Genomic DNA, 57,179 nt, shown 5'->3' on the forward strand with positions numbered 1-57,179 from the left:
CCGCGCCCCACAGGCTCGCCAGCCCGACCTGGTGGACCCACTCCGCGGCGGGCAGCGCGCCCGAGAGGATCAGCGCACCCAGCGACACGAGCTGGAGCGTGGTCTTCCACTTCGCCAGCCGCGACACCGGCAGCGACACCTGCAGACCGGCGAGGAACTCGCGCAGCCCGCTCACCGCGATCTCGCGCAGCAGGATCACCAGCGCGGCGATGATATGGAAGCCCGTGATCACCGCGACGTCGTCGTGCCGCGTCCCCACCAGCATCAGGATCACCGCGGCGACCATGATCTTGTCCGCGATGGGGTCGAGGAACACGCCGAGTTTGGAGACGGTGCCCTGCGCGCGCGCCAGATAGCCGTCGAAATAATCGGTGATGCCCATCAGGCAGTAGAGCGCGAACGCGATCGCGAAGCCCGCCTGCCAGCTCGGCCACCACAGGAAGGCGACCAGCAGCGGCACCGCGACGATCCGCGACAGCGTCAGGAGGTTGGGCAGCGACAGCATCACCCGCGGAGGTGGACCGCGCGCGCCCGGTGCGCAAGCCGCAGCCGCGAAAAACAGCGTTTGGAACGCGCGCGCCCAAGGGCTATGGCCGCGACAAGTGCCAACTATCCGGGGGCCCGGTCCCGCGTCATGATCAATGCCCTCGGGCTGCTCAAGCGGCGGCGTTTCCTGCCGCTGTTCACCACCCAATTCCTCGGTGCCTTCAACGACAATCTGTTCAAGACCTCGATGGTGCTGTTCGCCACCTACGAGATCTTCGCCGACGAGACGCAGGAGAGCTTCTTCAACGCGCTAAGCGCGGCGCTGTTCATCCTGCCGTTCTTCCTGCTCTCCGCGCTGGCGGGGCAGCTCGCCGACACTATGGACAAGGCGCGCATCATCCGCATCGTCAAGACGGTGGAGATCGCGATCATGGCGGTCGGCACCGCCGGGCTGATGCTGGCGCGCACCGGCGCGGTGACGCTGCCGCTGGTGCTGATGCTCGCCGCGGTGACCGGGTTGGGTGTCCACTCGACCTTCTTCGGTCCGATCAAATATGCCATCCTGCCGCAGCATCTCGACGAGGACGACGTGCTCGGCGGCACCGGGCTGGTCGAGGCGGGGACCTACCTGTCGATCCTGCTCGGCACGATCGTGGCGGGGTTCGTCTATCGCTCCACCGCGCTGGTGGCGGTGCTGACGATCGCGGTGGCGCTGCTCGGCTGGCTCACCGCGCGCGCGGTGCCGCCCGCGCCGCGGCTGGGGCCGAAGCTGGCGCTGGACCTCAACCCGTTGCGCGCCTCGTGGCGGCTGATCTCGGGCACGATGCACATCCCGCGGCTGTTCCTCGCGATCTGCGCGATCAGCTTCTTCTGGACGATCGGCTCGGTGCTGATCATCGTTTTCCCGCCGCTGGTGAAGAACGTGCTGACCGCGGATGCCAGCGTCGCCAGCCTGGTGCTGGCGGTCTTCTCGATCGGCGTGGCGATCGGGTCGGTCGTGATCAACCTGCTGCTGCGGGGGCAGATCTCGGCGCGCTACTCGCCCGCCTCGGTGATCGCCATGGGCGGCGCCGTGCTCGCCTTCCGTTGGGTGGTGGGGAGGTGGGCGCCCGCGCCGCCGGGCCATCTGTTCGACATGGTCGGCTTCCTCCACCAGCCGCACGCGGCGCTGGTGCTGCTGGCGCTGCTGGGCGTGGCGGTCTTCGGCGGGATGTTCGTGGTGCCGCTCTACGCCTTCCTCACTACCACCGTGACCAAGGACCATACCGCGCGCACGGTCGCGGCGAACAACGTCGTCAACGCGGGCGCGATGACGATCGGATCGGTGGTGGTCGCGGCGATCACCGCCATGGGGGTGACCCCGTCGCAGCTGCTGCTGGTGGTCGCGGGCATGTGCGTCATCTCCGCCTGGATCGCGCAGCGACTGCACCGTGCCTGCGACTGATCACACCTGGCTCACCATTCTCGTTGGGTGTGAGTTGAGGTGAAGATAGCTTGGTAAGCTACTAATTTCATTCAGTTCTTGCTTGAGGCCGGGATGACGCAGACGAACGCGGAAGCCTTGTCTTTCATCGCGGCGTGTCGGCCACCTTGTGGGCCAGCGGCGGGTTAGATCAAGTGAGTCGCGAGGCGCCTCTCGGATGCCGACGAGCGCGCCCGCGCGAGCGGCAGCAGCGGCTCGCGCGGGACGGTGGATCCTGAAACGAGTTCAGGATGACGTTGAGGAGAGCGACGCGCCTGCCGCCGCGGGACGTCGCGACACGAAGGGGCGCCGCCGCGACGCGATCAGGCGATCAGCGTGTAGAAGCAGGTGAAGAAGGCCGAGAAGCTCAGCAGGAACAGCTTCGCATCCTCGCGCGCGGCGACGCGGCGCGGCACGGCGGGCGCCAGCGGGGCGGGCGGGGGGAGCAGCCGGCGGAAAGGGTGGCCGGCGCCTTCGTTGGTGAGGACGAGTCTGCGATCCATGACCCTGCTTTAACGCATTCTTTACTTTTTAGGCCACGATCCACGTGCCACGCTGCGCATCCCGCGCCGGGACAGGCGCGACACGGGAGACAGACGATGCCGCTCTACGCCTTCAAGGGACAGCAACCGCGCCTCGACGCGGGCGCCTGGGTCGCGCCCAGCGCCGACGTGATCGGCGCGGTGCGGCTCGGCCAGGATGTCGGCGTGTGGTTCGGCGCGACGATCCGCGGCGACAATACCGAGATCGTCGTCGGCCCCCGCAGCAACGTGCAGGAGGGCGCCACGCTCCATTCCGATCCCGGCGTGCCGCTGACGATCGGCGCCGACTGCACGATCGGGCATCGCGCGATCCTGCACGGCTGCACGCTCGGCGACCGCGTGCTGATCGGCATGGGCGCGATCGTGCTCAACAACGCGGTGATCGGCGAGGACTGCCTCGTCGGCGCGGGCGCGCTGGTGACCGAGGGCAAGAGCTTCCCGCCGCGCAGCCTGATCATCGGCAGCCCGGCGCGCGCGGTGCGCCAGCTCGACGACGCCGCCGTGGCGGCGCTGCGCGTGTCGGCGGCGCATTATGTCGAGAATGCGCAGGCCGCCGCGGCGGGCCTGACGCGGATCGACTGAGGCGGGCGGGTTGACGTGGCGTCAGCCTTGCCAGCGCGCGGGCGCCTCCACATAACCCCGATCATGTCGCTTCCCCCGATCCTGTCGCGCCTCCGCCTGCCCATCATCGCGTCGCCGATGTTCATCATCTCCGGTCCGGAGCTGGTGATCGCGCAGTGCAAGGCGGGGATCGTCGGCTCCTTCCCCGCGCTCAACGCGCGCCCGGAGTCGCTGCTCGACGAGTGGCTCCACCGCATCACCGAGGAGCTGGCGGCGCACAATCGCGCGCATCCCGAGCGCCCGGCCGCGCCCTTCGCGGTCAATCAGATCGTCCATCGCTCCAACGACCGGCTCGAGCGCGACCTCGCGGTATGCGCCAAATGGCAGGTGCCGATCACGATCACCTCGCTGGGCGCGCGCGAGGACCTCAACCAGGCGGTCCACGGCTGGGGCGGCATCACCCTCCACGACGTGATCGACGATCGCTACGCGCGCAAGGCGATCGAGAAGGGCGCGGACGGGCTGATCGCGGTCGCGGCGGGGGCGGGGGGCCATGCCGGGACGCTCTCGCCCTTCGCGCTGGTGCAGGAGATCCGCGCCTGGTTCGACGGGCCGCTCGCGCTGTCGGGCGCGATCGCGACCGGCGACGCGGTGCTGGCGGCGCAGGCGATGGGCGCGGACCTCGGCTATATCGGCTCGGCCTTCATCGCTACCGCAGAGGCCAATGCCGACACGCGCTACAAGCAGGGGATCGTCGAAGGCCGAGCGGCGGATATCGTCTACACCGACCTGTTCACCGGGGTACACGGCAATTACCTGCGCGGCTCGATCACCGCCGCGGGGCTCGACCCCGACGACCTGCCGCGCGGCGACTATCGCACCATGGACTTCGGCTCGGCGGCGGGGAACGAGGGCGGCGCCAAGGCCAAAGCGTGGCGCGACATCTGGGGCTCGGGCCAGGGGATCGGCGCGGTCGACCGGGTCGAGCCCGTGGCGGAGCGGGTCGAGCGGCTCGCGCGCGAATATGACGCGGCGCGGGCACGGCTGGGGCTGACGGCGGGCTGAGCCGCAACGTCGCGCCAGCGGCGAGCGTTACGCAGCGGCTCGTCCACCCCGCCGTCTGCTCAGCCCGCTGCCTTGAGCACCTCACCGAGCAGCTGGAAATCGCGCTCGCGCGGCGAGGCGCGGCGCCATACCAGCGCCAGCGTGCGCACCGGATGCGCCGCGTCGAGCGGCCGCGCGGCGACATTGGTATGCTCGAGAATGCCCGCGTCGAGCGCGATCTTGGGCAGCATCGTCACCCCCAGCCCGTTATCGACCATCTGCACCATCGTGTGGAGCGAGGTGCCCAGCATCGTCGCCTCGGCGCGCAGCTCGGCGCGGTTGCACGCCGCCAGCGCATGGTCCTTGAGGCAGTGGCCGTCCTCGAGCAGCAGCAGCCGGGTCTCGTCGATCTCGGCCGGGCTCACCGCCGCGGGGGTGGCGGGCATCTCGCCCTCGGGGAAGGCGAGGAACAAATGATCGTCGAACAGTGGCAGCGTCGTCACCTCGCCGCAGGCATAGGGCAGCGCGAGCAGCACGCAGTCGGTCCGGCCGTTGTGAAGCGCCTCGCACGCCGGGCCGCTCGGCTCCTCGCGCAGGAACAGCTTGAGGTCGGGATAGTCGCGTCGCAGCCGCGGCAATACCCGCGGCAGCAGGAAGGGCGCGATCGTCGGGATCACGCTCATCCGCATCTCGCCCGACAGCGGCCGGCCCGCCGCGCGCGCCATGTCGCCCAGCTCCTCCGCCTCGCGCAGCACGGTGCGCGCCTTGGTCGCGATCTGCTCACCCAGCGGGGTGAAGCGCACGACCCGGCGGGTGCGCTCCACCAACGTGACGCCGATCAGCGTCTCGAGCTCGCGCAGCCCTGCCGACAGCGTCGACTGGGTCACGAAGCACGCCTCGGCGGCGCGGCCGAAATGGCCGTGGTCCTTGAGCGCCACGAGATATTGCAACTGTTTCAACGTGGGTAGGTAGATGGCCGCCATTCATCGCCTCGGTCGATCAAGACCTTCGTAATAACCGACTTGATCGATCACGCGAAGCCTTTTAGTGCGGCGTCGACGAGAGGCGGCCCACCGCCCGCGCGCGAGAGGATGGCTGAAGCCCATATTCCCAACAGGAGGCTTCCATGCTGACCATCGGCGATCAGTTCCCCGCCATCACCGTTCCCGTCCAGCAGGGCACCAATGCGCTGCCCGCCGGCGAGACGCTCGACCTCACCACTGCCTATCCGGGCAAGTGGAAGGTGCTGTTCTACTGGCCGAAGGACTTCACCTTCGTGTGCCCGACCGAGATCGTCGGCTACAGCCAGATCAAGGGCGATTTCGAGGACCGCGACGCGGTGCTGATCGGCGCCTCGACCGACACCGCGCACGTTCACCTGGCGTGGCGCAAGTCTGACCCGGACCTCGCCGCAGCCGACTTCCCGTGGCTGGCGGACAACGGCCGCACGCTGGCCGACGCGCTCGGCATCGTCGACAAGAACGAGCATGTCGCGTTCCGCGCCACCTTCATCGTCGATCCGGACAACGTGATCCAGGCGGTGCAGGTCAACGGCCTCAACGTCGGTCGCAACCCGGCCGAGACGCTGCGCGTGCTCGACGCGCTGCAGACCGACGAGCTGTGCCCGTGCAACTGGAACAAGGGCGACGACGTCCTCCAGGTCGCGGCCTGAACGATCCGGGGGCGGGGCCGCGCGTCCCGCCTCCTTCAATGACCCGTCGCCCCGGCGGCGGCTGATCCCTCGCGCATCCGCGGGGACCGGTCGCGCCGGGGCGACTCACGTCCGAGAGAGAGACACATGCCACTCAAGGAATTCGCGGGCACCTTGCCCGATTTCGCCAAGGACATCCGGCTCAACGTCGGCTCCCTGCTCAACGAGACGGTGCTCAGCGACCAGCGCAAATACGGCCTGCTACTCGCCTGCGCGCACGGTTCGGGGCACAAGCCGCTGGTCGAGGCGACCGAGGCCGAGGTGGCCGACAAGCTCTCGCCCGAGGCGGCCAATGCGGCGCGCGCCGCGGCGGCGGTGATGGCGATGAACAACGTCTATTATCGCTTCACCCACCTCGCCGGGAACGACGAGTATCAGCGCATGCCCGCCAAGCTGCGCATGAACGTGATCGCCGCGCCGGGGATCGACAAGGTCGACTTCGAGCTGTTCAGCCTCGCGGTCAGCGCGATGAACGGCTGCGGCATGTGCATCGACAGCCACGAGCAGGTGCTCAAGAAGGCGGGCGTCACCGCCGAGGTGATCCAGTCGTCGGTGCGCGTCGCCTCGGTGATGAAGGCGGTCGCCACGGTCCACGCGGTCAGCGCCTGAGTCGACGCCCCGGCGCGAGGGACGCGCCGGGGCCGCACCGTCACATCAATACCGCGCGCACGAAGCCATAGGTGCTGGTGATCGTCAGCACGGTGCCGACCAGCACCAGCATCACCTTCATCGGGATGCGCTTGGCGAACAGCGCCCCGAGCGGCGCGGCGGCGACTCCCCCGATCAGCAGGCCGACCGTGGCGGTAGCGAAGTCCTTCACGCCGAGATGGTAGATGAAGGTCGCCGAGACGATCGAGGTGAGGAAGAACTCCACCGCGCTGACCGTGCCGACCACCTTGCGCGGCTCGACGCCCTGGACGAGCAGGTTGGAGGTGACGATCGGCCCCCAGCCGCCGCCGCCCGCGGCGTCCATGAAGCCGCCGATCAGCCCGAGCGGCTCGACCACCTTGGGCTTGCTCACCTTGGGCGGGAACATCAGCCCGCGGATCAGCAGATACACGCCCACCGCGATCAGATAGCCGAGCACGAACGGCTTCACGGTATTGCCGTCGAGATTGGTGAGCAGATAGGCGCCCGTCACCCCGCCGATCACGCCCGGTATCAGCAGCCGCAGGAACAGCCGCCGGTCGATATTGCCGTGGAGCGCGTGGCTGATCCCCGAGACCGCGGTGGTGAAGGCCTCGACGATATGGACGTTGGCCGAGGCGCGCGCCGGCGCCACCCCCATCACCGCCACCAGCAGCGTGTTGCAGATCACCCCGAAGGCCATGCCGAGCGCGCCGTCGACGAGCTGGGCACCGAACCCGACCGCGACGAAAGGAAGAAGTGCCGCGACATCGAGCTGAGAGAGTGCCTGCATGTATCTTCCTGATCCGGCCGCGCGGCGGCGATGCTAGGCGCTTGGGCGAAAGTCGACAACGCGGGTAGGAAATTCGAGTTTCGCGCGGCCAAGCGCTGCTTATGGAAACCGTGGCGCGACCGTCCTATCTGTGCTGGTCTGACAACGTCCGACTGCCGGCGCGCGCCGGCGTTCAGGGGAGCCGGCGGGACCAAGGAATGGCGCGACTGACCGTTTATCTCGACTCGATCCGTGCGCGCGATCCCGCCCCGCACTCGCGGCTCGAGATATTGACCTATCCCGGTGTCTGGGCGCTCGGCTTCCACCGCGTCGCGCATCGATTGTACCGCGCGCGGCTGTTCCTGGCGGCGCGGATCGTCAATCACGTCGCGCGGCTGCTCACCGCGATCGACATCCACCCGGGCGCAAGGATCGGGCGTAACTTCTTCATCGACCACGGTTTCGTCGTGATCGGCGAGACCGCGGAGATCGGCGACGACGTCACCATCTATCAATGCGTCACGCTCGGCGGCACCAGCCCCGACAATGGCGTCGCGGGCAAGCGCCACCCGACGATCGCGGACGGCGCGATCATCGGCTCGGGCGCGCAGGTGCTCGGCCCGATCCTGGTGGGGCCGCGCGCACGCGTCGGCGCCAATGCGGTGGTGACGCGCGACGTCCCCGCGGGCGCGGTGATGGTCGGCATCCCGGCGCGCCCGACGATGGTGGAAGGCGGCGCCGCCCCCGAGCCGCGCTTCGTGCCTTATGGCACGCCGTGCAGCGACCTGTTCGATCCGGCGACGCAGAAGGTCGAGATCCTGCGCTGCGAGTTGGAGGCGATGAAGAAGCGGCTCGACGCACTGGTCGCCGAGCAGGCGGCCGAGCGGACGGAGCGCGATCGCGCCTGATGGGCATCGTGACGCCTTTTCCCGGCGCGGCCCGGCCCGACCAGGTCGGGTTCGACCGCGCCGAACTCAACCGCATCCTCGACCTGTACGGCCGCATGGTCGCGGCGGGCCATTGGCGCGATTATGCGATCGACCTCGGCCGCGATGCCGCGGTGTTCAGCGCCTTCCGCCGCACCGCCGAGCGGCCCGAGTTCCGCATCGAGAAGCGGCCAGCGCTGCGCCATCGCCAAGGCATGTGGGCGCTGGTGGGGGAGGCGGGGCAAGTCATCCGGCGCGGGCAGGAACTCGGGCCGGTGCTCGCCCCGGTCGAGCGGCGGTTGATGAAGCTGGTCGAGGAATAAGGTCACCGCGCGGCCCGGCGCCAACTGTGCGTGGGCGGCGGCATCGGCGACCGTCGCGCCGCGCTTCCGCCCTGGGATGCGGCGCTGGCGCAACCCGTCGCGGGGGGCGGTCGTTGGGGAAGAGCGTCGCCCGCGCGCGATGCGCCGCGACGAGGAGGGCACCATGCCGCTGACCGCCGACGACGATATCCGCACCCTGCTTGAGGAGACGCGCACGATCGCGCTGGTCGGCGCGTCGGACCGGCCCGACCGCCCCTCGAACGGCGTGATGAAGACGCTCCAGGCGCACGGCTATCGCGTCATCCCGGTCAACCCGCAGCTCACCGGCGAGCATATCCACGGCGAGTTCGTCTTCCGCGAGCTCGCCCAGCTCGGCGACCCGATCGACATGGTCGACATCTTCCGCCGCTCGTCCGCCGCGGGCGAGGTGGTCGACCAGGCGATCGCGATCGGCGCCAAGTCGGTGTGGCTCCAGCTCGGCGTGATCGACCAGGCCGCCGCCGCGCGCGCCGAGGCGGCGGGGCTCAAGGTGGTGATGGACCGCTGCCCCGCGATCGAGCTGCCGCGGCTGGGCGTGGCGGGGCCGGGCACGCGCGGCTAGGCGCGCACGCCGTCGGGGTATAGCCTGTCGCGCCGCGACTCGACGGTGACCCGCGGCGGCGAACGTGAAGGGGATGGCGGATGATCGCATTGCTCCTGCTATGGGCCGCGCCACAGATGGCCGACCCTGCCGCCGCGTCGCTGCTCGGCAGTGCGCGTAGCCGCCTGTCCGCCGGCCCGGCCGAGCGCGCCGATCCCGGCGCGCGCTTCCGCATTCAGGGCGAAGCCAGCGTCGAGGACGGCAAGACTCGCGCCCTCAACACCACCGGCGGCCAGTGCCAGGTGGTCGGCGCGCGCATGTGTACCAAGCCCCCGCGCACCTGGCTCAAGACCCCGCTCGGCGACTGATCCGCCGCGGCGGGTCGCTCGCGGCTGGCCCGCGACGATCGCACGCGCGACCCTTCCCACCGTATCGTCGCGTCTGTTACGACCCGGCGTACGAGAGGGAGGGTTCATGTCCACATTGTTCCGGCGCAAGCCGGTCGCGATCGATCACCGCGGCGGCACCGTGCTCGCGCGCACCTTGTCCTGGCCGCACCTGGTCGCGCTCGGCGTCGGCGCGATCGTCGGCACCGGCATCCTGACGTTGATCGGGGTCGGCGCCGAGCGCGCCGGGCCGGCGGTGATCCTCTCCTTCGTCATCGCCGGCGCGATCTGCGCCTGCGCCGCGCTCGCCTACGCCGAGATGGCGACGATGATCCCCGCCTCGGGCAGCGCCTATACCTACAGCTATGTCGTGCTGGGCGAGGTGATCGCCTGGGTGATCGGCTGGTCGCTGATCCTCGAATATTCGCTGGTGGTCTCGACCGTGGCGGTGGGATGGTCCGGCTATGCCTCGGCGCTGCTCACGCCGCTGGGCTTCCCGGTCGCGCTCACCCAGGGGCCGGAGCTCGGCGGCGTGGTCAACCTGCCCGCCGTGGTCATCATCGCCTTGGTCGCCGGGCTGCTCTCGCTCGGCACCAAGGAGAGCGCGACGCTCAACGCGGTGCTGGTCGCGATCAAGCTGGTCGCGCTCGCGGTGTTCGTCGCCGTGGCGCTGCCGCATTTCGACGCGGCTAACCTCGAGCCGTTCATGCCGTACGGCTTCGCCAAGTCGGTCGGCGCGGACGGCGGCGAGCGCGGCGTGATGGCGGCGGCGGCGATCATCTTCTTCGCTTTCTACGGCTTCGACGCGATTTCCACCGCGGCGGAGGAGACCAAGAACCCGGGGCGCGATCTGTCGATCGGCATCGTCGGCTCGATGCTGGCGTGCGTGGTGATCTACATGGGTGTCGCGGTCGCCGCGGTGGGCGCGCTGCACTTCACGCGCTTCGCCGACTCGCCCGAGCCGCTCGCGCTGATCCTGCGCGGGATCGGCCGGCCCGGCTTCGCCACCTTCCTCGCCGCCAGCGCGGTGATCGCGCTGCCGACGGTGCTGCTCGGCTTCCTGTTCGGGCAGAGCCGCATCTTCTTCGTGATGGCGCGCGACGGGCTGCTGCCGCAGGCGCTCGCCAAGGTATCGGGGCGCGGTACGCCGGTGCGGATCACGATGCTGACCGCGGTGCTGGTGGCGGTGATCGCGGGGGTCATGCCGATCGACAAGATCGCCGCGCTCGCCAACGCGGGGACGCTCGCCGCCTTCGTCGCGGTGTGCGTGTGCATGCTGGTGATGCGGCGGCGCGCGCCCGAGGCGGAGCGGCGCTTCCGGACGCCGGCCGCGCCGCTGGTGGGGGCGATCGGGGTGCTGGGCTGCGCCTATCTGTTCTTCAGCCTGCCGCAGCGGACGCAGCTCTACTTCCTGCTGTGGAACCTGTTCGGGCTGGCGGTCTATCTGTTGTGGGGACGCCGTCGGGCGGCGATCGCGGCGGCGGGGTAAAGTTGTTCACGCGAAGACGCGACGACGCGAAGTAGAAGGGGTTCACGCGGAGGCGCGGAGGCGCGGAGGGACTTAGACCGGCGCGCAGCGCCCTTTCATTAGGTCATTGGAGGGCGCTGACGCGCCCAGGGTCGCGACACCTCCGCGTCTCCGCGCCTCCGCGTGCCAAAACTCCTTCGCGTCTTCGCGTCTTCGCGTGAACCCTTAACCCTCACATGCCCGCCGCGCCCGAGCCGCCCTGCAACTTGGTCGCTTCTGCGATATGACGCTTGACGATCGGCACGGCCGCCTTGGCCGAGGCCTTGAGCGGCGCCTTGTCACCGCCCGCCGCATAGCTCTGGTGCAGGTCGAGCGCGGCCTGATGCGCGGGCCGCTGCTGGCCGAGATACAGCCGGTCGATGTCGGCGGGCGAGGCGGCCTGCAACTCGTTGATCGAGGCGGTCGCGCCCGGGTCGAGCGCGGGCGGCGGCGGGTTGAGCCCGGCCTTCTGCGCCGCCTTCACCGTCGCCGCGGTGGTCTTCTGATGATGGTCGATCATCATCTGCGCGAACTTCTTCACACCCGCATTCTGCGACTTCTGCAACACGATCTGGCTCGAGTTGATCTCGTACAGGTCGCTCTTGCCCGCCGCGGTGACATAAGCGTCGGCGGTCGTCTTCGCCTCGGCCGGGGGCGGGGGCGGGGGCGTCTGCGCGCTGGCGATCACCGGCGCGGCGAACAAAGCGGCGCCGAGCAGCAGGCGGGTGGTGGCAATCATCATCGTCTCTCCCACGTCGAACTTCCGCGAGAGCGGTGCGCGCGTGGCAAAGTTCCGTTATGATACAGTAACTTGCTTTCGATCAGCCAGTTCGGTCGCGGGTCTCGGGCATGGCCACAGCGTAGAGCGCCAGCCCGCCGCCCGCGATCGCCGCGAGCGTGAGGAAGGTCGGCGCATAGCCCGCGCCGACGATGATCGTCCCCGCCAGCGTCGCGCTCAGCGCCGCGCCGAGCCCCTGCGCGGTCGCCACCGCGCCCTGCGCGACGTTGAAGCGCCCGCTGCCGCGCGTCAGGTCGGCGATCACGATCGGGAAGAGCGCGCCGAAGATCCCCGCGCCGACGCCGTCGAGCGCCTGTACCGCCACCAGCCACCACGGATCGTTCGACACGGTGTAGAGCGCCCCGCGCGCCGCCAGCACCGCGAAGGCCGCGACGAACAGCGGCTTGCGCCCCCAGGCGTCGGCCTTGCGCCCGACCAGCAGCGCCATCGGCACCATCACCAGCTGGGCCGCGACGATGCAGGCCGCGGTGAGCGAGGTCGCCTGATCCTTCCCCACGGTGCGCGCGAGCAGCTGGCTCACCGAGGTCAGCATCGCGGCATTGGCGAGGTGGAACAGGAAAGCGAGCACGGCGAACAGCAGCAGCGCCTTCTGCTCGAGCAGCACGCGCCAGCCGGGCGCGGCCTCACAGGCGGTGGCGGCGTCGGGCGCGCAGTCGAGCCCGCGCGCGACCGCGTCGTCGATGTGGCGCGAGTCGATCCGCAGCGCGGCGAAGACGCTCGCCACCGTCAGCCCCGCCATCAGGTAGAAGACCACCACCGGCCCGAAGCGCCACGCCAGCACGCCCGCCAGCGCGGCCGAGACCGCGTTGCCGGCATGGTTGAACGCCTCGTTGCGCCCGACCCGCGCGGAGAAAGCGCGCGCGCCGAACAGCCCGAGCGTGATCGCCGCGATCGCCGGCGCGAACAGCGCTCCGGCCGCGGCGGCGAGCGACTGGGTCACCACCACCGCGCCGAAGCCATGGACAAAGGACAAGGAAACGCTGCCCAGCGTCACCACCAAAGCGGCGGCGATGACGATCGCGGGCTTGCGCGTCGAGCGGTCGATCAGCCAGCCGGCCGGGGTCTGCGCGAGCAAGCCGACGATCCCGGCGATGGTGAGCACCAGCCCGGCGGTCGACTCGTTCCACCCGTGCGTCGGCCCGCGCACCGCGACGAGATAGATGGCGAGATATGGCCCGAGCCCGTCGCGCACGTCGGCGAGGAAGAAGTTGAGCGCGTCGAGCGCGCGCCCTGGCGGATGCGGTGCGGCTTCCGGCGGCGCCGGGCGGGTGGGGGCGAGCGTGGCCATGCGATGGATGCTCCGCGGAAGGGTTCGCGGGCAACGTTCCGTCACGAAGCGCGATCCAGCGCGGGGCGGGCCTGCGCTAGGTTAGGAGGGGGAAGTGGTTGAGAAGTGGGGGCAAGTATTTTTGAGGGAGGACGTCCGGTCTCACCAAGCTAAGTCCCGACGGCGTGAACCTTGGGTCGAACCGGCTTGGCGGGGTGCTAAGGGCGCGAGTGGCACGGCGCCCTTCGCCCCTCATCCTAGCGTCATGCTGAACTCGTTTCAGGATCCACCCGTCCGCTCCCGCCGCCGGCGCCGTGTATGCGGCACAGTGGATCCTGAAACGAGTTCAGGATGACGGCAGTGGTGGGGGAGCCGCGGCACACGTCCCCGAGGCCGGGTGGGAGCGCGCGGTGCGCGTCGGGCGTGCTGGTCGGTACGGAACCGCGGCACACTTCCCATAGAAAAAGGGAGGGTCCCTCGCGGAACCCTCCCTCTCTCATCGCATCGCTACATCCCGCCTCAGGCGGCGAGCTTGCGCAGCACGTACTGGAGGATGCCGCCGTTGAGGAAATATTCCAGCTCGTTGACGGTGTCGATGCGGCAGCGCGTCGCGAACGTCTCGGTCGAGCCGTCGGCGCGCTTCAGCGTCACGGTCACGTTCTGGCGCGGGCGCAGGCCTGCCACGTTCTCGATCGTGAAGGTCTCGTCGCCGGTCAGCCCGAGCGACTGGCGCGACACGCCCTCGGCGAACTGCAGCGGCAGCACGCCCATGCCGACCAGGTTCGAGCGGTGGATGCGCTCGAAGCTCTCCGCGATCACCGCGCGCACGCCGAGCAGGTTGGTGCCCTTCGCCGCCCAGTCGCGCGACGAGCCCGTGCCATATTCCTTGCCCGCGACCACCACCAGCGGCGTGCCGTCGGCCTTGTGGCGCATCGCGGCGTCGTAGATCGGCATGACCTCGCCGTCGTAGCGGCTCATCCCGCCCTCGACGCCCGGCACCATCTCGTTCTTGATGCGGATGTTGGCGAAGGTGCCGCGCATCATCACCTCGTGATGGCCGCGGCGCGCGCCGTAGCTGTTGAAGTCCTGGCGCGAGACCTGGTGCTCCTGCAGCCACGTCCCCGCCGGGCTGTCGGCCTTGATCGAGCCGGCCGGCGAGATGTGGTCGGTGGTGATCGAGTCGCCCAGGATCGCCAGCGGCTTGGCGTCGACGATGTCGGTCGTCGGCTTGGGCGTCATCTCCATGCCCTCGAAATAGGGCGGGTTGGCGACATAGGTCGAGCCGGCACGCCAGCTGTACGTGTCCGAGCCGGTGACGTCGATCGCCTGCCACTTGCTGTCGCCGGCGTAGACGTTGCCGTAGCGCGCGCGGAACATGCCGTCGTCGATGTTCGCCGCCATCAGGTCGGCGACCTCCTGGTTGGTCGGCCAGATGTCGCGCAGGTAGACGTCACCGCCGTCCTTGCCCTGGCCGATCGGCGTCTCGTTCATGTCGGTCGTCACACTGCCCTTGAGCGCATAGGCGACCACCAGAGGCGGCGAGGCGAGGAAGTTGGCGCGCACGTCGGGCGACACGCGGCCCTCGAAGTTGCGGTTGCCCGACAGCACCGAGGCGGCGACCAGGTCGTTCTCGTTGATCGCCTTGCTGATCGGCGCGGCGAGCGGCCCCGAGTTGCCGATGCAGGTGGTGCAGCCGTAGCCGACCAGGTTGAAGCCGATCGCGTCGAGATCCTCGGACAGCCCGGCCTTGTCGAGATAGTCGGTGACCACCTGCGAGCCAGGCGCGAGGCTGGTCTTCACCCAGGGCTTGGGCGCCAGGCCCTTCTCGCGCGCCTTGCGCGCCACCAGCCCGGCGGCGACCAGCACCGAGGGGTTGGAGGTGTTGGTGCAGCTGGTAATCGCCGCGATCACCACGTCGCCGTCGCCGATGTCATGGCCGCGCTCGTCGACCGCGACGCGCGCCGGCTTCTCCTTGTGGTAGAGCTTGAACAGGTCGCCGTTGAACACCTCGTCGACGGTGTCGAGGCTGACCTTGTCCTGCGGGCGCTTCGGCCCGGCGAGCGACGGCACCACGGTGCCCATGTCCAGCTCGAGCGTGTCGGTGAACACGGGATCAGGGCTGTCGGCGTAGCGCCACATGCCCTGCGCCTTGGCATAGGCCTCGGTCAGCGCGACCACCTCATCCGGGCGCCCAGTCAGGCGCATGTAGTCCATCGTCTTGTCGTCGACCGGGAAGAAGCCGCAGGTCGCGCCATATTCGGGCGCCATGTTGGCGATCGTCGCGCGGTCGGCGAGCGTCATCTGGTCGAGCCCGGGGCCGTAGAACTCGACGAAGCGGCCGACCACGCCCTTGGCGCGCAGCATCTGCGTCACGGTCAGCACCAGGTCGGTCGCGGTGATGCCCTCGCGCAGCGAGCCGGTCAGCTTGAAGCCGACCACCTCGGGGATCAGCATCGACACGGGCTGGCCGAGCATCGCCGCCTCGGCCTCGATCCCGCCGACGCCCCAGCCGAGCACGCCGAGGCCGTTGATCATCGTGGTGTGGCTGTCGGTGCCGACCAACGTGTCGGGATAGGCGATCGTCGCGCCGCTCTTGGCGTGCTCACCCGTCTCCTCGGACGCCCACACCGCGTGGCCGATATATTCCAGGTTGACCTGGTGGCAGATGCCCGTGCCGGGCGGCACCACCTTGAAATTGTCGAGCGCCTTGGAGCCCCACTTCAGAAACTCGTAGCGCTCGGCGTTGCGCGCATATTCGAGGTCGACATTGTCCTCGAACGCCTTGGGCGTGCCGAACTCGTCGACCATCACCGAGTGGTCGATGACGAGGTGGACGGGCACCTGCGGGTTGATCTTGGCGGCGTCACCGCCGAGCTTGGTGATCGCGTCGCGCATCGCGGCGAGATCGACCACGCAGGGCACGCCGGTGAAGTCCTGCATCAGCACGCGCGCGGGGCGGTACTGGATCTCGCGGTCGCTGCGGCGCTCCTGCTGCCAGTCGACGATCGCCTTCACGTCCGCCTCGGTCACGGTCACGCCGTCCTCGAAGCGCAGCATGTTCTCCAGCAGCACCTTCATCGAGAAGGGCAAGCGCGAGATGTCGCCGAACTTCGCTTCCGCCGCCTTCAGCGCGAAATAGTCGTAGGTCTTGCCCCCGGCCGTCAGCGTGGTGCGGGCGTTGAGCGTGTCGTGGCCGATGGCCGTCATGGGCAGCTGTCCTTCCTCGTGGGAGCCTCGCGCCCGCGGCGATGCGGCACGGCCGCGTGCGCGCGGGTGCGGGCGAAACTCTCGATCGCCGCGGGCGATAGCAGCGGGGGACCGGGCGGGGAAGGGTGGAACGGCGCGCGCGCGTAAGCGATTATGGCCGGGGGCGCGGGGCCGTCCGGAAGGGGCGAGAAATGGCGCGCAAGCTCAAGGTGTTCCGCACACCCGCCGGGTTCCACGACGCTTATGTGGCGGCGCCGAGTCGTAAGGCGGCGCTGGCCGCCTGGGGCGCCGACGCCGACCTGTTCGCGCGCGGCGTCGCGGAGGAGGTGACCGACGCGGCGTTGATGGAGGAGCCGCTGGCACGCCCGGGCGAAGTGGTGCGGCGCTCGCGCGGGAGCGCGGCCGAGCAGCTCGCCGCGCTCCCCCCGGACCGGCGGAAGCGCGCGCGGGCGGCGCAGAAGGAGGACCAAGCGCCGCGGCGGAAGGCGGCGAAGGCGAGGGCCGCGGAGAAGCCGCCCGCGCCGCGTCCGAGCCGCGCCGAGCTGGCGGCGGCGGAGGTGGCGCTGGAGCAGGAGGACGCGCGCCGCCGCGACGAGGAGAAAGTGCTGGCCGAGCGCCAGGCCGCGCTCGACCGCGAGCGCCGCGAGGCGGGGCGGCGGCATGAGCGGGAACGGGCGCGGCTGGAGGCGGCGCAAGAGCGGGCGGCGGACGCCTATGCGGCGGCGGTGGAGAAGTGGCGGCGGTAGGTACGGTGGTCGGCCCAGACCCATCTCCGTTCGGTTCGAGTAGCCGTCGAGCCTGCCGAGACGGCGTATCGAGAAGATGCCGCGGAGGGCGCGCTCTCGATACGCGCTCTCGACGAGCTCGATCGCTACTCGAGCCGAACGGATGGAGTATGGGGGCAGCGCCCCGCCGTCCCCGCCGCCCCGCACCCCCATCGCCTTGACCCGGCGCACCCCCCATCGCATAGCCGGCTGATGGAGCAGGACATCGAGACGCTGTCGTTCGAGGCCGGCCTACGCGAGCTGGAGACGATCGTCGCCCGGCTCGAGTCGGGCGATACCCCGCTGGAGGAGGCGATCCGGCTCTACGAGCGCGGCAGCGCGCTGCGGCAGCGCTGCGCCGACCGGCTCGACGCCGCGCAGGCGCGGATCGAGGCGATCCGGCTCGGCGCCGACGGCCGCCCCGCCGCCACCGAGCCCTTCGCCGCGGGATGACCATCACCGCCACCGCGTCGCCCAAGCTCCAGGCCGCGCTCAAGGAAGTCGCGGCCGAGATGGACCGTCGCTTCGACGCGCTGCTCCCGGTCCCCGACGATCCGCGCGCCGATCTCTACCGCGCGATGCGCCACGCTACGATCGGCGGCGGCAAGCGGCTGCGCCCGCTGTTGGTGTTCGCCACCGCGCGGCTGTTCGACGTGGCGCGCGACGGCGCCGCGCGCGCCGCGATGGCGCTGGAGGCGATCCATGCCTACTCGCTGATCCACGACGATCTGCCCGCGATGGACGACGACGACCTGCGCCACGGCAAGGCCACCGTCCACAAGGCGTTCGACGAGGCCACCGCGATCCTGGCGGGCGACTGCCTCCACGCGCTCGCCTTCGAGGTGCTCGCCGATCCCGCCACCCATGCCGACCCGTTCGTCCGCGCCGAGCTGGTCGCCGACCTCGCGCGCGCCTCGGGGCCGAGCGGCATGGCGGGCGGGCAGGCGATGGACCTCAAGGCCGACGGCGCCGCCTTCGACCTCGGCACGGTCACGCGGTTGCAGCAGATGAAGACCGGCGCGCTGATCGGCGCGGCGGTGGAGGCGGGCGCGATCCTCGGCCGCGTCCCGCCCGAGGGGCGTCGCCACCTGCGCGGCTACGCGCACGACCTCGGCCTCGCCTTCCAGATCGTCGACGACCTGCTCGACGTCGAGGGCGACGAGCAGCTCGCCGGCAAGAAGCTGCGCAAGGACGGTGAGGCGGGCAAGGAGACGTTCGTCTCGCTGCTGGGCGTCGAGCGCGCCAAGCAGCAGTCGCAGATGCTGGTCGAGCAGGCGATCGACCACCTGCGCAGCTACGGCGACGAGGCCGAGCTGCTGCGCGCGATCGCGCGCTTCGTCACCGAGCGGCGCGGGTGAGCGGCATGGGCGCGCGCGTCGGCGTCTATCCGGGCACGTTCGACCCGATCACGCTCGGCCACATGGACATCATCCGCCGCGGCGCCAAATTGGTCGACCGGCTGGTGATCGGCGTCACCACCAATCCCAGCAAGTCGCCGATGTTCAGCGTCGCCGAGCGTATGGCGATGGTGCAGCGCGAGGTCGCCGCGATCGGCGGCGAGATCCACGTGGTGGAATTCGACTCGCTGCTGATGGACTTCGCCGAGCGCGAGGGCGCGACCATGATCGTGCGCGGGCTGCGCGCCGTCGCCGACTTCGAGTATGAATATCAGATGGCAGGGATGAACCAGCAGCTCAACGACCGGATCGAGACCGTCTTCCTGATGGCCGACGTCGGGCTGCAGCCCATCGCGTCCAAGCTGGTCAAGGAGATCGCGCTGTTCGGCGGCGACATCCGCAAGTTCGTCACCGCGGCGGTGTGCCAGGAGGTGGTCGAGCGGGTCGCGCTGGTGGGGCGGCGCGGGGGGTGAAGGGCCCGAAATCGAGAGAAGGTCGGCCGTCGGCCGGTTCCGTCATGCCGGGCTTGACCCGGCATCCATGGTCCCGCGCACGCCTCCCGCCGTTGTTCTCGCGGCGCCATGGATCCCGGCGCAAGGCCGGGATGACAGAAGCGGAGGACGTCGTCGGACGCGCGCCCTTCGCGTCGGCAGCCCGTTCCCATTCAGTTTGGCGCAAGCGTGAATCTGGTCTAGACGCCGCCGCTGACACTCTCCCCGACAGACCCGAAAGCACCGATGCGCCCGTCCGCCCTCCTGTCCGCCCTCTTCGCCGCCGCCGTGCTCACCGCCGCCCCCGCCGCGGCACAGGAGCGGCTCGCGCCGCCGCCGCTGGGCGACAAGACCAATATCTGGCTGCTCGATCTCTCCACCGGCGGTCGCGTCGAGATCGCGCTGCGCCCGGACGTCGCGCCCAAGATGGTCGAGCGGATCAAGCAGCTCACCCGCCAGCACTTCTACGACGGCCTCGTGTTCCACCGCGTGATCGACGGCTTCATGGCGCAGGGCGGCGACCCCAAGGGCGACGGCACCGGCGGCAGCCAGCTCCCCGACCTGCCCGCCGAGTTCAACTATCTGCCGCACGTCCGCGGCTCGGTCGCCGCCGCGCGCGCCGAGAAAGAGGATAGCGCGAACAGCCAGTTCTACATCGTCTTCCAGCCGCGCTTCTCGCTCGACAAGAAGTACACCGTGTTCGGCCGCGTGATGTCGGGGATGAACTACGTCGACGCGATCGAGCGCGGCGAGCCGCCGGCGAACCCGTCGCGGATCGTCCACGCCTATATCGCCTCGGACAACCCGCCGGCCTACCAGCCGCTGCCCGCCGCCGCGCCCGCGACGCTGCCCACGCTGCCGGGCACCACGCCGACGCTGCCGGGGACCGGGACAGGCACAGGAGCGATGCCGCCCGCCGCCACCACCGCGCCGGCGCCGCGCGCCAAGCCGGCGCCGCGCCGCCGCTGAGCCGGCGCGCGCGACGCCGATGAACGTCGACCTCTTCGACTTCGACCTGCCGCCCGAGCGGATCGCGCTGCGCCCGGCGAGCCCGCGCGACGCCGCGCGGCTGCTCGTGGTGCGCGGCGACGGACTCGACGACCGCACCGTCGCGGACCTGCCCGACGTGCTGCGCGCGGGCGACCTGCTCGTCTTCAACGACACCCGCGTGATCCCCGCGCAGCTCGAAGGATCGCGCGGCAACGCGCGGATCGGCGCGACGCTGCACAAACGCGAGGGGCCGCGGCGCTGGCGCGCCTTCGTCCGCAATGCCAAGCGGCTGCGCGACGGCGACGCGATCGACTTCGGCGCGGGCGTGAGCGCCACCGCGCGCGACCGCGCCGACGACGGCAGCTGGGCGCTCGACTTCGCCGGCGACGAACCGATCGAGCTGCTGCTCGAGCGCGCCGGGCGGATGCCGCTGCCGCCCTATATCGCGGGCAAGCGCGCCGCCGACGCGCGCGACGCGGACGATTACCAGACGATGTTCGCCGCCGAGCCCGGCGCGGTGGCGGCGCCTACCGCGGCGCTCCACTTCACACCCGCGCTGCTGGAGCGGCTCGCCACGGCGGGGGTGGAGCATGCCACGCTGACGCTCCACGTCGGCGCGGGTACCTTCCTGCCGGTCAAGGCGGAGGACACCGCCGACCACAAGATGCACGCCGAATGGGGACGGATCGATCAGGCCACCGCCGACCGGCTCAACGCGGTGCGCGCGCGCGGTGGGCGCGTGATCGCGGTCGGCACCACCTCGCTGCGGCTGATCGAGAGCGCCGCGGGGGAGGACGGGATCGTTCGGCCCTTCGAGGGTGACACCGCGATCTTCATCACGCCGGGCTATCGGTTTCGCGGCGTCGACGGGCTGATGACCAACTTCCACCTGCCGCGCTCGACCCTGTTCATGCTGGTCTCGGCGCTGATGGGGCTGGAGCGGATGCAGGCGGCTTACGCCCATGCGATCGCGCGGGAGTATCGCTTCTACAGCTACGGCGACGCCTCGCTGCTGCTGCCCTGACGCGCGCCGCGTCGGTCAGACCGAGAGCTGGAACAGCGACGCGAGCGGCGCGCTCAGTCCCAGTGCCGCGACCAGCGCCCGCACCGCCACCGCGACCAGCAGCATGGCCGCGGTGGCGGTCACGTCCTGCCGCAGGAAGTGGATCCGCTCGCGCACCTGCGCCAGCGTCAGGATGACGTAGCGCAGCGCTTCCGCGAGCACCGTCGCGATCGCGGCGCCGATGATCCCCAGCGTCGCGGTGGCGAGCGGCAGCGCCACCAGCAGCGCGACGAACTTGCCGACGTTGCCGAGCGCGCCGACCTTGGGCTTGTGGAGCCCGAGCAGCACGCTGTCGCTGAAGGTGTTGAGCACGAGCACCCAGGCCGCCAGCCCGAGCCAGGCCGCGATCGGCCCCGCCGCGGCATAGCGGTGATCGTAGATGCGCGACACGATCGGGTCCGCTACCGCGATGAAACCGCCGACCGCGAGCAGCGACAGCGTCAGGTAGCGCCGCCGATGCAGGCGGAGCCGCGCGCGCAGTGCGTCGCGGTCGAGCCCCGCCGCGGCGACGCTGGGGAAGACGATCGCGTTGCCCAGCCGCGTCGCGAACTGGCCGAAGATGTCCGACAGCGAGCGCGCCACGCCATAGACGCCCAGCATCGCCAGGCTGACGTATTTGCCCAGGATCAGCCGATCGAAATTGGTCGCGAGGAAGAAGATGATCGAAGAGACGAAGATCCATTTGCCGAAGCCGATGATCTCGCGCACGTGGCGGCCATCGAGCGTGAGGCGATAGCGCACCCCGGGCCAGACGAAATAGGACAGCACGGCGGTGGCGAAGGTGGCCGCGACATTGCCCGCGATCAGACCCCAGGCGGTGGGCGAGGCGAGCACGATCGCGATCGTCAGGATCGCGCCCAGGATCGCGCTGGCGGTCTCGTAATAAGCGATCCGCCTGGTATCGATCGCCTTGACCGCGAGCGACGGCCCGACCGAATGCGCACCCGTCATGACGAACAGCACGCACAGCACGGGGAAGACGTCGTTGAGCGTCGCATTGTCGTAGAAGCGGCCGAGCAGCGGCGTCAGCAGCAGGAACAGCGCGCCGATCACCACCCCGCGGATCAGCTGCAGCGTCCAGGCGGTCGTGTAGTAGCGCGGCTCCCATGCCTCGCGGCTGGCGACGATGTTCTGGCCGATGCCGATGTCGGTGAACAGCTCCACGCCGACGCGCAGCGAGGTGAGCACGATCATCACGCCGAACAGCTCGGGCGCCAGGATATGCGTCAGGACGAGGTTCTGCGCGAAGCGCAGCCCCTGCACGATCATGTAGCTGGAGGTGGTCCAGCCGACCTGGCCGAGGAGCGTCGGCGAGATGCGGACGCGCCGCGAGACTCGCTCCATCAGGGCCTGTCTGTTGATCGTCATCCGCGCGCGTTAGCGTCTTCCATGCGCGCCGCCAACGCGGCTGGACGCCGCGGTCGTGCCGTCCTGCGCCACGCCCGGTCGAGGCCGCCGCTTTCCTTGACAGCGAGGGTGCCGGCCCTAGGGTCCGCGGGCTCGGCGGCGTCGCGCGCAGGGGCGTCGCGGGAAGGGGGGCGATGGGCCGGTTGAAGTCTCGGTTGGGCGCGCTCGGGCGCGAGCTCGCGCTCCATCTCGCGCTGCCGCGGCGGCGCGCCGGCACGCCGTCGGTGCTGTTCTTCCCGAGCCAGGGCACCGACGACGGCGCGGCGCGGCTGCGCGCCTATGCGATGGCGCGGGAGCTGACCGCGCTGGGCTGGCGCACCGCGGTCTGTCCCAAGCATCTCGGCCTGGCGGCGCGGCGGCGGCTGGTGCGGCGGTTCGCGCCCGATCTGGCGGTGATGCAGACCGCGCGCCACCCGCTCAACCGCCCGCATCTCTTCCCCGGGCTGCGCGTCGTGATCGATCTCGACGACGCCGACTATATCGACCCGGTCTCGGCCGAGCCGCTGGTGCGAGCGCTCCAGGACAGTGTCGGCGCGATCGCGGGGAGCCGCTCGGTCGCGCGCTTCTGCCGCCGTTACACCGCGCCGGTCACCGTGGTGTGGACGGGGACCCCGCCGAGCGCGGACGCGCCGCCGGCGCAGCAGGGGCGCCCGCCGGTGGTGACCTGGGCGGCGTCGAGCCCGGTCGGCAGCCCGCACGAGGTCGCCTTGCTGGCGCAGGTGCTCGATCGCCTCGCGCAGCGCGGGGTGGATCTGCGCTTCCGCGTCTATTCGGACGACGGCAGCGAGGGCTATCGCGCCATGATGGCGCGGCTCGTTCCCGCGGGCATGCCGTGCGAGACGCGCGCGTTCATGGGATATGAGGCCTTTCTCGGCTCGCTCGACGACGTCGCGGTGGGGCTGGCGCCCTTGGTCGACCTCGACGGCTTCAGCGGCGGCAAGTCGTTCGGCAAGGTGCTGGCCTATATCGATCGCGGCGTGCCGGTGGTGACGCAGCCGGTGGTGGATCACCCGCTGTTCTTCCGCCACGGCGAGAATGGCCTGATCGTCGACACGGTCGACGAGTGGGCGGACGCGATCGTCGTGCTGCTCGCCGATGCGGCGAAGCGCGACGGGATCGCCGCGGTCGCGCGCGCGGACCTGCGCACGCGGCTGTCGACCGAGGCGGCCGCGCGGCTCACCGACCGCTTCCTGCGCGCGCTGCTGCCCTGACATGCGCGGCGCCGTCGACATCGATCGCGGCCAAGGATAGGGCTCTCGTCGCGGCTGGAGGGAGGATCGGGCGAGATGAGCGATGAACGCCGGCGCAGCGCGCGCGACCTCCTGCTCCGGCTCCGCCGCAAGGCGCAATATACGCTCTATCGCCAGCGGTGGAACGTCGCGATCACGCCTTTCTCCGCCGCGGCGGTGGCGGGGCTGGAGGGCGCCGCCGTGCAGCGCGCCGCGCTCGACGCGCTCGACTGGATGCCCGAGCGGGGTGACGCCTTCGTCGCGGATCCCTTCGTCACGCGCGACCCGCATCGGCCGGAGGCGCTGCTGATCTTCTACGAACTCTTCCCCTGGCAGCGCGCGCAGGGGCTGATCGGCGCCGCGCGCTATAACGACGGGCAGTTCGGGGAGGGGCGGATCGTACTCGATACCGGTCACCATCTCTCCTATCCCTTCGTGCTGGGCGAGGGCGAGACACTGCGCGTCATGCCCGAACATTCGGCGGCACGCGATCTGTCGAGCTATGCGGTGGCGGCGGACGCGACGCTCACCGACCCGCGGCCGGTCGAGCGCGAGCATCGCCTGATCGACGCGACGATCGTCGAGTGGGAAGGGCGCCACTGGCTGTTCTGCACCCATGCGGGGCCGACCGAGAATAGCGAGCTCCACGCCTATCACGCCGCCGGCCCGGCGGGGCCGTGGACGCCGCACCGCGCCAACCCGATCCGGCGCGACCGCGGCGGCGCGCGGCCCGCGGGCGCGTTCATCGTCAACGGCGGAAAGCTGTTCCGGCCGGCGCAGGATTGCCGCGCGCATTATGGCGCAGGGATCGTCGTCCACGCGGTCGAGCGGCTGACCGCGGACGATTATCGCGAGACCGTCGTCAGCGAGATCCGCCCGCCCGCGGGCAGCCGCTACGATTACGGGCTGCACACCATCTCGTCGGTGGGCACGCATACGGTGATCGACGGCGCGCGGATGGAGAGCCTGATCCATCCGCGGCTCGATCGCTGGGGCCGCTACCTGCGCGCCTGACCGCCGCGCGTCACCCGCGAAGCCGCTTCTCGAGCTCGTCGAGGAAGCCGTCACAGGCCGCGACCAGCTCGTCGAAACAATGCGAGAAGCGTTCGGCGCTCTGGCCGTAAGGGTCCGCGATCTCGCTGACGGGCTGGCCCGGCGTGAAATGGCCGAGCAGGAACACCGGCGTCGCGGTCGACGGGTAGAGCGCGGCCATCTGGCGGACGTGCTCGGGCTCCATCACCAGGATGAGGTCGGCCGCGTCGACCATCGCCGGGTTGGTATGGCGGGCGCGATGCGCCGCCAGATCGATCCCGAACCGGGGCGCGACCGTCTCCGCCATCGGGAAGGCGTGGCGTCCCTCGATCGCGTCGAGCCCCGCCGAGGACACCGCGACGTCGAGCCCGCGCGCGCGCGCGCCGCGGCGGATCCATTCCTCGGCGAAGGGGCTGCGGCAGATGTTGCCGCGGCACAACACGAGGATGTCCTGCGCGCGCGCGGGGAAGCGCCGCGCGACGTCGCGGTCGTGTCCGCCAGAACGCAGCCGCCGCTCGGCGACGCGTCGCGACAGACCGCCGGTCGCGCGTGTCAGCACGCGCCCGCCCTTGTCGCGCACCGCGCCGACCTTCTGCTTCGCGTAGCGGCCAAGCTCGACCAGCCCGGGTCGCGGGTCGGACAGCGGCAGCATCTCGTTGCGGGTGTTGCGATCGAACACATTGACCAGACTGCCGATCGTCTTGAGCAGCGACGGCTGGGCCGCCGAAGGTGCCGCGCCGCGGCGCAGGTCCTTGATCCGGCTGACGACATGGTCGAGGTCGCCGAGCCACCATTGCGAGCGGACCCCGGTGCGATAGGTCGGCACGTCGCGTCCGCGCACGCTGGTCTCGATACCGCGGTAGAGGGCCATCGGGAAATCGACCCCGGCATCGATCGCGAGCTGCAACGAGCCCCAGAACCGCCCGTTGACCTCCATCAGATAGGGCGTCCCGCTGACCGGATCGACCTTGAACTCGATCATCGCGACGCCGTTCCAGCCGACGCTCTCCATGATCCGGAGCGCGTAGCGCGTCATCGGCTCGGGCAGCGCGATCGCCTCGCGATAGACGCTGACCCCGCCCGAGGGCGGGCGCTCGCGCAGCCGGCGGTGCGCGAACAGCTCGGTCGGCACCCCGTCCTCGAAGATGCCGAACACGCCCTCGCCATGCCCGGTGACATAGGCTTGGATCATCGACGGCTGCTTCAGGAACCAATGGTCGTGGTAGATCTTGCGGAGGTCGTCGGCGTCGCGCGCGATCAGCACCCCGGTCTTGCGCCAGCGCCCGTCGGTCTTGAGCAGCGAGCGGCCGGGCTTGACCACCACCGGCCAGCGATCGATCGCGGCGAGGGCGGCGTCGATCACGCCGTCCTCGACATAGATCGTCGCGGGCACCGGCACTCCCGAGCGCTCGGCCCAGCGCGCCAGCGCGACCTTGTCCGACAGCGCGTGATATTGGTCGAGCGTCGGGCCGGGCAGCGCGGTGACTCGCTCGAACGCGGCGCGCTGCTCGCCCACCAGCTCCATCGCGATGTCGGTCATCGGGAAGAGCGCGGCGGGGGCATGTTCGCCGATCACCTCGAGCAGCCGGTCGACATAGCCCTGCGGGTCGCGCCACGGCGAGGGATAGGTGAAGGAGGCAGTGCAATAACGCGACAGCGCCGCCAGCGAGCCGGGCGTCTCCGCGCCGACGAAGACGGGGATGCCCTGTTTGCCCAGCGACCGCACGACTGCGAGGGTCGCGCGCTCATTGCCATCGGTGACCACGACGCCGCGGCGGTTCATCTCGACCTCTTCTTCGCTGCGAGGCGCGTCGCGCGCGTCACTTGTGCTTCAACCTGATCCCGATCACGCCGAGCATGATGCCGACGCCCTCCACCATCTTCGCCGCGGCGAAGAGGAATTGCGGCGGCTCGCGGCGACTGAGCTGGCGCAGCGGACGGATCGCGCCGCGCACCATCGTGGCGCCGCCGTTGACCGTCAGCCGCAGCCGCCCGACGCCGCGCGGCAACCGCGTGACCACCGAGGTGTTGCCCTGCCACAGATGCCGGCGGAACTGATAGCGCAGCGTCAGCCGCTCGTCGGGCTCGATCTCGTAGACGAAGGCGCGCGCCGCATAGACGATCCTGGCGCCCGCCTGCTTCATCGCGTGGAAGAACGCCATGTCCTCCCCGCCGGTGCGGCCGAACGCGGGGTCGAAGCGCAGCGCCGGCCGCTCCTTGAGGAAGGCCGTGGCGATCAGGCTGTTGTTGGTGTTGGCGATGGGGAGCTCCTCGCCGTCGACCGCGTGGAACTCGCCGAGCTGGAGGAAGGGCTGGTCCTGGATCCAGCGCGGTGCGTGCGCGGGCGCCTTGCGCAACATCAGCCCGGTCGACACTTCGGCGTCGCTCGCGGCGCGGACGCGCAGCAGCTCGGTCAGCCAGACGTCGGACGGCTCGCAATCGTCGTCGGTCATCGCGATGAAGGAGGCGCGGTCGATCGAGCGCGCCAAGGCCAGATTGCGCGCGACCGAGATGTTGCGCGACGCCGAATTCTCATAGACCAGCCCCAGCGCGAAGCGGTCGGCGTAGCGCGCCGCCACCGCGCGCGCATTGCCGTCCGCGCTGTCGTCGATCACGGTGACTCCGATCGTGCAACTCTTCCACTGGTCGCGCGCATAGGTGTCGATCGCGCGGAGCAAGCGGTCGAGCTCCGCCGTCCTGTTGTAGGTGCAGACCGCCACGATCACGTCATTGGCAGGAGCTGTGGTCATGGCGCTGAGGTCCGCGATCTGGATGCGTCGACGCGGCTTATACAGCGCCGAGATACGATTTCATTAAGCGGATCCGCTCGGCGATGGCGACGTCGCGCTCGAGCAACGCGCCGCTGCGCGCCGCGTCGTCGATCAGCTGCGCGAGGGCGGCGCGGTCGTGCGCGAGCGCCTCCACCTCCGTCGCCAGCGCGGCGCTGTCCCCGATCGCGACGAAGCGCCCGCCACCGTGCGGCGCGACCAACCCGCGCGAATAGGCCGAGCCGAAGCCGACGATCGGCGAGCCCAGCGCCAGCGCCTCGACGAGGCAGCGCGGCGATTCGCGCGTCATGTGGCAGTAGAGGAAGAGGTCGGCCTGTTCGATCAGCGCGCGCGCCTCGGGACGCGACACCGTGCCGAGCAGCCGGCAGCGGTCGCCGAGGTCGCGCTCGGCGACGAAGCGCCGCATCTGCGCCAGCATCGGGCCGTCGCCGGCCCAGGTGGCGACGAAGTCGAGCCCGGCGTCGCGCAGCCGCGCCACCGTCTCGAGCCATTCGAGCGGGCCTTTGATCTCGTCCGCACGCCCGGCATAGACGAGCGACAGCGGCGCGCCGGCGCGCACCCGCTCGATCTTCTCGGCGAGCGTGGGCGCGTCGATATGCTCCTCGCGCGTGACCTGGACGTTGAGCACCATGAAAGGCCTCGGCGCGAGCGGCGCCAGCCCCTCATATACATCGCCCCCCTGGAGCAGCGCGATCGTGCTGTGGGTCAGCGCGCGCCGATAGCCGCGCCCGAACCACCAGTAAGAGGAGCGCTTGCGCCAGCGCTTGAGCCCGCGCGGCATGTTGGCGAGCATGAAGCGCCACATCGCCGGCCCATCCCAGTCGGCTTCCATATTGTAGGGCTTGTGCAGCCGGATGCAGCGATCCGCGGCGAGCACCGACCAGTCGAACGGCGCGTGTGGCGAGAGCAGGATGCAGTCGGCGCGCGCGATCTCGGCGTCGAGCTGGCGGATCACCGCGCCGCGCTTCAGCAGGTAGCGGTCCTCGCGATAGGGGATCGGCAGCAACAGGATGCGCAGCCGGTCCGCCCCGTCCAGTTCGGCCGGGTCGATCAGCGAGGGGAAGGTGTAGCTGGACTGCACCGGCGGGCACATCACCGTCACTGTCGCGAAGGCGGTGAGATAGCCCTTCAGATTGTTCGCGAAGTCGCCGTCGAGCCGGACACGGCCGTCCGCCAGCGTCGCCACCGCCGGGATGACGAGTAGCAGCGCACCCGTCGGCTCATCCGGTGTGCGCACCGCGTCCATCGCTTCGCCCCCATGCGGCAACCGCCTGCGCGATCGGATGCCCGGCGCGCCCGCGCAGGTCAAGCGAGGTGGTCGTGGCGAACCAAGGGCTTGTGCAGCTTTGGCATGGAGGCGTTGGCGCGTGCTTCGCTGCGCTCTCGTTGCCGAAGATTGCCAATGCGCGCTTGCAACCGCGCGCCAACCCAAGGATCAAGGGCCAAGCGCGTGGAGTTGCTCGCGAATTGTTCGCGGCGGCTGGCGGGTGGCGGGAGACACGGAGAATGCGGGCGGTTCGGGGCTGGCGACGACGGTTGGGCCAGCTGTCGACGATGCTGGCGCATCCGGTCGAACAGCTGCAGTTGCGGCGTGCGTTGCGGCGCGCGCGCGCGGCCGGCGTCGCCGCGGCGCGCGGGCGTTCGGTCCCGTTCAAATATGTCGGCGATTATCTCGCCGCCGGCTTCGCGCGCGGCGATCGGCTCGCCGCGCTGGTGCATCATTACGAACTGCTCGCCGCGACACCCGGCGCGGCGGCGCTGTGGCGCGCGCCCGTGACGCTGTGGGATCGTGACGATGAGGAGGGGCGTCGCCACGCCGTGATCCTCCAGCGCGCGCTGCTCGCGCCGATGGAGGGCGAGGCCGAGCTGGTGTTCACGCTCGATGGCGAACGGCTGTTCACGCTGACCTTCACGATCGTCGACGGCGCCGGGGTGGGGGCGGCGGCTGGGCCACTGCTGCTGATCGGCGGGGCGCAGGGGCGTTATGCGGCGCGCGAATCGCTGCGCTATGCCGCGCGCGCCAACGGCGAGATCGCGCCGGCGACGCTGCTGCTGCTCGCTGCCGCGGTGCTCGCCGAGCGGCTCGGCATGGTCGCGCTGGCCGGCCCGTCGAACCGGACGCAGGTGGCGGCGCTGTACGTCGTCGACGGGCGATCGAGCTCGCTCGACTATGACGCTTTCTGGACCGCGGCGGGCGCGGCGGCGACGGCGCGCGACTTCTTCCTGCTCGCCGCCACGCCAGAGGTAGAGGACGATGCCGAGATCACGGGCAAGCATCGCGCGCGCACCCGTCGGCGTCGGCGCCTGCGTGCCGAGCTGCGCGCCGCGATGCACGAGCGACTCGGCCGCGCGATGACCGGCGCCGCATGAGCGGCCCGGTCGCGGCGCGTCAGGCGGACGGCGGGAACACGTTCTGACGCGCGGCATAGGCCGCGAACAGCTTGGGCCAGGCAGCGGCGGGGGCGCTGTCGGGCAGGCGGACGCCGAAGCCGTGCCCGCCCATGTCGAAGGCGTGGAGCTCGGCGGGACGCTTGGCCGCGAGCATCGCCTGGTACAGGGTCAGGCTGTTGGCGATCGGCACCGCGTCGTCGTCGCTGGCGTGGACGAGGAAGACCGGGGGCGTATCGTCATGGATGCGCCGCTCGACCGAGGCATCGCGGCGCTGCGCGTCGCTCGACGGCGTGCCGAGCAGATTGTCGCGCGAGCCCGCGTGGGTGAAGGTCTCGGCGAGCGTCACCACCGGATAGATCAGACCGGCGAGATCGGGCCGCGCCGATTGCTGATCGGCCTCGTCGACCGGCGCGTAGCAGGGCTCGGCGTGGCGCGTCGCGAGGCTGCCCGCGAGATGACCGCCCGCGGAGAAGCCCAGCACCGCGATGCGCTTCGGGTCGACGTTGTGCTCGCCCGCGCGCGCGCGGATCAGTCGCACCGCGCGCTGCGCGTCCTGAAGCGGCACCAGCGCGCGGTTGGACCAACCCTCGGCGGGAAGGCGATAGGAGAGGATGAAGCAGGTGACCCCGAGCTTGTTGAGCCAGCGCGCCTGCTCCTCGCCCTCATTGTCCCAGGCGATGAAACCGTAGCCGCCGCCCGGGATCAGCAGCACCGCCGCGCCGTTGGGACGCGCCGCGCGGCGCACCGTCAGCCCCGGCCGCGCCACCCCGGTGACCCAGCGATCGTTGAAACCAGCGTCCTTGGAGCGCTGCTCGATCCTGGGAGTCGGCAGCGTCGCGGGCGCGCCGGGCGCCGCCTCGGGCCACAGCGGGATCGTCGCGCCCGGTATGTCGTCGGGCGCGGCGGCCGCCGCCGCGGTGGAGAAGGGCGCGGCGGCGAACGGCGCGGCGGTGAGCGCGGCGACCACCGCGCGGCGGCTGGGCTGGTCCATCGTCATGCGCCGGGACATACCGCACCGGCGGGGTCCGTGGCGAGCCGGATATCGGCGATCGAGACCGTGAACGGCGCGCCGGCGGTCAGCGTGAAGGGGCGGTCGACCGACTCCATCGTCGCGCCCGCGCCGCGGAAGCACTTCAACGGGACGCGCAGCACGTGCCATCCCGCGCTCGAGTCGAGCGCGCGCGCGACGTCCACCTTCCCGCCGCCGAGCGCCAGCGTCACCGCGCCGCTGGCCGGCGTGTCGACGCGATAGCTGACCTGAAGGTTCAGGTCGGCGTTGGTCTCGCGCACCAGCGACAGCGCCGGGCCGCTGATCGTCGCGCTGCCCGCGCCGCGCCAGCCGATCCGGATCGCCCCCTCCTGCGCGGTGGCGCTGTCGACCGCGGCGCGGGTCACCGATCCGTCGAGCGCGAGCGTGAACGGGGCGGGGACTCGCCCGCGCGCGAAGAACAGGCTGGTGTTGGCGAGGCTCGCGTCGACCCCGGACTCCTCGCCGAGCCGCGCGACGCGGCCGCCCTGCGCGTAGCTCAGCCCGTAGCCGAAGGCGAACAGCGGGTCATAGCCGGGCGCGCCGCGGTTGAGCGTGAACTGGCCCGCGGTCTTGGGCCAGCTGAACGAGAGTTTGCCGCTGAAGTCGCGCGTGCCGCCGAGCAGGACGTCGGCGACGCCCGCGCCCTCCGACCCCGGGAACCACGCCGCGACGAAGGCGTCCGACTGGTTGAGCTCGGGATTGACCCAGAGCGGCCGGCCCGAGAGGAACACCGACACGGTCGGCACGCCCGCCGCCTTCAGCTTCTTGAGCAGCGCGAGCGACTGTTTGTCGCCGGCCTCGAACTCCAGCGTGCGGACGTCGCCGCGCATCTCGGCGTAAGGCTGTTCGCCGAACACGACGATCGCGACATCGGGCTTGGCGGTGAAGCTGCCGTCGCGCGACAGCGTCGCGCTGCCCCCTGCCGCCTTGGCCGCCGCCGCGATCCCGGCGTAGATCGAGGTCGCGCCGGGGAAGTCCGCGTTGGTGTTGCCGTCGCCCTGCCACGACAGCGTCCAGCCGCCCGACTGGCGCCCGATGTCGTCCGCGGCGTCGCCGGCGACCAGGATGGTGGCGCTCGGCTTGATCGGCAGCACGCCCTCGTTCTTGAGCAGCACGAGGCTCTTGGCCACCGCCTCGCGCGCGACGGCGCGGTGCTCGGCCGAACCCACCGTGGCGCCGCGCGCTTCCCACGGTCGCGCCGGATCGAACAGGCCCAGCTTCATCTTGACGCGCAGGATGCGACGCACCGCATCGTCGATCCGCGCCATCGGCAGCTTGCCCGCCTTCACCGCGGCCAGCGTGGTGTCGAACAGGCCCTTCCAGCTATCGGGCGCCATCGCCATGTCGAGCCCGGCGGCGAAGGTGGCGGGGCAGTCGGCGTTGGTGCAGCCGGGGATCTGGCCGTGGCCGTTCCAGTCGCCGACGACGAAGCCGTCGAAGCCCATCCGCCGCTTGAGCACGTCGGTCAGCAGCGACGCGTTGCCGTGCATCTTCTGCCCGTTCCAGCTCGAGAAGCTGGCCATCACCGTCATCGCGCCCGCGTCGATCGCGGGCGGGTAACCCGCGGCATGGACCTTGATCAGCGTGGCCTCGTCGACCTGGGTGTCGCCCTGGTCGATGCCGTCCTTGGTGCCGCCGTCGCCGAGGAAATGCTTGGGGCTGGCGGCGACATGGCCGCGCTGGATCCCCTGTTGGCCGGGGACGCCCTGCAACCCCTCGATCATCGCCGCGGCGTAGGAGGCGACCACGGCGGGATCCTCCGAATAGCCCTCATAGGCGCGCCCCCAGCGATCGTCCTGCGGCACCGCGAGGGTGGGGCCGAACGCCCAGTCGATCCCGGCCGCGGCCGTCTCCTCCGCGGTGACCGCACCGATGCGGCGGATCAGCGCGGGGTCGCGCATCGCGCCCAGCGCGCTGTTGTGCGGGAAGATCGTCGCGCCGACGACATTGTTGTTGCCGTGTACCGCGTCGACCCCGAACATCAGCGGGATCGGGCTGTGGCCCGCGCGCTTCTCCAGCGCCACCGCGTTGAACGCGCGCGATGTCGCCACCCAGGCGGCGGCGGGCGAGCGGTCGGGGGCGCCGAGCGGGGGCGAACTGCCCCCGGCGAGGATCGAGCCGAGCGGATAGCGGCGCAGGTCCTCGGGCTTGATCGCGCCGATGTCCGCCTGGATCATCTGGCCGACCTTCTCCTCCACCGACATGCGGCGCAGCAGTGCGGTGACCTTCGCCTCGGTCGCGGCGTCGACCAGCCCGACGCTCTTGGCCGCGGGCCAGCGTTCCGGATGCGCGACCTGCGCGACCCCCGCGGTGGCGCTGGCGCCGAGCAGCAGCGCGAGCGTGATGTGGTTGAAACGCCCCATGTCTTCCCCTCCCTGTGTCGGTCCGCCGGGCCTCTCGTCCGGCGCGCGTGGCGGCCGGGATGGCGGCGATCCCCCGATCGTCGCGGAGCATAGAAGCTGCTCGATGAGAACGCTATCAGCATTTTCCACGCGGCGGCTAGGCGCGGCGCGCTTTGCTGGTACGTATCGGCGGATGAGTGGGGAACATCGCAGGACGCGGGGCAACGGCTCGCGCCAGACCGGCGCGCCGACGATCGCGGACGTGGCACAGCTCGCGGGCGTGTCGACCATGACCGTGTCGCGCGTGATCAACGGCGAGAACAACGTGCGCGAGGCTACCCGCGCGGTGGTGCGCGAGGCGATCGCGCGGCTCGACTATGCGCCCAACCGCGCCGCGCGCAGCCTCGCCGGCGCGTCGCAGATCCGGCTCGGCCTGCTCTACAGCAATCCCAGCGAGGCGTATCTCAGCGCCTTCCTGCTCGGCAGCCTCGACGAGGCGGGGCGCGGCGACATCCAGCTGGTCGTGCAGAAATGCGACCTCGACGAGCATGAGCGCGAGGTCGCCGAGCGGCTGGTCGCCTCGGGGGTGGACGGGATCATCCTGCCGCCCCCGCTGTGCGATTCGCCGCTGGTGCTCGACGTGCTGCTCGCGGCGCAGGTGCCGACGGTGGTGGTGGCGACCGGCAGCTCGCCCGCAGGGGTCGGGCGGGTGTCGATCGACGACCGCGCCGCCGCACGCGCGATGACCGCGCATCTGCTCGCGCTCGGCCATGACCGGGTCGGCTTCATCACCGGCAATCCCAACCTCACCGCGAGCGGCGAGCGGCTCGCGGGCTATCGCGAGGCGCTGGTCGAGGCCGCGCGGCCGGTCGACGAGGCGCTGATCGCGCGCGGGCTGTTCAGTTATCGCTCCGGGCTCGACGCGACCGAGGAGTTGCTCGACCTCGACCGGCCGCCGAGCGCGATCTTCGCCAGCAACGACGACATGGCCGCGGCGAGCGTGGCGGTGGCGCACCGCCGCGGTCTCGACGTCCCCGGCGACCTCACCGTGGTGGGGTTCGACGACAGCACGCTGGCGACGACGATCTGGCCCGAGCTGACCACGATCCACCAGCCGATCGCGGACATGAGCCGCGCGGCGGTACGGATGCTGGCGCAGATGCTGCGCTCGCGCCGCGACGGCACGATCAAGGACGCGCCCGACCTCGTGCTCGATCATACGTTGGTGCGCCGCCAGTCCGACGCCGCACCGCGACGCCGTCCGCCCAGCCGGTCACGCTGACGGTTGTGGTAGCGGTACCTTCCATGCCATAGCCGCCTCTCGCATCAACGATCAGATAAATCGCGCGAAAGGGGAGAGGGTGAGGGTCGCAGCCGCAGCCAGCATGATCGCGCTGCTCGCGCCGGTGAACGTTCTCGCGGCGGAGGACTCGCGCTACGTCTGGCGCAATGTCACGGTGGGTGGCGGCGGCTTCGCGCCGGGCATCGTGTTCAGCCGCGCCGAGCGCGGGCTCGCCTATCTGCGCACCGACATGGGGGGCGCCTATCGCTGGGACGCCGCCGCGGCGCGCTGGCGGCCGCTGCAGGACGCCAACCCCGAATCGAGCTACATGGGCGTGGAGAGCGTCGCAGCCGACCCGGTCGACCCGGCACTGGTCTATCTCGCGGTCGGGATGAACGCGCGCGGTCCGGCCGCGATCCTGCGCTCGGCCGACCGCGGCGCGCATTGGCGCACCACCCCCGTGCCGTTCGCGATGGGCGGCAACGAGGACGGGCGCGGGCTGGGCGAGCGGCTCGCGATCGACCCGCACGCGCGCGCGACCTTGTTCTTCGGCTCGCGCCACGACGGGCTGTGGCGCAGCGACGACGCGGCGGCGACGTGGCGCAAGGTCGAGCAATTCCCGCTCCCCGGGCTGGGGCGTCCGACGCGGCCGCGTACCACCCATGGGGGCCTGTCCTTCGTGCTGTTCGACCCGGCGCGGCGCGGTCGGATCGTCGTCGCCAGCGCGGATCCGGGCGAGCGCCATCTGTTCCGTTCCGACGACGGCGGCGCGACCTGGGCCGCGATCGCGGGCGGACCGCGCGCCGGGCTGCTGCCGGTCAAGGGCGTGGTCGGCGGCGACGGGGTGCTGACGATCACCTACAGCGACGCGATCGGCCCCAATGGCGTCAAGGACGGCGCGGTGTGGCGCCACGATCCCGCCACCGGCGCGTGGCAGGACGTGACGCCGCCGCGCCGCCCGGGCGAGGTGCCGGGCGGGTTCTTCGGCGTCGCGGTGTCCGCGCAGGACCCGCGCGTGATCGCGGTGAGCACGGTCAACCGCTACCAGCCGGTCGACACGATATGGCGCTCCGCCGACGCGGGCGCGCATTGGGACGAGCTGTGGCGGCGCAGCGCGCGCGACGTGCGCGCCACGCCCTTCCTCGACTTCGACGGCACGGCCAATTTCGGTCATTGGATCGCGGGGCTCGCGATCGACCCGTTCGACCCGGCGCATGTCGCTTATGTCACCGGCGCGACCGTCTATGCCACCCAGGGTTTCGCCGCACCGGGCACGATGCGCTGGGCGCCCTGGACGCGCGGGATCGAGCAGACCGCTATCATCACTTTGGTCAGCCCCACCGGTGGCGCGCCGCTGGTGTCGGGGTTCGGCGATCTCGGCGGTTTCCGCCACCCCGATCTCACGCGATCGCCGCCGCACGTGCATCGCACGCCGTTTCTCACCAACACCAACGCGCTCGATTATGCCGGCGCCGCGCCCGCGGTGCTGGTGCGCAGCGGCAACACGCACAAGCCGGTCGTGCCCGACACGTCGCTCGCCTGGTCGCGCGACGGCGGCGCGAGCTGGACGCCGCTCCGTCTGCCCGCCGCGGCGATGGCGCCGCGCGCCGACGGCACGCCCGCGCTGGCGCAGACCGGCAGCGCCGCGATCACCGTGTCGGCGGACGGCGCCACCTTCGTGGTGGAGACCGAGCAGCCGCTGCTGACGCGCGACCGCGGCGCGAGTTGGCAGCCGGTCGCCGCCCTCGGCCGCGGGATGCGCGTCACGGCGGACAAGGCCGACCCGCGCCGCTTCTACGCGGTCGACGCCGACAACGGGCGCGTGCTGCGCAGCGACGACGGCGGCGCGCGCTTTGCCGCAGTAGCGGGCGCGGGGCTGCCGCGTGATCTGAGCGGCGCGCGCGCGATCGGACGCGAGGCGGCCAACCCCCTGGTGGCGACGCCGGGGCGCGCGGGCGCGCTGTGGCTGCTGCTGGACGGGGCGCTCTATCGCTCGACCGACGCGGGGGAGCGCTGGGCGCGCAGCCCGGGCGCGATCGCGATCGATCGCTTCGGGCTCGGCAAGGCCGCGCCGGGCGGCGTTTGGCCGGCGCTCTACGCGATCGGCACGGTGGCGGGGGTGCGCGGCATCTATCGCTCGACCGATGGCGGGGCGGGCTGGTCGCGGATCAACGACGACGCGAACCGCTGGGGGCTGCGGCTGCGCGTCATCAGCGGCGACCCGCGACGCTATGGCCGGGTCTATGTCGGCACCGACGGCCGCGGCATCATGTACGGTGACCAAAGGGGAGGGGAGAAAAGATGATCGGGAGATGGAGCCGGCTGGCGCTGGCGGCGGCGCTCGGGGCGATGGCGACGGGTGCGGGCGCGGAGCCCTTGCCGCGGCTGGTCACGAACAAGGGGCGCCACGCGCTGCTGGTCGACGGGGCGCCCTTCCTGATGCTGGGCGCGCAGGTGAACAATTCGAGCAATTACGCCGCCGCGCTGCCGCAGGTGTGGCCGGTGCTGGACCGGATCCACGCCAACACCGTCGAGATCCCGATCGCCTGGGAGCAGGTGGAGCCGCGCGAGGGCCAGTTCGACCTGTCGTTTCTCCAGACGCTGCTCGATCAGGCGCGCGCGCACGACAAGCGCGTGGTGCTGCTGTGGTTCGGCACCTGGAAGAACACCAACCTGAGCTACACGCCCGACTGGGTGAAGCTCGACAACCGCCGCTTCCCGCGGATGAAGACGCGTGACGGCAAGGATCATGGCGTGCTGACGCCGCTGTCGCGCACCACGCTGGAGGCGGACCGGCGCGCCTTCGTCAAGGTGATGGAATATCTGCGCGACCACGATCCGCAGCACACGGTGCTGATGGTCCAGCCGGAGAATGAGACCGGCAGCTATCGCAACCCGCGCGATTACAGCGCGGAGGGCAATCGCCTGTTCGCCCAGGCCATCCCTGCCGCGCTGGCGAAGAGCACCGGCAAGCGCGGGACCTGGTCACAGGCGTTCGGCGCGCAGGCCGACCGCGCTTTCAACACCTGGTATGTCGCCTCCTACGTCAACGCCATCGCCGAGGCGGGGAAGCGCGCCAAGCCGCTGCCGATGTACGTCAACGCCGCGCTGGCGGGACCGTCGAACGTGCCCGATCCCGATGGTGTGGCGAGCGGCGGGCCGCAGCAGGACGTGCTCGACATCTGGAAGGCGGCGGCGCCGTCGATCGATCTCGCGGCCCCCGACATCTATGACCGCAAGAGCGCCAACGTCATCCAGTATCTCGACAAATATGCGCGCCCCGACAATGCGCTGATGGTGCCGGAGATCGGCAACGCGCGCGAGTTCGCGCGCTTCTTCTACGCCGCGGTCGGGCGCGGCGCGATCGGCTATGCGCCGTTCGGCATGGACGCGACGGGCTATTTCAACTTCCCGCTCGGGGCCAAGGCGCTCGACGAGGCGACGCTCGACGCGATCGCGCTGCCTTATGCCGCGATGGGATCGATCATGCGCGACTGGGCGCGGCTCGCGGCCGAGCGCCCGACCTGGGGCGCGGCCAAGCCCGACGACGGCGCCGCGGTGTCGACCACGCTGGGCGCGTGGAAGATCGCGGCGACCTGGGGCGAGTGGCAGTTCGGCATGCGCGAATGGACCTGGCTCAAGGCCGCGCCCGCGCCCTGGGCGGACGAGCCGGTCGGCGGGGTCGCGGTGGCGCAGATCAGCGACGACGAGTTCCTGCTGGTGGGCGACCACGCGCGCGTCACCTTCTCCGCGGCGGACGGCGCCAAGGGCATGGTGGTGCGGGTCGAGGAGGGCAGCTTCCGCGACGGTCGCTGGGTGATGTCGCGCGTGTGGAACGGCGACCAGACCGATTACGGCCTCAACCTGGTCGACAAGCCCCAGGTGCTCAAGGTAACGATGGGGCGCTATCGCTGACGGCATCGCCGCCGCGCCGCACCCGGATGGGACGAAGCGCGCGGCGGCGACCTAGACTTGTGATGGCGGTTGCATTACATACCGGTCGTTATGGAATCCACCGCCACCGCCTGTGCCGCCACCAAGGGACGCCCGCGCGAATTCTGCACCGAGCAGGCGCTCGCCGCCGCGCTCGGCGTGTTCTGGACCAAGGGATATGAGGGCGCCTCGATGGCGGACCTCACCGGCGCGATGGGGATCACCAAGCCCAGCCTCTACGCCGCGTTCGGCAACAAGGAAGCGCTGTTCCACAAGGCGCTCGACCTCTATGAGGCGGAGAAGCTGGCGTATACGCGCGAGGCGCTGAACCAGCCCTCCGCGCGCGCGGTGGCGGAATATTTCATGCGCGGCGCGATCGAGGCGCAGTGCAACAGCGGCGGCCCCAAGGGCTGTCTCGGTGTCATCAGCGCCACCGCCTGCGGCGAGGATGGCAAGTCGATCAAGGACGACGTGATCGCGCGCCGTGCCTCGTCGCAGGCCGCTCTGGTCGAGCGGTTCGAGCAGGCGCAGCGCGCGGGCGAGTTCCCGGCGCACATCACCCCGCAGGCGCTGTGCCAGTATCTCTACGCCATCCTGCAGGGGATGGCGGTGCAGGCCGGTTCGGGGGCGACGCGCGCCGAGCTCCTGCAGGTGGTCGACACCAGTCTCGCCCTGTGGCCGACGCGCTGAGCCGCTGGTAAGAAAAAACGCTACCGTTCGGTACATAAAGCGTTGACGCGGCCCGCGCGCCTTTCTATACCACACAGTATAGAAACGGCGGTGACGCTCCGGCGGCACCTTCACCGGAGGGACGCCGCGATGGCACGACCGCTCACCCACGCCCCCGCGACCTGACCGCGGCACGCGGGTACGCGTCGCTGCTGACGCGGCACCCTCGCTCTGACCATCATGGTGCTCTCGCCCGGTGCTCGTCGCCGCGGGTCGCTGCGCGCCGCTACGCTCCGAAGGGGAGAGACGACATGGCCTTCATCGATTTCACGTCCGCCATCGGCGGCGCCGCCACGCTCAACGCCGAGCGCCACCTGACTCTGCCGGCTGCCGAGCCCGAGGTGCAGAACGAGCGCGCGTCGCTCAGCGCGCTGGAATGGCTGGTCGTGTCGCTGGCGCGCCGCGACCGGATCTCGTCGCTGCGCGAGCCCGGCCGGGTCTCGGTCGCGATGGGCGTGCTGTTCGGCAAGCGTCCCAACCCGCGGCTCGCCGATCCCAAGCTCGAGGCGCTGCGGCGGCTCGCGGTCCATGCCTGGCACCAGGGTTTCGCGGTGCCGGTGAGCGCGGTGAAGAACTTCCTCGCCGCGGGCTATACCAACGACCATTACGAGCTGCTGCTCGCCAGCATCAGCAGCGCGCGGCTGCGTCGCCCCGACCGGCGCTGAACCCCGGCTCAGCCCGCGCCGAGCAGCGCCGCCGCCGCGGCGGCGTCCATCGGTCGCCCGAAGCGAAAGCCCTGCGCATAGGCGCATCCGCGCGCGAGCAGATAGTCGGCCTGATCCGCGGTCTCGACCCCTTCGGCGACGACCGCGATGTCGAGCCGTCGCGCCAGCCCCAAGATCGCGTCGACGATCGCGGCGTCGTCCGGATCGGTGGCGAGATCGGCGACGAAGCTGCGGTCGATCTTGATGACGTCGACCGGAAACTCGCGCAGGTGCTTGAGCGAGGCATAGCCGGTCCCGAAATCGTCGAGCGCGATGCTGACGCCGGCGCGGTGGAAGGCGGCCAGCGTGTCGCCCACCGTGTCGGCGTCGCGGCCCAGGAACACCGTCTCGGTCACCTCCAGCTCGAGCAGCTCGGGCGGCAAAGTGTGACGGCCGAGCTGCTCCATCACCCGGTCGAACAGGTCGTCGCGGCGGAACTCCGCCGGCGAGAGATTGATCGCGACGCGCGCCAGCGGCAGCCCCCGCTCGCGCCATCGCACCAGGTCGGCGCAGACGCGCGCGAGCATGCGCTCGCCCAAGGCGCGCGCCGCGGTGAGATCGTCGAACGCCGCGGCGATCGTGTCCGGTCCCTGGATCCCCAGCGTGTCGTGGCGCCAGCGCAGCAGCGCCTCGAACCCCGCGAGGGTGCCGTCGCCGAGTCGGACCTTGGGCTGGTAGAAGGGCTCGACCCGCTCGTCGCGCGCGATCCGACGCGCCACCGACAGCATCGACGCGCGCCGCTGCATCCCCGCGCGCATCGCCGGGCGAAAGGCGGAAAGCTCGCCGCGCGCGTGCGCCTTGCCCGCGTAGAGCGCCATGTCGGCGGCCTTGAGCAACTCGCGCGCGGCGCGACCGTCGCGCGGGAACAGCGCGGCGCCCGCGGTCGCCTGGCAGTCGAGCGCCATGCCCTCGGCCACGATCGGCTGGCGCAGCGCGCGCAGCGCCGCGGCGATGCAGGCCTGCGCCGACTCGGGCGTATCGGTCTCGACGATCGCGGCGAACTCGTCGCCTCCCAGCCGCGCCACCACCGCCCCGGCACCGAGCGCGGCGGAGAGCCGCAGCGCGACGGTGCGCAGCAGCAGGTCGCCGGCGTCATGCCCGATCGTGTCGTTGATCTCCTTGAGATGGTCGACGTCGAACAGGGCGAGCGTGAGCACCGCCGCCGGATCGCGCTCGCAGCGCGCGATCGCCTCTGCGAGGAGGCGGTTGAACGCGGCGCGGTTGGCGAGCCCGGTGAGCGGGTCGTGTTCCGCGGCGTGGCGGATGCGCTGCTCGGCGGTGATCTGGTCGGTGACGTCGCGGATGGTGACGAGCACGCGCTCGATCCGGCCGTTGGCGGCGGTGACGCGCCATCCGCCGGTCTGCATCGAGCGCAGCGCACCGGTGTCGGCGCGACGGATCCGCAGCGTGACGTCGAAGCGGACATCGGCGTCGCCCGCGCCGATCGAGTCGATCAGCCGCTGCAACACCGGGCGATCCTCCGGCACCACGAGCGCCAGCGCCGTCGCGGGCAGCGCGGGCGTGGCACGATCGAGCCCGAGCATCGCGCGGAAATCGTCGGACCATAAGCGCCGGTCGCGCAGCACGTCATAGTCCCAGATGCCGATCCCGGCGGCCTGGGCGGCGAGGCGGAAGCGCTCCTCGCTGGCGAGAAGGGCGCGTTCGGCACGTTTGCGATCGTCGATGTCCTCGAGCGTGCCGTACCAGGCGACCACCGCGCCACCGGAATCGAGATCGGGCGACGCGCAGGCGCGGAACCAGCGATAATCGTCCGCGGAGGTGCGCAGCCGATATTCCACGTCCACCGGTGACACGGTCGCGAGCGCGTGCTGCCAGGCGGCGAGCGTCGGTGGCACGTCCTCGGCGTGGAGCGCGTCGACCCAGCCACTGTCGAGCGCCTTGGCGCGGCTGATCCCGGTGACCGCCTCCCAGCGCGCGCTGACGGTGCGGATCGCGCCGTCGCGGTCGGCGCTCCAGCTGATGTGGCGCGCGAGTTCGACGCTGGTGCGATAATGGTCGGCCTCACGCTGCGCCGCCGCGGCGGCGAGCGAGCCGGAGTCGGCGAGCGGGGACACGCCCGCCGCCGCCTGCTCGATCCGCTCCACCCGCCTGGCTCGCTGCACGCTGATGCTCCGCCCGGCACGCCGATCGATCGCGGCGCGCATGGGGAAAGACGTTACGGCCCAGCTATTTAGAAATGATGGACAGGCGATGCCACGTTCAGCGCGAGAGCGAGAACGGCCGCACCGCGCGCGCGCTGCCCCAGCGCGTGTCGGGCCGGTCGCCCATGACGAAGCGCAGCTCGCCGCCCGCGCGCACCTCGGCGTCGGCGATCCAGCTGCGACGCAGCGGCGCGCCGTTGAGCGTCACGCTGCGGACATAGCGGTTCGCCTCGGAGAGATTCTCCGCGCGCACGGTGAAGCTCTTGCCCCCGCTCAGCCGCAGCGTCGCGCGCGACACGAAGGGCCGGCCGAGCACGTACTGATTGCTGCCCGGCGCGACCGGGTAGAAGCCGAGCGCGGTGAACACCAGCCAGGCCGACATCTGGCCGAGATCGTCGTTGCCGCTCAGCCCCTCGGGCGTGGCGGCATATTGCGTGTCGACGATCTGCTTGAGCCGCTCCTGCGTGCGCCACGGCGCACCGGCGTAGCTGTAGAGATAGGCGACATGGTGGCTCGGCTCGTTGCCATGGATATACTGGCCGATCAGCCCGGCGATGTCCTCGGCGTGGCTGTAGTCGAGCTTGGAATTGTCATAGTCGAACATCGCGTCCAGCTTGGCGATCGCCTTGTGATCGCCGCCGAGCAGCCGGAACAGCCCGGCCTGATCCTGCGGCATGAACCAGCTATATTGCCAGGCGTTGCCCTCGGTATAATCGGAGCCGTAGTTGATCGCGGTCGGGTCGAACGGGGTGCGATAGCTGCCGTCGCTGTTGCGCGCGCGCAGCCAGCCGGTCTTCACGTCGAAGCTGTTGCGCCAGTTGCTCGCGCGACGCTCGAAACGCTGTGCCACGTCGGTGCGCCCCATCGCGCGCGCCATCCGCGCGATCGTCCAGTCGTCATAGGCATATTCGACCGTCTTCGACGCCGCCTCGGGCTCGCGATCGATCGGGACATAGCCGAGCTTCATATAGTCGCCGAGCCCGCCATAGGACGCGTATTCCGCGCTGGCGACCATCGCGGCGAGCGCGGCATCGGCGTCGAACCCGCGAAAGCCCTTGAGATAGGCGTCAGCGATCACCGGCACCGCATGATAGCCGATCATCGTCCAGGTCTCGCGCCCGGCGAACTGCCACACCGGCAGGATGCCGTGCGGGCTGTGGCGCTGGCTGTCGATCAGCGAGCGGACCACGTCGTTGGTCGTCGCCTCGGGCTGGACCAGCGTCAGCAGCGGATGTTCGGCGCGGAACGTATCCCACAGCGAGAAGGTCGAGCGGAAGGTATAGCCCTCGGCGCGATGCACCTGATCGTCGGGGCCGCGATAGCGCCCGTCGGCGTCACTCCAGACGCTCGGCGCGATCAGGCTGTGGTAGAGCGCGGTGGCGACGATCGTCTTCGTCTTGGCGGGCGCCTCGAGTTCCACCGCGCCGAGCGCCTGATCCCAGGCGGCGCGGGTGCGGGCCTGGGTGGCGGCGAAGTCGCCCGGTTCGGCGTCGAGATTGGCGACCGCGCCGGCCTCGTCCACCCCGGAGAGCGCGACGCGCACCTCGAGCGGGCGGTCGAGCCGGCCGAAGTCGAGCCGCGCCTCGAGCTGGCGCCCGAGCTTCTCGGCGAGCGCGTCGCTGCCACGTCCGGGCGCCTGGAAGCCCTTATAGGCGACGTCCGGGTCGCGATCGATCAGCGCATGATCGGTGAGCGGCGCGGAGAAGCGCATCGCGAAGAACAGCTTGCGCCCCGGCGCCCAGCCGCGCGTCTCGCGGAAGCCGGTCAGCGTGCCGTCGGGCCGGAGGTGCAGCCCCGACCACAGCACCTTGCCCGGATAATTGTAGAGCGAGCGGCGCAGGTCGAGCACGAGATGCGCCGCCTGTCCCGCGGGAAAGGTATAGCGATGCACGCCGACGCGCGTGCCCGCGGTCAATTCGGCGCGGATCCGCGACGACGCCAGCGTCACCGCATAATAGCCCGGACGCGCGACCTCGTCGTCGTGCGAGAAGCGCGAGCGATAGCCCGGCGCGGTGGGGGTGCCCGGGTCCAGCGCGACCGCGTCGCCCGCCACCGGCATCACCAGCACGTCGCCGAGATCGGAATGACCCGCGCCCGAGAAATGGGTGTGGCTGAAGCCCTCGATCGTCGGATCGTCGTGGCGGTAGCCCGCGGCATGCGCGTAGCAGTCGCGAATCATGCAGCTGGTGTCGGTGTCGGGCGACAGCTGGACCATGCCGAACGGCGCCACCGCGCCGGGGAAGCTGTGGCCCTCGCCGCCGGTGCCGATGAACGGATCGACCGAGTCGATCGTGCGCGCGGGGGCGGCGCCCTGCTGTGCCAGTGCGGGAGCGGTGACCAGGGCCACGGCGGCGCTGCCCGCGGCGAAGCGATGGAGCGCGCCGCGGCTCACAGCATTGCCTCCGCCTCGACCCGCGCCGCGACGTCGCCCGCCGCCTCGACCGCGTCGATCGCGAGCGCGATCGCGCCGAGCGGACCGGCGCGATCGCCCAGCGCAGGGGGCACGATATAGCCCTCGGCCGGCAGCTCGATATAGCCGGCGAGGCTGGCCTCCAGCCGCGCCGCGATGCGCGGCAGCAGATGCGGCTGCTTGACCGGCATGCCCCCGCCGATCGCGATGCGCAGCGGCCCGGTGCTGCCGACCAGCGCGTGGCACATCGCCGCGAGCACGTCGACGATCGGGTCCCAGATCGGATCGTCGGGGCCGACATCCTCGACCCGTCGCGTGCCGAGGCGGAGCTGGAGCGCGCTGCCCGACGCCAGCCCCTCGACGCAATCGTCGTGATAGCGACAGGCGCTGGGCGCGGTGTCACCGGCGGCGCGCGGCACGCGGATATGGCCCAATTCGCTGTGCCCGAGCCCGCGCGTCGGCCGGCCATGCACCACCAGCCCGACGCCGACCCCGGTGCCGACGGTCACATAGGCGAAATCGTCGAGGCCGCGCCCCGCGCCCCAGCGCATCTCCGCGAGCGCGGCGCCGTTGACGTCGGTGTCGAAACCCGTCGGCAGCCCGAGCGGCGCGGCCACGGTGCCGAGCACGTCGGCGTCGCGCCAGCCCGGCTTGTTGGTGGCGAGGACGTGGCCGTAGCGCGGCGAGGCGCGGTCGAGGCATACCGGACCGAATGAGGCAATGCCGATGCCGCCGAGCGGCTCGCGCGCGTGCCAGTCGCGCAGGATCGCGGCGAGCGCCGGCAGCGTCTCGCCGGGCGACAGCGTCGGCAGCGTGACCTGGTCGATCACCTCCTCGGGCGAGCGCGCCAGCGTGCAGACGCATTTGGTGCCGCCCAGCTCCACGCCGGCAAGCGGCGCACCGCGGGCGCCCCCGTCTGCCATATGTCGCATGCCGCCTCTCCCCCTCCGTCGCGTCCGGCCGCCGATCGTATGCAAGCGCTGCCGGCCGAACGGTTTAGAACATCAAATTGCATAATTCAAATGTCGGCGAAAGTCGGATGATGCTTGCGGCGCGGCGCGAAAGGCGCTGAGAACGTCATGACGCAACAGTCGGAGTAAACGGGGTGGCAGGTCGAGCGACGATCGCGGGGACGGCGGCATGAGCGGCGCACCGCCCCGCCTGTCGGGCACCAACCTCGAGCGCGCCGCCGATCACAACCAGCGGGTGACGCTCCACGCCATCCGAGTCGGCGGCTCGCTGACCCGCGTGGAGCTGGCGCAGATCACCGGGCTGACCGGGCCGGCGATCGCCAATATCACGCGCCGGCTGTTGCAGGACGGGCTGATCCAGGAGGCGGGCCAGCGCCGCGGCGGGCGCGGCCAGCCGCCGACCAAGCTCGAGGTGCGGCGCGACGCCTGCTACTCGATCGGGGTCAACGTCGACCGCGACCATATCACGCTGGTGCTGGTGGATTTCGCGGGCGAGACGCTGGCGCGGCGGACCGAGGAGGTGGATTTCGCGCTGCCCGACGACGTGCGCGCTTTCTATCGCCGCTCGATCAAGCCGATGCTGCGCGGTGCCGGGATCGACGCCGGCAAGCTGGTGGGGCTGGGCGTGGCGGTGCCCGACGATCTCGGCTCGGTCGACCTGCCCGGGCGGCCCGACGCCTATGACGCCTGGGAGCGGGTCGACATGGCGGCGCTGTTCGCCGAGCCGCTGTCGCTCCCCGTGTTCGTCGAGAATGACGCCGCCGCCGCCGCCACCGGCGAGATGCAGCTCGGCACCGGGCAGCGGTTCAGCAATTTCTTCTACATCCTGCTCTCCTCGGGGCTCGGCGGCGGCGTGGTGAACGACGGCGTCTACGCGCGCGGCGCGCACGGGCGCAGCGGCGAGCTCGGCTTCATGCTGGCGCCCGATGGCGCGGGTGCGCGCGAACAGGTGCAGAAGCTGGTGTCGCGCTCGGGGCTGCAGGAGCATCTCGCGCGCGATGGCCTCGTCATCGCGGCGGCACTGGCGCCCGACGCACCCGCCGCGGCGCGCGCCAGCGTCGACGTCTGGCTCGACCGCGCGGCGCAGCGGCTCTGCACGCCGCTGGACGCGATCAGCTGCCTGATCGATCCCGCCGTAGTGCTGATCGGCGGACGGCTGCCGGCGCCGCTGATCGAGCAGCTCGCGGCGCGGGTCAACGCCCGCATCGGCGAGGTCACCAACGCCCCGGCGATCGCGCGCGTGGAACGCGCCGCCTTGTCGGAGGACGCGCCCGCCGTCGGCGCGGCGATCCTGCCGTTCAGCCACTTCCTGCTGCCCAAACCGGGGGCGCTGTGGAAGGCGGCAGACTGAGGCGGAGCGGATAAGTCGCGCGACTGCAAAGGATTGCGCGAACGTTCTCAATCCTTCCATTTGACAATTTGTTTTTGCTATTGTCTGATTAACCACGCCGCTACCGCATCGTCAGCAGGGGCTCGGCGCGCCATCGGCGCGCCTGCGGTGGCGGGATCGAGGGAAGGGCGGGGCAACGAATCCCGCCGCCATGTGGAGGGATGGTCAGATGCGAGCTTATACCGATAGCACCCCGTCGCGTTGGTCGCGGCGCAGGTCGATGTCACTGCTGCTGGCGGGCGCGAGCCTGGCCGCGGGCATCGTCGGTAACGCCGACGCACAGCAGACCAGCCCCTCCACCGCCGCGGGCGCGCAGGCCGAACAGGCCGACAGGTCGCCCGACCAGGCCGGGGTGACCCCGCCGCAGAGCGGCACCGGCGAGGTGTCCGCGCCGGCCGCCAACAGCACGGTCGACAGCCCGGGCCAGCTACAGGCCGACGCCGCCGATGCGGCGGCGGCGGGCGGGGACGACATCGTCGTCACCGGATACCGTCGCTCGATCGAGCAGAGCCTCAGCCGCAAGCGCGAGGCCAATGCCTTCGTCGACGTGATCACCGCGGAGGACGTCGGCAAGTTCCCCGACAAGAACGTCGCCGACTCGCTCCAGCGCGTCCCCGGCGTGATCATCGAGCGCGACGGCGGCGAGGGTAGCCGCGTCAGCATCCGCGGCCTCGGCAGCGATCTGACGCTGACCGAGCTCAACGGCAATTTCATCGCCGGCACCGACACCGGCGATCCCTCGCGCTCGTTCAACTATCTGCTGCTGCCGTCGACGCTGATCGGCAGCGTCGAGGTGTTCAAATCGTCCGAGGCGCGGCTCGACGAGGGCGGCGTCGGCGGCGTCATCATCAACCACACGCGCGTCCCCTTCGATCTCGAGCCCTGGTCGGGCACCGTATCGGCCGAGGGCACCTATGCCGACGTCAGCAAGAAGACCGAGCCGAACGTCTCGGGCCTGCTATCGTGGCACAATGAGAGCAAGACGCTCGGCTTCCTCGTCGGCGCGACCTATCAGGAGCGCACCAACCGCACGCTGAGCGCCAACGCCGACAGCTGGCATTGGTGGACCAACGATCGCACCGCCAAGCCCGCGGTCGACGTCAACGGCAACCCGTTCGGCAACGACGCCGCGATCGACTATTGGAACGACGGCGTGAACGGCGGGCAGAAGACGCTCGGCGGCACCGAGTTCAACGGCTATTGGGCACCGCAGTCGGTCAGCGAGACGATCGAGGAACAGAAGCGCAAGCGCCTCGGCATCCAGGCGACGATGCAGGCCAAGCCGTTCGACAACCTCGAGATCACCGCCAATTACTTCCGCTTCCAGCTCGATGGCGACTACACCCGCAACGTCATCAAGATCCCGGAATGGGGTTACGGCAATTTCTTCACCGCCGGGACACTCGACAAGAGCGGGACGATCCTGACCGGCGCGACCTTCCAGGTGCCGCCCGAAGGGACCTTGTGCCGCGCCAACACCAATCCCTGCACGATGGAGACCCCGGCGCCGCAGAACTATCTGGCGCGCGAGAAGAGCGTGTCGAACACCTATGACGTCCATGCCAAGTGGAATCTCGATCACCTCAGCGTCGACGTCGTGTTCGGCAAGACCCGGTCGACCGGTGGCCCGTCGTTCCAATTCTATGCCCAGGCGAAGCCGCGTAACGGCACCGTCAACGGCAACAGCCTGAGCGCCTGGAACTTCACCGATCAGTCGATCGCGATGAACTTCTCGCCCGATATCATCCAGAACATGCTCAACGGCGTGGCGCAGATCGATCTCGGCTCGACCGGATCAGGCTTTACCAACAACTCGATCTCGCAGCGTTACGCTCAGGCCGACGTGACGCGCAGCTTCGACTCGCCGTTCCTCGCCTCGATCCAGGCGGGCGTGAAGTGGCGCGACGGTCGTGTCCACCGCGAGACCGGTCGTTTCGAATGGTATTCGGACGCCGCCAACACGCTGCGCTTCCAGGACACGCCGGGCGGCGCGCTGGCGCTGCCCGAGATCTTCTACCCCGACTCGCTCGGCAACATCGCCGGCGGGTTCGAGACCAGCGCCTTCCCGGCGATCAACATCGGCAACTACATCGACTATCTCAACGGGAAATATAATGGCCCGGTGCGCGTGCCCGAGCCGCAGAACCTCTACGACATCCAAGAGAAGATCTGGGCGGGCTATGCTCAGGCCAACTTCAAGACCGACACGGTGCGCGGCAACATCGGCCTGCGTGTCGTCAACACCAAGCAGAGCGGTGTGTCGAGCGACACGCTGACCTATGAGAACGACTATTGCGTCAACGGGCCAGACGGCCAGTTCGATCCGAACAAGCCGTTCGGTGAGGACGGCAACTGTCTGGTGATCCCGGAGGCGCAGCGTCAGCAGCGCGTCTTCACCCAGAATGCGGAAAGCAAGAGCTACACCGACTTCCTGCCGAGCTTCAACATCTCGTGGGAGGTGATCCCCAACCTGCTGCTGCGCGCCGCGGCATCGAAGGTGATGAGCCGCCCGGGGTACAATGATCTGGGCGCGGCGCGTTCGCTCACCTTCAACTCGGATCCCTTCACGTTCGACCGCGCCGAGTTCGGCGCGCTGCCCGGCTGGTTCGGCAACGGCGGCAATTTCAACCTCAAGCCTTTCCGGGCGTGGCAGTATGACGCCGGCGCGGAATGGTATTTCCACCCCGGCTCGGTCCTCGGCTTCACCCTGTTCCGCAAGGACGTGCAGGACTTCGTCGTGCCCGTGGTGATCGACCTGCCGCAGGAGGTCGCCGGCGAGACGGTGACGGTGCAGCAATATTCGACTCAGGCGAACGGCTCCAGCGCGGTATCGCAGGGCGTCGAGGTCTATGCCCAGCACACGCTCGACTTCGGTCTCGGTGCGCAGGTCAACTTCACCTACAACGACACGTCCACCGCCGACATCTCGCTCAACGGTACCGATCTGGGCACGTCGCCGCTGGTCAACAGCGCCAAGACGCAGCTCAACGCCTCGGTGTTCTACGAGCACGGCCCGGTGCTGCTGCGCGCGTCGTACAATCGCCGCGGCGAGGTGGTGCGCGGGCTGCTGTCGGGGATCAATTACTACGACGATCCCTATGAGCAGGTCGATCTGAACGCGGCCTTCGACGTGATGCAGAACGTCCAGATCACCGCCTCGGTGATCAATCTCACCAAGTCCGAGCAGCGCCAGCATCTCGGCAACGACACCAAGGACCGCTTCGTCTCGAACACCTACGCCGGCCGCCGCGTTTATCTCGGCGCCGCCTTCAAGTTCTGATCACATTTGACGTCTCAGGGAGAGTGAACATGGCAAGCGCGCGGCGCCGGGGCATCATCGCGGCGCTATGCGCCTCCGCCACGATGCTCTCCCCCGCGGCGACGGTGGCGCAGGACGCGCCACCGGCGTCGGTCGACCTCGTCAATCCGCTGATGGGGACGGACAGCAGCTACGAGCTGTCCTACGGCAACACCTATCCCGCGATCGCGGTGCCGTTCGGGATGAACGCCTGGACGCCCGTCACCGGCAAGATGGGGAACGGCTGGAGCTATACGTACAGCTCCCACAAGATCAACGGGTTCAAGCAGACGCACCAGCCGAGCCCGTGGATGAACGATTATGCCGCCTTCGCGCTGCTGCCGATGACCGGCGCGGTGAAGGCGAAGGAGGAGGAGCGCGCCTCCTGGTTCAGCCACAAGGCGGAGGAGAGCCGCGCATGGGGCTACAAGGTCTATCTCGCCGACTATGACGTCACCACCGAGATCGTGCCGACCGCGCGCGCGGCGCATTTCCGCTTCACCTTCCCCGAGACCAAGGACGCGCACGTCCTGCTCGACGGCTATGCCGGCGGCTCGATGGTGTCGGTCGACCCGGCGCGGCGCCGCATCACCGGCTATGTCAGCAACAACCACGGCGGCGTGCCGGCCAACTTCCGCAACTGGTTCGTGGTCGAGTTCGACAAGCCCTTCACCGTCAGCCAGACCTTCGACGGCAGCGGCACACTGACCGCGGGGCGCCGCGCCGAGGGCGATCACGTCGGCGCGGTGATCAGCTTCGCGACCAAGAAGGGCGAGCAGGTCGGTGCGCGCGTCGCCTCCTCGTTCATCAGCGCCGAGCAGGCGCAGCGCAACCTGGACGGCGAGATCGGCCGCGACACGTTCGACCAGACCAAGGCCAAGGCGCGTGCCGCCTGGTCGGCCGAGCTCGACCGCATCAAGGTCGACGATCCTGATCTCGACAATCGCCGCACCTTCTACTCGGCGCTGTGGCGGATGCTGCAGTTCCCGCGCGAGTTCCACGAGCGCGGCGCGGACGGCAAGCTGATCCACTACAGCCCGTACGACGGCAAGGTCCACGACGGCCCGCTCTACACCGACAACGGCTTCTGGGACACGTGGCGCGCGGTCTTCCCCTTCTTCGCGCTGATGTATCCCGAGCGCGACGGCGAGATCATGCAGGGGCTGGTCAACACCTACAAGGAATCGGGCTGGCTGCCGGAATGGGCGAGCCCGGGGCACCGCAGCGTGATGATCGGGTCGAATTCGGCCAATCTGATCGCGGACGCCTATCTCAACGGCGTGCGCGGTTTCGACGCGAACACGCTGTACGAGGCGATGGTCAAGAACGCGACCACCTCCGAGGGGCGCCCGCGCGACAAGAGCGGCAAGGTGCTCAGCGCGGTCGGGCGCGAGGGCGTCGAGCTGTACAACCAGCTCGGTTACGTCCCCTATGACGTCGGCATCAACGAGAATGCCGCGCGCACGCTCGAATATGCCACCGCTGACTTCTCGCTGTCGCGCATGGCGGCGGCGCTCGGCAAGACCGACGACGCGAAGAAGTACGCCGAGCACGCGCAGAATTATCGCAAGCTGTTCGACCCGCAGAGCGGCTGGATGCGCGGGCGCAACAGGGACGGCAGCTGGTCGGCCGCGTTCAGCCCGTACAAATGGGGCGACGCCTTCACCGAGGGGAATTCGATCCACTATAGCTGGTCGGTGATGCAGGACGTGCAGGGCCTGATCGACCTGATGGGCGGCGACCAGAAGTTCGTCGCGCGGCTCGACTCGGTGTTCTCCACCCCGCCGATCTTCGACGACAGCTATTACGGTCAGGTGATCCACGAGATCCGCGAGATGCAGATCGTCGATATGGGCCAGTATGCGCACGGCAACCAGCCGATCCAGCACATGATCTATCTGTACGATTGGGCCGGCGCGCCGTGGAAGGCGCAATATCACGCGCGCGAGGTGATGCGGAAACTCTACTCGGCGGCGCCCGACGGCTATCCCGGCGACGAGGACAACGGCCAAACCTCGGCCTGGTACGTCTTCTCCGCGCTCGGCTTCTATCCCGTCACGCCGACGGTCGGGCAATATGCCATCGGCAGCCCGCTGTTCCGCCGCACCAGCGTCACCATGCCGGGCGGCAAGGTGCTGACGATCGAGGCCGAGAACAACAGCCGCGACAATGTCTATATCCAGTCGGCGACGCTCAACGGCGTGCCCTACGCCAAGCCGTGGCTGTCGCGCGATGCACTCCAGGCCGGCGGTACGTTGCGCTTCGTCATGGGGCCGACGCCGAACAAGCAATGGGGCACCGCCAGGGCGGACCGGCCCTTCTCGATGAGCGCGCCCGGGGCGGTAGCCGGAACCCAGCGCCGCAACTGACCGGGCGCGCCTCCGATGCCGCGCGTCAGCGCGGCATCGGTGTGAGCGTCGGCGGGGCGTCGCCGGGCGCGCTGCCCCAGCTCTTGTTCGGAACCGGCCCCATCACCAGCTCGAGCCGCGCGCCGTCCTTGACGTCGTCGTGGCGGAACCACGCCTTCGTCCACGGCCGCCCGTTGAGCGTCGCCGACTGGATGTATGGGTTCGCGGCGCCGTTGTTCGTCGCCACGATCTCCAGCACTTTGCCGTTGCCGAGCGTCACCGCGGCGCGGTCGAATACCGGGCTCGCCAGCATATAGACGTCGCTCGACGGATCGACCGGGTAGAAGCCCAGCGCGGTCAGCGCGTACCAGGACGAGGTCGCGCCCTGGTCGTCCATGCCGGGATAGCCGAAGCCCGAGGCGTCGCTGCCGTAGAGCGTGTCCAGGATGCGGCGCGTCAGCGCCTGCGTCTTCCACGGCTGCCCGCCCCAGGCGTAGAGGAAGGGCGCGTGCTGGTCGGGCTGGTTGCCCTGGACATACTGGCCGACCATCCCGGTACAGTCGCGGCAGATCCCCTTGGGCGTGTAGGGCGTGGCGAAGAAGCGGTCGAGCTTGGCGTCGAACGCCGCGCGGCCGCCGAGCGCACCGGCGAGCCCGCCGACGTCGTGCGGCACCAGCCACAACGTCGACCAGCCCGACGCCTCCTTCATCATGAAGTTGTAATAGGGCTCCTGCGGGTCGAACGGCGCGATCCATTTGCCGTCCTCGGTACGACCGCGGATGAAACCGGTGCTTTTGTCGAACACGTTGCGCCAGTTGGCGGCGCGGCGGCGGAACAGCGCGGCATCGTCGCGGCGCCCGAGCCGCTCGGCCAGCTCCGCCATGGCATGGTCGTCCCAGGCATATTCCAGCGTGGTCGCCGCGCCCGCCTTGCCGCCCGCGTAAGGCGGGCTCGGGTTGCCCGCGGGCACCTCGTCCGAGATCCAGCCGCGCCGCATATATTCGGCGAGATAGCCGCGCGGCCCGGCGGGGTCGATCGCGTTCTTGCGCATGTAGTCGTAGGCCGCGCCATAGTCGAACGGGATGCCGCGCCGCATCGCGCCGAGATACAGGAACACCGCATTGTCGCCGTGGAACGAGGTGTTCATGAAGCCGCGCTCGCGCGCCATGTCGAGCTCGGACGCCATGATGTCCTGCACGACCTGAGGCTCGAGCAGCTCGAGCAGCACGATCTGGTTGCGCCCGGTATCCCAGAAGGGCACCGGGCCGTAGCGGTCGTGCGTCGCGGTCTGCACCCGGCCGTTGCTGTCGGCGAAGCGCTCGCCCTTGCGCGCGATCAGCCGCGGGCTGGCGAAGGACTGGAACAGGGTGGAGTAGAACAGCCGCCGCTGCTTCTCGCTGCCCCCGCTCACCTGCACCCGGTCGAGCAGCCCCGACCAGGCCGCGCGCGCCGCGCCGCGCATCGCGTCGAAGTCCCAGCCCGGGCTCTCGGCGCGCAGTCGCGCCTCGGCGTCGGCGTAGCTCGCGCCATGCGCGACCTTGACGAGCACCTGCTCGCCCGCGCGGGTGGTGAAGTCGGCATAGGCGCCGGCGAACCCGCCCTCGATCGTGCGTGCGTCGGGCATCACGTCCGAGCCGCCGATGCCATAGCCCTGACCATCGCCCGGAGCCTTGCGGAACGTGCCGAAGCGCTTGAACGGCTTGGAGAAGACTGCGACGAAATAGCGGCCGTCGCGGGCATCGTGATCGTCGTTGGCGGTGGCGGCGCCGCGGACAATGCGGTCGTTGACGACCTCGATCGCGCCGCCGCGCCGGTTGAGGTTGAGGATAAGGTGCGCGCGCTCGGTGGCGGGGAAGGTGAAGCGCATCAGCCCGGTGGCGCGGGTCGCGGTCAGCTCGGCCTTGACGCCGATGCTGGTGAGATCGGCGGCATAATAGCCCGGCGACGCCACCTCCTTGGCCTTGTCGTAATAGGCCTGGGTCGAGGCCGGCGGCACGGTCCAGTCGCCGACCACGGGCATGACGAAGGGCTGCGCGCGCCCGCCATAGGTCGGCCCGCCGCCCGCGGTGAAGCCGATCATCGTCGGGTTGCTGTAGTAATAGGGCGTCGCGACGCCCGTGGGGTAAGTGAGCGGCACGTTGACGTTGACCGGCGCCGCCTCGACCGCGCTGTGCGGCAACCGCGCGCCGGGCGAGGTGATGCCCGAATAGGTCGGCTCGCCCGGCGGGGGCGCGTTGCCGATCAGCTCGGGGCGATCGAGCGGCGCGGTGCCGACGCGCGGGTCGGCGAGGTCGACGCCGGACGGACCGGCCTGCTGGCCGTGGCCGCCGCTCGCCGTCAGCGCCGCGAGCGCCACCGCGCCCGCCCATGTCGTCGCTCGCCGCATCGTCACTCTCCCGCTCGCGCCGGGTGATCCGCTGCCACCCGGCTACGCTTCTGATTAGACGGATAAATCAATTTGCTTGTCAATGATGTGCGTCGCGGCGTGCACCCGAACGCCGCGCCCGGCCGTTGCACGCGCGCGAAGGAGTGAGCGGATGGTGGACGAGCGCGGACGCGCGGTACCGAGTGGGCGATGGTCGCGGCTGGGCGGTTTCGGCAAGCTCGCCGGCGGCGTCGCGGGTGGGGTGATCGCCGAGGGCGCGCGGCGGCTCGCCACCGGCGAGCGGCCGCGCATGAACGAGCTGCTGCTCACCCCCGCCAATGCCGCGCGCGTCGCCGACCAGCTCTCCCAGCTGCGCGGCGCGGCGATGAAGCTCGGGCAGATGATCTCGATGGACGCGGGCGACGTGCTGCCGCCCGAGCTCACCGCGATCCTGGCGCGGCTGCGCGAGAATGCGCACCACATGCCCCCGGCGCAGCTCGACCGCGTGCTGGCACAGCAATGGGGCGAGGGGTGGCGCAAGCGCTTCCGCCACTTCCAGGCGCATCCGATCGCCGCGGCCTCGATCGGCCAGGTCCATCGCGCCGAGCTGCGCGACGGCCGCGTGCTCGCGATCAAGGTGCAATATCCCGGCGTGGCGGAGAGCATCGACGCCGACGTCGACAATGTCGCCACGCTGCTGCGCGTCACCGGGCTGCTGCCGCGCGAGCTCGACCTGCGCCCTTTGCTCGAGGAGGCCAAGCGCCAGCTGCGCGAGGAGGCCGATTACGCGCGCGAGCTGGCGATGCTCGAGCGCTACCGCGACCTGCTCGGCGACGATCCCGCCTATGTGCTGCCCGCGGCCGAGCCGGCGCTGAGCACCGGGCGCGTGCTGGCGATGGACTTCGTCGCGGGCGCGCCGGTCGAGACGCTCGCCGAGGCGCCGCAGGAGACGCGCGACACCGCCGGCGCGGCGCTGGTGCGACTGGTGCTGCGCGAGCTGTTCGACTGGGGCGTGATGCAGACCGATCCGAACTTCGCCAACTATCGGTGGCAAGCGGGATCGGGGCGGCTAGTGCTGCTCGACTTCGGCGCGGCGCGGCCGGTCCGCGCGGAGACGCGCGCGGGCTATCACCGGCTGCTGATGGCGGGGCTCGACGGCGACCGCGCGCGCGTGCGCGAGGCGGCGCTGGCGGCGGGCTTCCTCGGGCAGGCGGCGGTGGAGCGCCACGGCGCGGCGGTCGATCGCATGATCGACGTCATCCTGACCGAACTCGGCCGGCCCGGCCTGTTCGACTTCGGCGACCGGGGCTTCGTCGGCGTGATCCGCGAGGAGGCGACCGCCGTGGCGCGCGACCGCTCGACCTGGCACCTGCCGCCGGTCGACACGTTGTTCGTCCAGCGCAAGGTGAGCGGCACCGCGCTGCTGTGCGCGCGGCTCGGCGCGAGGGTCGATGTGCGCGCGATGGTGGAGCGCTACCGCGGGCTGGACGTTGCGGCGCTAGGGTAGGGCGGTGCAGCGCTAGGGTAGAGCGGTGCGGCGCGGACGAGCCGCCCCCTCCTCTCATCCTCCGTCATCCTGAACTCGTTTCAGGATCCACGGCTCGGCGCAATCCATCGGACGGTGAGACGCGCGGACAGGTGGATCCTGAAACGAGTTCAGGATGACGCAGAAGAAGGAGGGAAAGATGGCGCTCGACCAAGCACGACCCGGCCGGCCCACCGTCCTCCGACCTCACAGGTTCGCCTGCTCCTCCTCGGGCAGATCGGCGTCGGGCGGATAATAGAGCGAGGCGCATTCCTCGCGCAGGCAGCCGCCCTCGATCACGATGTCGTCGCGGTAAGCGTCGCCGATGAATGCCAGCGTGTCGACGTGCTGCGCCTCCCAGTACATCGCGTGGACATCCTCGCGCCCCGCGCCATAAACAACGCGACCGACCTTCGACCAGATCGAGGCCATGGTGCACATGCCGCACGGTTGCAGCGTCGAGTAGAGCGTCGCGCCGCGCAGCTCGAGCGCGCCGCTGCTCTCGCAGGCGCGACGGATCGCCATCATCTCGGCGTGCGCGGTGGCGTCGGGCAGCTCGTGGGTCTGGTTGCGCTCGGCCGCCAGCACCTTGCCGTCGAGCACGATCACCGAGCCGAGCGGCGAGGTCGACGGGTCCGATCCCTTCGAGCGCGCCACCGCGATCGCCTCGCGCATCCAGCGTTCGTCTTCCTCGGTCATCGGCACCTCCGACCGCCCCAACGTCGCGGCGCGCCGGACGGTCCCGATCATCTCGCGTCCGTGACGCGCGATCAGCCACGTCCGACTTTGTTCCATTCGGAGACGCGCCGCGACTCTTCGCCATGCATCCCCTTCGCTCCCCGTGGGTTAGGCAGGAGCAGCATAGTAAAAGGGGCGTAACGAATGATGAGATATATCGCGGTCGCCGCGGCGGCGGTCGCGCTGGGCACGAGCCCGG

At 70.4% G+C, this 57,179-nt stretch carries 47 protein-coding genes (2 of these 47 only partly in view); 29 read left to right on the top strand and 18 right to left on the bottom strand.

What is annotated here, in order from left to right; translation table 11 throughout:
* A protein-coding gene (gene pgsA, locus EV292_RS03110; protein ID WP_132907695.1) for a CDP-diacylglycerol--glycerol-3-phosphate 3-phosphatidyltransferase crosses the window boundary here: on the bottom strand, positions 1 to 505 show its 5' portion. Its footprint begins 62 nt before the window's first position; the window shows 505 of its 567 coding nt (coding positions 1-505); it begins with the start codon at positions 503 to 505; its stop codon lies beyond the left edge, outside the window.
* A gap of 129 nt (positions 506 to 634) precedes the next feature.
* Here pgsA and EV292_RS03115 point away from each other — a divergent pair, with 129 nt between their 5' ends.
* Entirely contained in the window at positions 635 to 1,930 is a 1,296-nt protein-coding gene (locus EV292_RS03115; RefSeq protein ID WP_132907696.1) for an MFS transporter, read from the top strand.
* A gap of 341 nt (positions 1,931 to 2,271) precedes the next feature.
* Here the strand turns inward: EV292_RS03115 and EV292_RS03120 are convergent, their stop codons facing one another.
* Positions 2,272 to 2,451 (bottom strand): hypothetical protein, encoded by a 180-nt coding sequence (locus tag EV292_RS03120; protein ID WP_132907697.1) that lies wholly within the window; start codon positions 2,449 to 2,451, stop codon positions 2,272 to 2,274.
* Between the two features lie 96 nt (positions 2,452 to 2,547).
* Between EV292_RS03120 and EV292_RS03125 the strand changes: the two genes are divergently transcribed.
* Entirely contained in the window at positions 2,548 to 3,072 is a 525-nt protein-coding gene (locus tag EV292_RS03125) for a gamma carbonic anhydrase family protein (protein ID WP_132907698.1), read from the top strand.
* 63 nt (positions 3,073 to 3,135) lie between these two features.
* Entirely contained in the window at positions 3,136 to 4,116 is a 981-nt protein-coding gene (locus tag EV292_RS03130; protein WP_132907699.1) for a nitronate monooxygenase family protein, read from the top strand.
* 59 nt (positions 4,117 to 4,175) lie between these two features.
* On the opposite strand, the gene EV292_RS03135 is transcribed toward EV292_RS03130, so the two are convergent.
* The gene (locus EV292_RS03135; protein WP_132907700.1) at positions 4,176 to 5,078 is read right to left on the bottom strand and encodes a hydrogen peroxide-inducible genes activator; all 903 of its coding nucleotides are present in this window, start codon (positions 5,076 to 5,078) and stop codon (positions 4,176 to 4,178) included.
* A 143-nt stretch (positions 5,079 to 5,221) separates the two neighbouring features.
* On the opposite strand from EV292_RS03135, the gene EV292_RS03140 reads away from it, so the two are divergent.
* Both EV292_RS03140 and EV292_RS03145 read left to right on the top strand, forming a co-directional pair.
* On the top strand, positions 5,222 to 5,767 hold the full coding sequence (locus EV292_RS03140) for a peroxiredoxin (protein ID WP_132907701.1): 546 nt from the start codon (positions 5,222 to 5,224) through the stop codon (positions 5,765 to 5,767).
* Positions 5,768 to 5,893: 126 nt separating this feature from the next.
* Entirely contained in the window at positions 5,894 to 6,415 is a 522-nt protein-coding gene (locus tag EV292_RS03145; RefSeq protein WP_132907702.1) for a carboxymuconolactone decarboxylase family protein, read from the top strand.
* Positions 6,416 to 6,455: 40 nt separating this feature from the next.
* On the opposite strand, the gene EV292_RS03150 is transcribed toward EV292_RS03145, so the two are convergent.
* On the bottom strand, positions 6,456 to 7,226 hold the full coding sequence (locus EV292_RS03150) for a sulfite exporter TauE/SafE family protein (RefSeq protein WP_132907703.1): 771 nt from the start codon (positions 7,224 to 7,226) through the stop codon (positions 6,456 to 6,458).
* A 197-nt stretch (positions 7,227 to 7,423) separates the two neighbouring features.
* Between EV292_RS03150 and epsC the strand changes: the two genes are divergently transcribed.
* The 5 genes from epsC to EV292_RS03175 all read left to right on the top strand — a co-directional run bounded on the left by epsC (position 7,424) and on the right by EV292_RS03175 (position 10,909).
* Positions 7,424 to 8,113 (top strand): serine O-acetyltransferase EpsC, encoded by a 690-nt coding sequence (gene epsC / locus EV292_RS03155; RefSeq protein WP_132907704.1) that lies wholly within the window; start codon positions 7,424 to 7,426, stop codon positions 8,111 to 8,113.
* Positions 8,113 to 8,454: a DUF2794 domain-containing protein gene (locus tag EV292_RS03160; protein ID WP_132907705.1), complete on the top strand. Its 342-nt coding sequence runs from the start codon at positions 8,113 to 8,115 to the stop codon at positions 8,452 to 8,454. The genes epsC and EV292_RS03160 overlap by 1 nt, the downstream gene beginning before the upstream one ends.
* Before the next feature lie 163 nt (positions 8,455 to 8,617).
* Positions 8,618 to 9,055 carry a CoA-binding protein gene (locus tag EV292_RS03165; RefSeq protein WP_132907706.1) on the top strand — a complete coding sequence of 146 codons (438 nt, stop codon included), beginning with the start codon at positions 8,618 to 8,620 and terminating at the stop codon, positions 9,053 to 9,055.
* A gap of 80 nt (positions 9,056 to 9,135) precedes the next feature.
* A complete protein-coding gene (locus EV292_RS03170; protein ID WP_132907707.1) occupies positions 9,136 to 9,402 on the top strand; it encodes a hypothetical protein in 267 nt (88 codons plus the stop codon).
* Positions 9,403 to 9,508: 106 nt separating this feature from the next.
* Positions 9,509 to 10,909, top strand: coding sequence for an amino acid permease (locus EV292_RS03175; RefSeq protein ID WP_132907708.1), 1,401 nt, complete (start codon positions 9,509 to 9,511; stop codon positions 10,907 to 10,909).
* 211 nt (positions 10,910 to 11,120) lie between these two features.
* On the opposite strand, the gene EV292_RS03180 is transcribed toward EV292_RS03175, so the two are convergent.
* The 3 genes from EV292_RS03180 to acnA form a co-directional block, all read right to left on the bottom strand.
* Entirely contained in the window at positions 11,121 to 11,669 is a 549-nt protein-coding gene (locus EV292_RS03180) for a DUF4142 domain-containing protein (protein ID WP_243693577.1), read from the bottom strand.
* Positions 11,670 to 11,748: 79 nt separating this feature from the next.
* Positions 11,749 to 13,014: an MFS transporter gene (locus EV292_RS03185; protein WP_132907710.1), complete on the bottom strand. Its 1,266-nt coding sequence runs from the start codon at positions 13,012 to 13,014 to the stop codon at positions 11,749 to 11,751.
* A 498-nt stretch (positions 13,015 to 13,512) separates the two neighbouring features.
* Positions 13,513 to 16,200 (bottom strand): aconitate hydratase AcnA, encoded by a 2,688-nt coding sequence (gene acnA, locus EV292_RS03190; RefSeq protein WP_132907711.1) that lies wholly within the window; start codon positions 16,198 to 16,200, stop codon positions 13,513 to 13,515.
* 191 nt (positions 16,201 to 16,391) lie between these two features.
* Between acnA and EV292_RS03195 the strand changes: the two genes are divergently transcribed.
* The 6 genes from EV292_RS03195 (at position 16,392) to queA (ending at position 20,866) form a co-directional block, all read left to right on the top strand.
* On the top strand, positions 16,392 to 16,946 hold the full coding sequence (locus tag EV292_RS03195; protein ID WP_132907712.1) for a hypothetical protein: 555 nt from the start codon (positions 16,392 to 16,394) through the stop codon (positions 16,944 to 16,946).
* 231 nt (positions 16,947 to 17,177) lie between these two features.
* Entirely contained in the window at positions 17,178 to 17,417 is a 240-nt protein-coding gene (locus tag EV292_RS03200) for an exodeoxyribonuclease VII small subunit (protein WP_132907713.1), read from the top strand.
* Positions 17,414 to 18,322 (top strand): farnesyl diphosphate synthase, encoded by a 909-nt coding sequence (locus tag EV292_RS03205; protein ID WP_132907714.1) that lies wholly within the window; start codon positions 17,414 to 17,416, stop codon positions 18,320 to 18,322. Before EV292_RS03200 ends, EV292_RS03205 begins: the two co-directional genes overlap by 4 nt.
* A gap of 5 nt (positions 18,323 to 18,327) precedes the next feature.
* Entirely contained in the window at positions 18,328 to 18,834 is a 507-nt protein-coding gene (gene coaD / locus EV292_RS03210; protein ID WP_132907715.1) for a pantetheine-phosphate adenylyltransferase, read from the top strand.
* Positions 18,835 to 19,098: 264 nt separating this feature from the next.
* Positions 19,099 to 19,821: a peptidylprolyl isomerase gene (locus tag EV292_RS03215; RefSeq protein WP_132907716.1), complete on the top strand. Its 723-nt coding sequence runs from the start codon at positions 19,099 to 19,101 to the stop codon at positions 19,819 to 19,821.
* Between the two features lie 19 nt (positions 19,822 to 19,840).
* Complete coding sequence (gene queA / locus EV292_RS03220) at positions 19,841 to 20,866, top strand: tRNA preQ1(34) S-adenosylmethionine ribosyltransferase-isomerase QueA (RefSeq protein ID WP_132907717.1); 1,026 nt, start codon at positions 19,841 to 19,843, stop codon at positions 20,864 to 20,866.
* 15 nt (positions 20,867 to 20,881) lie between these two features.
* Here queA and EV292_RS03225 read toward each other — a convergent pair whose 3' ends face one another.
* Entirely contained in the window at positions 20,882 to 22,249 is a 1,368-nt protein-coding gene (locus EV292_RS03225; protein WP_165927000.1) for an oligosaccharide flippase family protein, read from the bottom strand.
* 206 nt (positions 22,250 to 22,455) lie between these two features.
* On the opposite strand from EV292_RS03225, the gene EV292_RS03230 reads away from it, so the two are divergent.
* Both EV292_RS03230 and EV292_RS03235 read left to right on the top strand, forming a co-directional pair.
* Positions 22,456 to 23,523, top strand: a complete 1,068-nt coding sequence (locus EV292_RS03230; protein ID WP_165927001.1) for a glycosyltransferase — start codon at positions 22,456 to 22,458, stop codon at positions 23,521 to 23,523.
* 75 nt (positions 23,524 to 23,598) lie between these two features.
* Complete coding sequence (locus tag EV292_RS03235; protein WP_132907720.1) at positions 23,599 to 24,555, top strand: hypothetical protein; 957 nt, start codon at positions 23,599 to 23,601, stop codon at positions 24,553 to 24,555.
* A gap of 10 nt (positions 24,556 to 24,565) precedes the next feature.
* On the opposite strand, the gene EV292_RS03240 is transcribed toward EV292_RS03235, so the two are convergent.
* Genes EV292_RS03240 through EV292_RS03250 form a run of 3 tightly spaced genes read right to left on the bottom strand, consistent with a single transcriptional unit; the run spans position 24,566 to position 28,599 of the window.
* Positions 24,566 to 26,356 carry a hypothetical protein gene (locus EV292_RS03240; RefSeq protein ID WP_132907721.1) on the bottom strand — a complete coding sequence of 597 codons (1,791 nt, stop codon included), beginning with the start codon at positions 26,354 to 26,356 and terminating at the stop codon, positions 24,566 to 24,568.
* A gap of 37 nt (positions 26,357 to 26,393) precedes the next feature.
* On the bottom strand, positions 26,394 to 27,323 hold the full coding sequence (locus EV292_RS03245; protein WP_132907722.1) for a glycosyltransferase family A protein: 930 nt from the start codon (positions 27,321 to 27,323) through the stop codon (positions 26,394 to 26,396).
* A gap of 37 nt (positions 27,324 to 27,360) precedes the next feature.
* A complete protein-coding gene (locus EV292_RS03250) occupies positions 27,361 to 28,599 on the bottom strand; it encodes a glycosyltransferase (protein ID WP_165927002.1) in 1,239 nt (412 codons plus the stop codon).
* Between the two features lie 269 nt (positions 28,600 to 28,868).
* Between EV292_RS03250 and EV292_RS03255 the strand changes: the two genes are divergently transcribed.
* On the top strand, positions 28,869 to 29,732 hold the full coding sequence (locus EV292_RS03255) for a DUF535 family protein (RefSeq protein WP_132907724.1): 864 nt from the start codon (positions 28,869 to 28,871) through the stop codon (positions 29,730 to 29,732).
* Positions 29,733 to 29,751: 19 nt separating this feature from the next.
* On the opposite strand, the gene EV292_RS03260 is transcribed toward EV292_RS03255, so the two are convergent.
* Together EV292_RS03260 and EV292_RS03265 are read right to left on the bottom strand one after the other, a co-directional pair.
* Complete coding sequence (locus tag EV292_RS03260) at positions 29,752 to 30,750, bottom strand: alpha/beta hydrolase (protein ID WP_132907725.1); 999 nt, start codon at positions 30,748 to 30,750, stop codon at positions 29,752 to 29,754.
* Positions 30,747 to 33,146 carry a glycoside hydrolase family 3 protein gene (locus tag EV292_RS03265; RefSeq protein ID WP_132907726.1) on the bottom strand — a complete coding sequence of 800 codons (2,400 nt, stop codon included), beginning with the start codon at positions 33,144 to 33,146 and terminating at the stop codon, positions 30,747 to 30,749. Before EV292_RS03265 ends, EV292_RS03260 begins: the two co-directional genes overlap by 4 nt.
* Positions 33,147 to 33,318: 172 nt before the next feature.
* Between EV292_RS03265 and EV292_RS03270 the strand changes: the two genes are divergently transcribed.
* From EV292_RS03270 to EV292_RS03290, 5 genes are all read left to right on the top strand, one after another.
* Positions 33,319 to 34,407, top strand: a complete 1,089-nt coding sequence (locus EV292_RS03270; RefSeq protein WP_132907727.1) for a LacI family DNA-binding transcriptional regulator — start codon at positions 33,319 to 33,321, stop codon at positions 34,405 to 34,407.
* 79 nt (positions 34,408 to 34,486) lie between these two features.
* Entirely contained in the window at positions 34,487 to 36,712 is a 2,226-nt protein-coding gene (locus EV292_RS03275) for a hypothetical protein (protein ID WP_165927003.1), read from the top strand.
* Positions 36,713 to 36,756: 44 nt separating this feature from the next.
* On the top strand, positions 36,757 to 38,322 hold the full coding sequence (locus EV292_RS03280; RefSeq protein WP_243693627.1) for a DUF5597 domain-containing protein: 1,566 nt from the start codon (positions 36,757 to 36,759) through the stop codon (positions 38,320 to 38,322).
* A gap of 90 nt (positions 38,323 to 38,412) precedes the next feature.
* Positions 38,413 to 39,030, top strand: a complete 618-nt coding sequence (locus EV292_RS03285; RefSeq protein WP_132907729.1) for a TetR/AcrR family transcriptional regulator — start codon at positions 38,413 to 38,415, stop codon at positions 39,028 to 39,030.
* Positions 39,031 to 39,320: 290 nt separating this feature from the next.
* Positions 39,321 to 39,734 (top strand): hypothetical protein, encoded by a 414-nt coding sequence (locus tag EV292_RS03290; protein WP_132907730.1) that lies wholly within the window; start codon positions 39,321 to 39,323, stop codon positions 39,732 to 39,734.
* A gap of 8 nt (positions 39,735 to 39,742) precedes the next feature.
* Here the strand turns inward: EV292_RS03290 and EV292_RS03295 are convergent, their stop codons facing one another.
* The 3 genes from EV292_RS03295 to EV292_RS03305 all read right to left on the bottom strand — a co-directional run bounded on the left by EV292_RS03295 (position 39,743) and on the right by EV292_RS03305 (position 45,277).
* A complete protein-coding gene (locus EV292_RS03295) occupies positions 39,743 to 41,896 on the bottom strand; it encodes an EAL domain-containing protein (protein WP_165927004.1) in 2,154 nt (717 codons plus the stop codon).
* Between the two features lie 97 nt (positions 41,897 to 41,993).
* Complete coding sequence (locus EV292_RS03300) at positions 41,994 to 44,276, bottom strand: GH92 family glycosyl hydrolase (protein ID WP_243693628.1); 2,283 nt, start codon at positions 44,274 to 44,276, stop codon at positions 41,994 to 41,996.
* Between the two features lie 47 nt (positions 44,277 to 44,323).
* Positions 44,324 to 45,277, bottom strand: a complete 954-nt coding sequence (locus EV292_RS03305; RefSeq protein WP_243693578.1) for an ROK family protein — start codon at positions 45,275 to 45,277, stop codon at positions 44,324 to 44,326.
* A 208-nt stretch (positions 45,278 to 45,485) separates the two neighbouring features.
* Here EV292_RS03305 and EV292_RS03310 point away from each other — a divergent pair, with 208 nt between their 5' ends.
* From EV292_RS03310 to EV292_RS03320, 3 genes are all read left to right on the top strand, one after another.
* Positions 45,486 to 46,667: an ROK family transcriptional regulator gene (locus EV292_RS03310; protein ID WP_132907733.1), complete on the top strand. Its 1,182-nt coding sequence runs from the start codon at positions 45,486 to 45,488 to the stop codon at positions 46,665 to 46,667.
* A gap of 259 nt (positions 46,668 to 46,926) precedes the next feature.
* Complete coding sequence (locus tag EV292_RS03315) at positions 46,927 to 49,986, top strand: TonB-dependent receptor (RefSeq protein ID WP_132907734.1); 3,060 nt, start codon at positions 46,927 to 46,929, stop codon at positions 49,984 to 49,986.
* 29 nt (positions 49,987 to 50,015) lie between these two features.
* Positions 50,016 to 52,373: a GH92 family glycosyl hydrolase gene (locus EV292_RS03320; protein WP_132907735.1), complete on the top strand. Its 2,358-nt coding sequence runs from the start codon at positions 50,016 to 50,018 to the stop codon at positions 52,371 to 52,373.
* A 25-nt stretch (positions 52,374 to 52,398) separates the two neighbouring features.
* Here EV292_RS03320 and EV292_RS03325 read toward each other — a convergent pair whose 3' ends face one another.
* Positions 52,399 to 54,738, bottom strand: a complete 2,340-nt coding sequence (locus EV292_RS03325; protein ID WP_132907736.1) for a GH92 family glycosyl hydrolase — start codon at positions 54,736 to 54,738, stop codon at positions 52,399 to 52,401.
* A 151-nt stretch (positions 54,739 to 54,889) separates the two neighbouring features.
* On the opposite strand from EV292_RS03325, the gene EV292_RS03330 reads away from it, so the two are divergent.
* Positions 54,890 to 56,224: an AarF/ABC1/UbiB kinase family protein gene (locus tag EV292_RS03330; RefSeq protein ID WP_132907737.1), complete on the top strand. Its 1,335-nt coding sequence runs from the start codon at positions 54,890 to 54,892 to the stop codon at positions 56,222 to 56,224.
* A 225-nt stretch (positions 56,225 to 56,449) separates the two neighbouring features.
* Here the strand turns inward: EV292_RS03330 and EV292_RS03335 are convergent, their stop codons facing one another.
* A complete protein-coding gene (locus EV292_RS03335) occupies positions 56,450 to 56,941 on the bottom strand; it encodes a nucleoside deaminase (protein ID WP_132908166.1) in 492 nt (163 codons plus the stop codon).
* Positions 56,942 to 57,124: 183 nt separating this feature from the next.
* On the opposite strand from EV292_RS03335, the gene EV292_RS23025 reads away from it, so the two are divergent.
* Positions 57,125 to 57,179, top strand: the 5' portion of a protein-coding gene (locus tag EV292_RS23025; RefSeq protein ID WP_243693579.1) for a PEPxxWA-CTERM sorting domain-containing protein. Its footprint extends 608 nt past the window's final position; 55 of the gene's 663 nt are visible here — the first part of the coding sequence; it begins with the start codon at positions 57,125 to 57,127; its stop codon lies off the right edge, out of view.

This window comes from Sphingomonas sp. BK235, from assembly GCF_004345855.1.
Taxonomy (GTDB): Bacteria; Pseudomonadota; Alphaproteobacteria; order Sphingomonadales; family Sphingomonadaceae; genus Sphingomonas.

Excerpts from the sequence above, each read along its gene's own strand:
- EV292_RS03170 (WP_132907707.1), top strand. The coding sequence starts at position 9,136 with ATGATCGCATTGCTCCTGCTATGGGCCGCGCCACAGATGGCCGACCCT.
- EV292_RS03335 (WP_132908166.1), bottom strand. The coding sequence starts at position 56,941 with ATGACCGAGGAAGACGAACGCTGGATGCGCGAGGCGATCGCGGTGGCG.
- EV292_RS03125 (WP_132907698.1), top strand. The coding sequence starts at position 2,548 with ATGCCGCTCTACGCCTTCAAGGGACAGCAACCGCGCCTCGACGCGGGC.
- EV292_RS03245 (WP_132907722.1), bottom strand. The coding sequence starts at position 27,323 with ATGACCACAGCTCCTGCCAATGACGTGATCGTGGCGGTCTGCACCTAC.
- EV292_RS03180 (WP_243693577.1), bottom strand. The coding sequence starts at position 11,669 with ATGATGATTGCCACCACCCGCCTGCTGCTCGGCGCCGCTTTGTTCGCC.
- EV292_RS03260 (WP_132907725.1), bottom strand. The coding sequence starts at position 30,750 with ATGACGATGGACCAGCCCAGCCGCCGCGCGGTGGTCGCCGCGCTCACC.
- EV292_RS03320 (WP_132907735.1), top strand. The coding sequence starts at position 50,016 with ATGGCAAGCGCGCGGCGCCGGGGCATCATCGCGGCGCTATGCGCCTCC.
- EV292_RS03205 (WP_132907714.1), top strand. The coding sequence starts at position 17,414 with ATGACCATCACCGCCACCGCGTCGCCCAAGCTCCAGGCCGCGCTCAAG.
- EV292_RS03130 (WP_132907699.1), top strand. The coding sequence starts at position 3,136 with ATGTCGCTTCCCCCGATCCTGTCGCGCCTCCGCCTGCCCATCATCGCG.
- coaD (WP_132907715.1), top strand. The coding sequence starts at position 18,328 with ATGGGCGCGCGCGTCGGCGTCTATCCGGGCACGTTCGACCCGATCACG.
- EV292_RS03225 (WP_165927000.1), bottom strand. The coding sequence starts at position 22,249 with ATGGAGCGAGTCTCGCGGCGCGTCCGCATCTCGCCGACGCTCCTCGGC.
- EV292_RS03215 (WP_132907716.1), top strand. The coding sequence starts at position 19,099 with ATGCGCCCGTCCGCCCTCCTGTCCGCCCTCTTCGCCGCCGCCGTGCTC.
- EV292_RS03185 (WP_132907710.1), bottom strand. The coding sequence starts at position 13,014 with ATGGCCACGCTCGCCCCCACCCGCCCGGCGCCGCCGGAAGCCGCACCG.
- acnA (WP_132907711.1), bottom strand. The coding sequence starts at position 16,200 with ATGACGGCCATCGGCCACGACACGCTCAACGCCCGCACCACGCTGACG.
- EV292_RS03135 (WP_132907700.1), bottom strand. The coding sequence starts at position 5,078 with ATGGCGGCCATCTACCTACCCACGTTGAAACAGTTGCAATATCTCGTG.
- EV292_RS03315 (WP_132907734.1), top strand. The coding sequence starts at position 46,927 with ATGTCACTGCTGCTGGCGGGCGCGAGCCTGGCCGCGGGCATCGTCGGT.
- EV292_RS03150 (WP_132907703.1), bottom strand. The coding sequence starts at position 7,226 with ATGCAGGCACTCTCTCAGCTCGATGTCGCGGCACTTCTTCCTTTCGTC.
- EV292_RS03325 (WP_132907736.1), bottom strand. The coding sequence starts at position 54,738 with ATGCGGCGAGCGACGACATGGGCGGGCGCGGTGGCGCTCGCGGCGCTG.
- EV292_RS03145 (WP_132907702.1), top strand. The coding sequence starts at position 5,894 with ATGCCACTCAAGGAATTCGCGGGCACCTTGCCCGATTTCGCCAAGGAC.
- EV292_RS03175 (WP_132907708.1), top strand. The coding sequence starts at position 9,509 with ATGTCCACATTGTTCCGGCGCAAGCCGGTCGCGATCGATCACCGCGGC.
- EV292_RS03120 (WP_132907697.1), bottom strand. The coding sequence starts at position 2,451 with ATGGATCGCAGACTCGTCCTCACCAACGAAGGCGCCGGCCACCCTTTC.
- EV292_RS03195 (WP_132907712.1), top strand. The coding sequence starts at position 16,392 with ATGGCGCGCAAGCTCAAGGTGTTCCGCACACCCGCCGGGTTCCACGAC.
- EV292_RS03200 (WP_132907713.1), top strand. The coding sequence starts at position 17,178 with ATGGAGCAGGACATCGAGACGCTGTCGTTCGAGGCCGGCCTACGCGAG.
- EV292_RS03290 (WP_132907730.1), top strand. The coding sequence starts at position 39,321 with ATGGCCTTCATCGATTTCACGTCCGCCATCGGCGGCGCCGCCACGCTC.
- EV292_RS03240 (WP_132907721.1), bottom strand. The coding sequence starts at position 26,356 with ATGAACCGCCGCGGCGTCGTGGTCACCGATGGCAATGAGCGCGCGACC.
- EV292_RS03265 (WP_132907726.1), bottom strand. The coding sequence starts at position 33,146 with ATGGGGCGTTTCAACCACATCACGCTCGCGCTGCTGCTCGGCGCCAGC.
- EV292_RS03255 (WP_132907724.1), top strand. The coding sequence starts at position 28,869 with ATGCGGGCGGTTCGGGGCTGGCGACGACGGTTGGGCCAGCTGTCGACG.
- EV292_RS03305 (WP_243693578.1), bottom strand. The coding sequence starts at position 45,277 with ATGCGACATATGGCAGACGGGGGCGCCCGCGGTGCGCCGCTTGCCGGC.
- EV292_RS03330 (WP_132907737.1), top strand. The coding sequence starts at position 54,890 with ATGGTGGACGAGCGCGGACGCGCGGTACCGAGTGGGCGATGGTCGCGG.
- EV292_RS03115 (WP_132907696.1), top strand. The coding sequence starts at position 635 with ATGATCAATGCCCTCGGGCTGCTCAAGCGGCGGCGTTTCCTGCCGCTG.
- queA (WP_132907717.1), top strand. The coding sequence starts at position 19,841 with ATGAACGTCGACCTCTTCGACTTCGACCTGCCGCCCGAGCGGATCGCG.
- EV292_RS03270 (WP_132907727.1), top strand. The coding sequence starts at position 33,319 with ATGAGTGGGGAACATCGCAGGACGCGGGGCAACGGCTCGCGCCAGACC.
- EV292_RS03280 (WP_243693627.1), top strand. The coding sequence starts at position 36,757 with ATGGCGACGGGTGCGGGCGCGGAGCCCTTGCCGCGGCTGGTCACGAAC.
- epsC (WP_132907704.1), top strand. The coding sequence starts at position 7,424 with ATGGCGCGACTGACCGTTTATCTCGACTCGATCCGTGCGCGCGATCCC.
- EV292_RS03160 (WP_132907705.1), top strand. The coding sequence starts at position 8,113 with ATGGGCATCGTGACGCCTTTTCCCGGCGCGGCCCGGCCCGACCAGGTC.
- EV292_RS03165 (WP_132907706.1), top strand. The coding sequence starts at position 8,618 with ATGCCGCTGACCGCCGACGACGATATCCGCACCCTGCTTGAGGAGACG.
- EV292_RS03285 (WP_132907729.1), top strand. The coding sequence starts at position 38,413 with ATGGAATCCACCGCCACCGCCTGTGCCGCCACCAAGGGACGCCCGCGC.
- EV292_RS03140 (WP_132907701.1), top strand. The coding sequence starts at position 5,222 with ATGCTGACCATCGGCGATCAGTTCCCCGCCATCACCGTTCCCGTCCAG.
- EV292_RS03235 (WP_132907720.1), top strand. The coding sequence starts at position 23,599 with ATGAGCGATGAACGCCGGCGCAGCGCGCGCGACCTCCTGCTCCGGCTC.
- EV292_RS03310 (WP_132907733.1), top strand. The coding sequence starts at position 45,486 with ATGAGCGGCGCACCGCCCCGCCTGTCGGGCACCAACCTCGAGCGCGCC.